Source organism: Paenibacillus sp. MER TA 81-3 (assembly GCF_023713585.1).
Taxonomy (GTDB): Bacteria; Bacillota; Bacilli; order Paenibacillales; family Paenibacillaceae; genus Paenibacillus_B; species Paenibacillus_B profundus.
On sequence record NZ_JAMAWB010000029.1, the window covers coordinates 1 to 57,671 of the forward strand.

At 50.1% G+C, this 57,671-nt stretch carries 55 protein-coding genes, 1 pseudogene and 2 riboswitches (1 of these 58 running past the window's edge); all 56 genes and pseudogenes read right to left on the reverse strand.

Annotated elements, in window-relative coordinates; translation table 11 throughout:
• Positions 1-337: 337 nt before the first annotated feature.
• Entirely contained in the window at positions 338-643 is a 306-nt protein-coding gene (locus M3650_RS27835) for a glycoside hydrolase family 95-like protein (RefSeq protein ID WP_251579459.1), read from the reverse strand.
• A gap of 54 nt (positions 644-697) precedes the next feature.
• Positions 698-1,659, reverse strand: a pseudogene (locus M3650_RS27840) (glycosyl hydrolase family 95 catalytic domain-containing protein); the annotation flags it as partial.
• Positions 1,660-1,804: 145 nt separating this feature from the next.
• The gene (gene lysS / locus M3650_RS27845) at positions 1,805-3,313 is read right to left on the reverse strand and encodes a lysine--tRNA ligase (RefSeq protein ID WP_251579463.1); all 1,509 of its coding nucleotides are present in this window, start codon (positions 3,311-3,313) and stop codon (positions 1,805-1,807) included.
• A gap of 265 nt (positions 3,314-3,578) precedes the next feature.
• The gene (gene greA, locus M3650_RS27850; RefSeq protein ID WP_019419054.1) at positions 3,579-4,055 is read right to left on the reverse strand and encodes a transcription elongation factor GreA; all 477 of its coding nucleotides are present in this window, start codon (positions 4,053-4,055) and stop codon (positions 3,579-3,581) included.
• 398 nt (positions 4,056-4,453) lie between these two features.
• Positions 4,454-5,443, reverse strand: a complete 990-nt coding sequence (gene dusB, locus M3650_RS27855; RefSeq protein WP_019419055.1) for a tRNA dihydrouridine synthase DusB — start codon at positions 5,441-5,443, stop codon at positions 4,454-4,456.
• An 87-nt stretch (positions 5,444-5,530) separates the two neighbouring features.
• Positions 5,531-5,746 carry a helix-turn-helix domain-containing protein gene (locus M3650_RS27860; protein ID WP_036702913.1) on the reverse strand — a complete coding sequence of 72 codons (216 nt, stop codon included), beginning with the start codon at positions 5,744-5,746 and terminating at the stop codon, positions 5,531-5,533.
• Positions 5,689-6,276, reverse strand: a complete 588-nt coding sequence (gene folK / locus M3650_RS27865) for a 2-amino-4-hydroxy-6-hydroxymethyldihydropteridine diphosphokinase (protein WP_251579465.1) — start codon at positions 6,274-6,276, stop codon at positions 5,689-5,691. The genes M3650_RS27860 and folK overlap by 58 nt, the downstream gene beginning before the upstream one ends.
• 2 nt (positions 6,277-6,278) lie before the next feature.
• Positions 6,279-6,698, reverse strand: coding sequence for a dihydroneopterin aldolase (gene folB, locus M3650_RS27870; RefSeq protein ID WP_019419057.1), 420 nt, complete (start codon positions 6,696-6,698; stop codon positions 6,279-6,281).
• 62 nt (positions 6,699-6,760) lie between these two features.
• Entirely contained in the window at positions 6,761-7,603 is an 843-nt protein-coding gene (gene folP / locus M3650_RS27875; protein WP_251579466.1) for a dihydropteroate synthase, read from the reverse strand.
• Between the two features lie 55 nt (positions 7,604-7,658).
• A complete protein-coding gene (locus tag M3650_RS27880) occupies positions 7,659-8,543 on the reverse strand; it encodes an aminotransferase class IV (protein WP_233698585.1) in 885 nt (294 codons plus the stop codon).
• A 1-nt stretch (position 8,544) separates the two neighbouring features.
• Positions 8,545-9,120 carry an aminodeoxychorismate/anthranilate synthase component II gene (gene pabA, locus M3650_RS27885; protein ID WP_251579467.1) on the reverse strand — a complete coding sequence of 192 codons (576 nt, stop codon included), beginning with the start codon at positions 9,118-9,120 and terminating at the stop codon, positions 8,545-8,547.
• Between the two features lie 30 nt (positions 9,121-9,150).
• Positions 9,151-10,764, reverse strand: a complete 1,614-nt coding sequence (locus M3650_RS27890) for an anthranilate synthase component I family protein (RefSeq protein ID WP_251579468.1) — start codon at positions 10,762-10,764, stop codon at positions 9,151-9,153.
• A 320-nt stretch (positions 10,765-11,084) separates the two neighbouring features.
• Complete coding sequence (gene cysK, locus M3650_RS27895) at positions 11,085-12,023, reverse strand: cysteine synthase A (protein WP_019419062.1); 939 nt, start codon at positions 12,021-12,023, stop codon at positions 11,085-11,087.
• 410 nt (positions 12,024-12,433) lie between these two features.
• Positions 12,434-13,384 (reverse strand): peptidylprolyl isomerase, encoded by a 951-nt coding sequence (locus M3650_RS27900; protein WP_251579469.1) that lies wholly within the window; start codon positions 13,382-13,384, stop codon positions 12,434-12,436.
• Positions 13,385-13,426: 42 nt separating this feature from the next.
• Positions 13,427-14,344: an Hsp33 family molecular chaperone HslO gene (hslO, locus tag M3650_RS27905; RefSeq protein WP_251579470.1), complete on the reverse strand. Its 918-nt coding sequence runs from the start codon at positions 14,342-14,344 to the stop codon at positions 13,427-13,429.
• Positions 14,345-14,409: 65 nt separating this feature from the next.
• Positions 14,410-15,183: a type III pantothenate kinase gene (locus tag M3650_RS27910; RefSeq protein ID WP_019420312.1), complete on the reverse strand. Its 774-nt coding sequence runs from the start codon at positions 15,181-15,183 to the stop codon at positions 14,410-14,412.
• A 6-nt stretch (positions 15,184-15,189) separates the two neighbouring features.
• Positions 15,190-16,053, reverse strand: coding sequence for a carboxylating nicotinate-nucleotide diphosphorylase (gene nadC, locus M3650_RS27915; RefSeq protein ID WP_019420311.1), 864 nt, complete (start codon positions 16,051-16,053; stop codon positions 15,190-15,192).
• The gene (gene nadB, locus M3650_RS27920) at positions 16,046-17,662 is read right to left on the reverse strand and encodes an L-aspartate oxidase (protein ID WP_251579471.1); all 1,617 of its coding nucleotides are present in this window, start codon (positions 17,660-17,662) and stop codon (positions 16,046-16,048) included. Before nadB ends, nadC begins: the two co-directional genes overlap by 8 nt.
• 138 nt (positions 17,663-17,800) lie before the next feature.
• The gene (gene nadA / locus M3650_RS27925; protein WP_311295151.1) at positions 17,801-18,745 is read right to left on the reverse strand and encodes a quinolinate synthase NadA; all 945 of its coding nucleotides are present in this window, start codon (positions 18,743-18,745) and stop codon (positions 17,801-17,803) included.
• Between the two features lie 168 nt (positions 18,746-18,913).
• Complete coding sequence (ftsH, locus tag M3650_RS27930) at positions 18,914-21,049, reverse strand: ATP-dependent zinc metalloprotease FtsH (protein WP_019420308.1); 2,136 nt, start codon at positions 21,047-21,049, stop codon at positions 18,914-18,916.
• Between the two features lie 90 nt (positions 21,050-21,139).
• Complete coding sequence (gene hpt / locus M3650_RS27935; RefSeq protein ID WP_019420307.1) at positions 21,140-21,688, reverse strand: hypoxanthine phosphoribosyltransferase; 549 nt, start codon at positions 21,686-21,688, stop codon at positions 21,140-21,142.
• A 136-nt stretch (positions 21,689-21,824) separates the two neighbouring features.
• Positions 21,825-23,411, reverse strand: coding sequence for a tRNA lysidine(34) synthetase TilS (gene tilS / locus M3650_RS27940; protein WP_251579472.1), 1,587 nt, complete (start codon positions 23,409-23,411; stop codon positions 21,825-21,827).
• A gap of 210 nt (positions 23,412-23,621) precedes the next feature.
• Positions 23,622-24,665, reverse strand: a complete 1,044-nt coding sequence (locus tag M3650_RS27945) for a protein kinase domain-containing protein (protein WP_251579474.1) — start codon at positions 24,663-24,665, stop codon at positions 23,622-23,624.
• The gene (locus tag M3650_RS27950; protein ID WP_233698610.1) at positions 24,637-25,401 is read right to left on the reverse strand and encodes a vWA domain-containing protein; all 765 of its coding nucleotides are present in this window, start codon (positions 25,399-25,401) and stop codon (positions 24,637-24,639) included. The genes M3650_RS27945 and M3650_RS27950 overlap by 29 nt, the downstream gene beginning before the upstream one ends.
• A gap of 218 nt (positions 25,402-25,619) precedes the next feature.
• Positions 25,620-28,124 carry a stage II sporulation protein E gene (spoIIE, locus tag M3650_RS27955; protein WP_251579476.1) on the reverse strand — a complete coding sequence of 835 codons (2,505 nt, stop codon included), beginning with the start codon at positions 28,122-28,124 and terminating at the stop codon, positions 25,620-25,622.
• A gap of 528 nt (positions 28,125-28,652) precedes the next feature.
• Positions 28,653-29,147 carry a S1 domain-containing RNA-binding protein gene (locus tag M3650_RS27960; RefSeq protein WP_019420301.1) on the reverse strand — a complete coding sequence of 165 codons (495 nt, stop codon included), beginning with the start codon at positions 29,145-29,147 and terminating at the stop codon, positions 28,653-28,655.
• A gap of 124 nt (positions 29,148-29,271) precedes the next feature.
• Entirely contained in the window at positions 29,272-29,598 is a 327-nt protein-coding gene (locus M3650_RS27965) for an FtsB family cell division protein (RefSeq protein ID WP_019420300.1), read from the reverse strand.
• Between the two features lie 144 nt (positions 29,599-29,742).
• Positions 29,743-30,384 carry a spore cortex biosynthesis protein YabQ gene (yabQ, locus tag M3650_RS27970; RefSeq protein ID WP_251579478.1) on the reverse strand — a complete coding sequence of 214 codons (642 nt, stop codon included), beginning with the start codon at positions 30,382-30,384 and terminating at the stop codon, positions 29,743-29,745.
• Positions 30,381-30,668, reverse strand: coding sequence for a sporulation protein YabP (yabP, locus tag M3650_RS27975; RefSeq protein ID WP_019420298.1), 288 nt, complete (start codon positions 30,666-30,668; stop codon positions 30,381-30,383). Before yabP ends, yabQ begins: the two co-directional genes overlap by 4 nt.
• A 74-nt stretch (positions 30,669-30,742) precedes the next feature.
• Positions 30,743-31,234, reverse strand: coding sequence for a preQ(1) synthase (gene queF, locus M3650_RS27980; RefSeq protein ID WP_251579480.1), 492 nt, complete (start codon positions 31,232-31,234; stop codon positions 30,743-30,745).
• A gap of 87 nt (positions 31,235-31,321) precedes the next feature.
• Positions 31,322-32,047, reverse strand: a complete 726-nt coding sequence (queE, locus tag M3650_RS27985; RefSeq protein WP_251579482.1) for a 7-carboxy-7-deazaguanine synthase QueE — start codon at positions 32,045-32,047, stop codon at positions 31,322-31,324.
• Positions 32,044-32,532, reverse strand: a complete 489-nt coding sequence (queD, locus tag M3650_RS27990) for a 6-carboxytetrahydropterin synthase QueD (protein WP_019420295.1) — start codon at positions 32,530-32,532, stop codon at positions 32,044-32,046. Before queD ends, queE begins: the two co-directional genes overlap by 4 nt.
• The gene (queC, locus tag M3650_RS27995; RefSeq protein ID WP_251579516.1) at positions 32,529-33,200 is read right to left on the reverse strand and encodes a 7-cyano-7-deazaguanine synthase QueC; all 672 of its coding nucleotides are present in this window, start codon (positions 33,198-33,200) and stop codon (positions 32,529-32,531) included. The genes queD and queC overlap by 4 nt, the downstream gene beginning before the upstream one ends.
• Positions 33,201-33,499: 299 nt before the next feature.
• A riboswitch (PreQ1 riboswitch) is annotated at positions 33,500-33,543 on the reverse strand.
• 162 nt (positions 33,544-33,705) lie between these two features.
• The gene (locus M3650_RS28000; RefSeq protein WP_019420293.1) at positions 33,706-33,984 is read right to left on the reverse strand and encodes an RNA-binding S4 domain-containing protein; all 279 of its coding nucleotides are present in this window, start codon (positions 33,982-33,984) and stop codon (positions 33,706-33,708) included.
• Entirely contained in the window at positions 33,984-34,256 is a 273-nt protein-coding gene (locus M3650_RS28005; RefSeq protein ID WP_019420292.1) for an HU family DNA-binding protein, read from the reverse strand. Before M3650_RS28005 ends, M3650_RS28000 begins: the two co-directional genes overlap by 1 nt.
• Positions 34,257-34,441: 185 nt before the next feature.
• The gene (gene yabN, locus M3650_RS28010) at positions 34,442-35,962 is read right to left on the reverse strand and encodes a bifunctional methyltransferase/pyrophosphohydrolase YabN (RefSeq protein ID WP_251579484.1); all 1,521 of its coding nucleotides are present in this window, start codon (positions 35,960-35,962) and stop codon (positions 34,442-34,444) included.
• A gap of 155 nt (positions 35,963-36,117) precedes the next feature.
• Positions 36,118-37,854 (reverse strand): putative polysaccharide biosynthesis protein, encoded by a 1,737-nt coding sequence (locus tag M3650_RS28015; protein ID WP_251579486.1) that lies wholly within the window; start codon positions 37,852-37,854, stop codon positions 36,118-36,120.
• Between the two features lie 727 nt (positions 37,855-38,581).
• Positions 38,582-39,124 carry a stage V sporulation protein T gene (spoVT, locus tag M3650_RS28020; protein WP_019420289.1) on the reverse strand — a complete coding sequence of 181 codons (543 nt, stop codon included), beginning with the start codon at positions 39,122-39,124 and terminating at the stop codon, positions 38,582-38,584.
• A 448-nt stretch (positions 39,125-39,572) separates the two neighbouring features.
• A complete protein-coding gene (locus M3650_RS28025) occupies positions 39,573-40,667 on the reverse strand; it encodes a peptidylprolyl isomerase (protein ID WP_019420288.1) in 1,095 nt (364 codons plus the stop codon).
• Positions 40,654-44,184 carry a transcription-repair coupling factor gene (gene mfd, locus M3650_RS28030; protein WP_251579488.1) on the reverse strand — a complete coding sequence of 1,177 codons (3,531 nt, stop codon included), beginning with the start codon at positions 44,182-44,184 and terminating at the stop codon, positions 40,654-40,656. The genes M3650_RS28025 and mfd overlap by 14 nt, the downstream gene beginning before the upstream one ends.
• A gap of 235 nt (positions 44,185-44,419) precedes the next feature.
• On the reverse strand, positions 44,420-44,650 hold the full coding sequence (locus M3650_RS28035; RefSeq protein ID WP_251579490.1) for an anti-sigma-F factor Fin: 231 nt from the start codon (positions 44,648-44,650) through the stop codon (positions 44,420-44,422).
• 64 nt (positions 44,651-44,714) lie between these two features.
• On the reverse strand, positions 44,715-45,275 hold the full coding sequence (gene pth, locus M3650_RS28040; RefSeq protein WP_251579492.1) for an aminoacyl-tRNA hydrolase: 561 nt from the start codon (positions 45,273-45,275) through the stop codon (positions 44,715-44,717).
• A 123-nt stretch (positions 45,276-45,398) separates the two neighbouring features.
• The gene (locus M3650_RS28045; RefSeq protein WP_019420284.1) at positions 45,399-46,352 is read right to left on the reverse strand and encodes a ribose-phosphate diphosphokinase; all 954 of its coding nucleotides are present in this window, start codon (positions 46,350-46,352) and stop codon (positions 45,399-45,401) included.
• Positions 46,353-46,501: 149 nt separating this feature from the next.
• Positions 46,502-47,887 carry a bifunctional UDP-N-acetylglucosamine diphosphorylase/glucosamine-1-phosphate N-acetyltransferase GlmU gene (gene glmU, locus M3650_RS28050; RefSeq protein WP_251579517.1) on the reverse strand — a complete coding sequence of 462 codons (1,386 nt, stop codon included), beginning with the start codon at positions 47,885-47,887 and terminating at the stop codon, positions 46,502-46,504.
• A 132-nt stretch (positions 47,888-48,019) separates the two neighbouring features.
• Complete coding sequence (gene spoVG / locus M3650_RS28055) at positions 48,020-48,304, reverse strand: septation regulator SpoVG (protein WP_005545528.1); 285 nt, start codon at positions 48,302-48,304, stop codon at positions 48,020-48,022.
• A gap of 137 nt (positions 48,305-48,441) precedes the next feature.
• Complete coding sequence (locus M3650_RS28060; RefSeq protein ID WP_019420282.1) at positions 48,442-48,825, reverse strand: RidA family protein; 384 nt, start codon at positions 48,823-48,825, stop codon at positions 48,442-48,444.
• A gap of 24 nt (positions 48,826-48,849) precedes the next feature.
• Positions 48,850-49,698 (reverse strand): pur operon repressor, encoded by an 849-nt coding sequence (purR, locus tag M3650_RS28065; RefSeq protein ID WP_019420281.1) that lies wholly within the window; start codon positions 49,696-49,698, stop codon positions 48,850-48,852.
• 318 nt (positions 49,699-50,016) lie between these two features.
• Positions 50,017-50,871 carry a 4-(cytidine 5'-diphospho)-2-C-methyl-D-erythritol kinase gene (gene ispE / locus M3650_RS28070; protein WP_251579494.1) on the reverse strand — a complete coding sequence of 285 codons (855 nt, stop codon included), beginning with the start codon at positions 50,869-50,871 and terminating at the stop codon, positions 50,017-50,019.
• Between the two features lie 205 nt (positions 50,872-51,076).
• Complete coding sequence (locus tag M3650_RS28075) at positions 51,077-51,256, reverse strand: small, acid-soluble spore protein, alpha/beta type (RefSeq protein WP_019420279.1); 180 nt, start codon at positions 51,254-51,256, stop codon at positions 51,077-51,079.
• Positions 51,257-51,432: 176 nt separating this feature from the next.
• Positions 51,433-51,708: a biofilm formation stimulator Veg gene (gene veg, locus M3650_RS28080; RefSeq protein ID WP_251579496.1), complete on the reverse strand. Its 276-nt coding sequence runs from the start codon at positions 51,706-51,708 to the stop codon at positions 51,433-51,435.
• A 147-nt stretch (positions 51,709-51,855) separates the two neighbouring features.
• Positions 51,856-52,749, reverse strand: coding sequence for a sporulation peptidase YabG (gene yabG / locus M3650_RS28085; protein ID WP_251579498.1), 894 nt, complete (start codon positions 52,747-52,749; stop codon positions 51,856-51,858).
• 96 nt (positions 52,750-52,845) lie between these two features.
• Positions 52,846-53,739, reverse strand: coding sequence for a 16S rRNA (adenine(1518)-N(6)/adenine(1519)-N(6))-dimethyltransferase RsmA (gene rsmA / locus M3650_RS28090; protein ID WP_251579499.1), 894 nt, complete (start codon positions 53,737-53,739; stop codon positions 52,846-52,848).
• 4 nt (positions 53,740-53,743) lie between these two features.
• Positions 53,744-54,316 (reverse strand): ribonuclease M5, encoded by a 573-nt coding sequence (gene rnmV / locus M3650_RS28095; protein ID WP_251579500.1) that lies wholly within the window; start codon positions 54,314-54,316, stop codon positions 53,744-53,746.
• Between the two features lie 386 nt (positions 54,317-54,702).
• Positions 54,703-55,824, reverse strand: coding sequence for a resuscitation-promoting factor (locus M3650_RS28100; RefSeq protein ID WP_251579501.1), 1,122 nt, complete (start codon positions 55,822-55,824; stop codon positions 54,703-54,705).
• A gap of 310 nt (positions 55,825-56,134) precedes the next feature.
• Positions 56,135-56,338, reverse strand: a riboswitch (cyclic di-AMP (ydaO/yuaA leader).
• Between the two features lie 192 nt (positions 56,339-56,530).
• Complete coding sequence (locus M3650_RS28105) at positions 56,531-57,298, reverse strand: TatD family hydrolase (RefSeq protein ID WP_233698601.1); 768 nt, start codon at positions 57,296-57,298, stop codon at positions 56,531-56,533.
• A gap of 96 nt (positions 57,299-57,394) precedes the next feature.
• A protein-coding gene (locus tag M3650_RS28110) for an HD domain-containing protein (RefSeq protein WP_251579502.1) crosses the window boundary here: on the reverse strand, positions 57,395-57,671 show its 3' end. It continues 998 nt past the right edge of the window; the window shows 277 of its 1,275 coding nt (coding positions 999-1,275); the start codon falls outside the window, past its right edge — the gene reads right to left on this strand; its stop codon occupies positions 57,395-57,397.

A 57,671-nucleotide genomic window follows, 5' to 3' on the forward strand; every position in this document is an offset into this window, starting at 1 on the left:
CTTGCTCATGTATTGCTGACGAGGTTGTTAACCTCTATTACACAAACGTTTCACTCGTTGTTCAGTTTTCAAAGAACAATCTTCATTCCAGCGCTTCGGCTCATTGCCTCTTTCGCTTCGTTCACCGTGTTTCTCATCGGCGACTTTTATAATATATCACGTCGTTCAATAGTGTGCAACAGGTAAAAAATTACTGCTTTAAATTAATTTGATTTGGCATTCAAATCCCTGCTCCTCTTCCCTCCATTACCCTAGCTGGGACGAACCGAATCATGAGACCACTCAAGGAACAAGCTCGGTTCGATCCCACTTCTTTCTTATATAGAAGGAAAATGCATTATACAGGAGAAATGAAATACCGCCTCCCGCCACTCACGTTCCATGCCCTGCCTTTCACCGAGGCCTCCAAACGCAATCCTTCCTGACTGCCTTCCTCGCGGATAATCAGATCATAGGAAGAGCGGATTCGACAAGCTCCGCTCTGCATAGCGGTAAGTATCGCTTCCTTCAGACGGCCCTCCCCCCATATCATAACCACTTCATATCCTCCCCGTGTACGCATTCCGCGTACTTCTCCATTCGGCCAAGCTTTAGGAAGCGCAGGCAGGAAGGCTATCGCATCCCCGTGCGATTGCAGAAGCATTTCGGCTATTTCTGCCGTACCTCCGAAGTTGGCGTCGATTTGAAACGGCGGATGGTCACCGAACTAGTTCGGATGCACCGACTTACGAAGCAAGGCCGATATATCTTCGTAGGCAAGCTCAGCACATTCCAGGCGAGCCCAGAACAAAATAATCCAAGCCCTGCTCCAGCCCGTATGTCCCCCACCATGCGCCAACCGCCGCTCAAGCGTGCGGCGTGCAGCCTAGGCCAACTCAGGTGTGGCAAAAGGTGTGATGTCATCCGCAGGGAACAAAGCAAACAAATGTGAAATATGGCGGTGCCCCAGATCTCCTGCACATCTTCGGCCCATTCCAGCAAATTGTCCATATTGACCGATTCGATGCGGCGGAAGCTTGGACAGAGCGGTTAGAAGCCGTCCTCGAAAGCCTGCCTCGCTTTCCCATTGTTCACTTGCATGCAGACAAGCTTCAAATAAAGCTCTGCTAATTTGAGTATCCATGCTCGGACCCATGGCGTCCCGCTGTTGCCATTCGGCAGACGATTACGATTCTCCGGTGACAGGGAAGGCGACGTTACCCATTCCCCTTGCTTGTTCTCCATCATATAGTCGAGCAGAAAGAGCGCCGCACCTTTCATAACGGGATAAGCGCGCTCATGCAGGAACACGGCATCCTGACCGTACAAGTAATGCTCCCATGCATGCAGCGCCAACCAAGCACCACCCATTGGCCAAACCGTCGCTGACACCACATCGCTCACCGGTGAAGTATCCGCCCATAGATTCGTCGCATGATGAGCCACGAACCCATCCGCCCCGTACAGTATGCGCGCAGTCCGTTTTCCATTGCTTCTCAGTCGATCCAGCAAATCAAATACCGGCTCGTGGCATTCCGCCAAGTTAGTCACTTCCGCAGGCCAATAATTCATTTGCAGATTAATATTTAGATGATAATCGCATTCCCATGGCGGCGTGATGTGGGCATTCCATATTCCCTGCAAATTGGATGGCAGCGTACCGGGACGAGAACTGCCCATCAATAAATAGCGTCCGTATTGAACCCATACGACTCCACCCGATTCCTACAATAGCCGACACAACAGCGAGAAAATAGTACCTTCCGTAGCACACGACAAAAAAAGACCAACTCTCCGCAGAGAATTGGTCTTCCCATAAATCATATTATGAATTGCTGCGATCACGCATATGCGGGAAGAGCAGCACGTCCCGAATAGATGGCGCATTGGTCAAAAGCATTACGAGTCGGTCGACGCCGATGCCTAGTCCGCCTGTAGGCGGCAAACCATACTCCAATGCACGAATAAAGTCGTCATCCATGTCATGCGCTTCATCGTTGCCGTGTTCACGCTCTTCTAGCTGCGCTTCAAAGCGTTGACGCTGATCGATTGGGTCGTTGAGCTCTGTGAACGCATTTGCATGCTCACGTGCTACGATGAACAGCTCGAAGCGATCCGTAAAGCGCGGATCCTGATCATTTTTCTTCGCAAGCGGTGAAATCTCAACCGGATGTCCCATAACAAACGTCGGTTGAATGAGCGTTTCTTCAACGAATTGCTCGAAGAACGCGTTCAAGATATGTCCGAATGTAAAGTGCGGCTCAACCGCAACCTTATGTTCCTTCGCCAGACGCTGCGCTTCTTCGTCCGTCATTTGTACGGAGAAGTCGACGCCAGTCGCTTCTTTTACCGCATCAACCATAGTGACACGGCGCCATGCTGGTGTCAGATCCACCTCATGGCCTTGATATTGAATTTTCGTTGTGCCAAGAACCTCCTGTGCAATATGCGCAATCATGTTCTCAGTCAAATTCATAATATCTTCGTAATCGGCATACGCTTCATACAATTCGATCATCGTAAATTCCGGGTTGTGGCGAGTCGATATCCCTTCATTGCGGTATACGCGGCCGATTTCGTACACTTTCTCCAGACCGCCTACGATAAGCCGCTTCAAATGCAGCTCGATAGCAATACGCATGTACAGCTGCATATCTAGCGCATTGTGGTGTGTAATGAAAGGACGAGCTGCCGCCCCGCCTGCAATCGTGTGCAATGTTGGCGTTTCGACTTCCAAGTAGCCAAGCGAATCCAAATAACGTCGCATCGCTTGAATAATTCGCGAACGCGCAATAAACGTCTGTTGTACTTCCGGATTCATAATCAAATCGACGTAACGCTGGCGGTAGCGCAGCTCAACGTCCTTCAGACCGTGATATTTCTCTGGAAGTGGATACAGCGACTTCGACAGTACTTCAAGCTCAAGCACTTTAACCGTTGTCTCACCCGTCTTCGTCTTGAAGATGACACCGCGCACTCCGATAATGTCACCAAGATCGAGCATGCTGAATGCTTCGAACTTCGGTTCAGGAACCGTATCTTGACGCACATAAATCTGAATGCGACCGGTCAAATCCTGAATATGGGCAAAGCTCGCTTTCCCCATGCCGCGCTTCGCCATAATGCGGCCCGCCAGGCTCACTTCCACGCCCGCTTCATCCAGCTCTTCCTTCGTCATGTCGTTATACTTGTCCAGTACTGCTTTGGCAGAATGTGTCCGGTTATACTTCTTACCGAACGGGTCAATGCCCAATTTGCGCAGCTCGTCCAATTTGTTACGGCGAATTTGCAACAATTCGCTTATTTCGGTTTCCTGATTGACGACGTCCGTCATAACGTTCCACTCCTTCTTATGCATGCGTTCAATGCTATATGCTGAACGATCTCCAATGGATTATAGCGAGCATAAATGTTCACCCAATATGATTTTCATTTCTATTTTCAATTTTTTTCATGAAAATTTCTCAATCGCAAAGCAAGGCAGCAACGGCCTGCCTTCTTCCTTATCGAGAAAAAAGCTTCCATTTGGAAGCTTTCATCCACTTGTGCCTGTCCTTCACCATTCATTCACTGCACATTCGGCGCATTTGTCGTTGCAATTAGCGCTTGATGTCAATGATCTTGTATTGAATCACGCCCGCAGGTACGCTAACGTCTACGACCGTGCCTTTTTGCTTGCCTAAAATAGCTTTGCCCACTGGGCTTTCATTCGAAATCCGATTTTGCAGCGGATCGGATTCCGCCGTGCCGACAATTGTGTATTCCATTGAATCGCCGAACTCCAAATCTTCAACGATAACTGTAGAACCGATGCTTACCGTATCCGTATCAATCTCATCGTTGTTAATGATACGCGCGTTGCGAAGCATTTTTTCTAATGTAATGACACGACCTTCTATGAATGCTTGTTCGTTCTTCGCATCTTCGTATTCGGAGTTCTCGCTGATGTCGCCGTAGCCGATCGCTACTTTAATTCGCTCTGCCACTTCACGACGTTTTACGGATTTGAGGTTTTCAAGCTCTTCCTCCAGCTTCTTCAGACCGTCCTGGGTCAGAATGACTTCTTTATCGCTCATCTTACCGATTCTCCTGTCATGATCAATATTTTCGCACTCCGGCCTCCGGGCCGCCTGACAGCGATCACTTCCGATGCAGCCGATGCGAATACCTTATTTCATCATATGGCGTCTTTTCCACATGATGACTTCTTTACTTGCTTGTTCATCGCTTGAAATTGTTGCGCTACACATGCCAAGGCCCGAGGCGAATTTTCTATTGTTGAATTATATGGGATGGATTAGTAAAAGTCAATGAGACGGCACACTCGTTTGAAAACGCTTCGATAAGTTCTGCTTCAACGATTGTTCCAATCAGTGCCGCCTTATTATTGATGAATTGGCTTTTACCAAAATCGAGCAGGACACGATATGTGTCCTGCTGGTTCTCGCAACAAGTCTGTGGAATACCTGTCCTTCTATATCGCGTCCCCTTGCTCCTCCACCTGTGCCACATAATCATCCAGGAGGCGGACCATTTCGTCACGGCGCGTTTCTTCCATAATAGCATCCTTGACGCGCGCGGCGCTAGGCAGACCTTTCAAATACCAAGCCAAATGCTTACGCATCTCCTTGACCGCCACCTTCTCGCCCTTCAAGGCAATTAGGCGGTCCATATGCACGATCGCAATGCGAACCTTCTCCGCTGGAGACGGGTCTGGCGGCAGTGTTCCATTCGTCAAATATTCCACCGTGCGATACAGCATCCATGGGTTGCCAAGCGCACCACGGCCAACCATGACGCCGTCGCAACCTGTCTCCTCAAGCATTCGCTTGGCGTCTTCCGGTGAGAACACGTCCCCGTTCCCAATGACGGGAATCGATACCGATTCCTTGACTTGACGAATGAAGCTCCAATCCGCCTGACCGGTGTACAGTTGCTCGCGCGTCCGTCCATGAACGCTGACCGCTTGCCCTCCTGCCCGCTCTACCGCCTTCGCATTTTCAACGACGTAAATATGTTCATCGTCCCAACCAATGCGCATCTTCACGGTAACAGGCTTCTCGACAGCCTCGACAACCGCCGACACCATTTCATAAATTTTGTTCGGATCCAGGAGCCAGCGGGCCCCGGCGTCGCATTTGGTCACCTTAGGCACCGGACATCCCATATTAATGTCGATGATGTCGGCATTGGAATCTTTATCGACAATCTTGGCGGCCTCCACCAGCGACTGACGATCGCCACCGAAGATTTGCAGGCTAAGCGGCTTCTCCCGATCATCAACATATAGCATTTCCCGTGTGCGCTCGTTGCCGTGAACGAGTGCTTTATCACTTACCATTTCGGCGCAGACAAGGCCGCAGCCGAACTCCTTCGCAATCAACCGGAAAGCCGGATTGCATACACCGGCCATCGGAGCGAGTACGACCTGATTTTTCATTTCGATGTTTGCAATTTTCAGCATCTCGGTCACACTCCTTTCTCTCACTAATCTATTTCAACTCGTGCATTGAATGCTGTTGCATGCGCGTAACGCTGCCAAAGTTCCATTTTACCGGATGGAGGGTAGTGTGGCTAGTTCATCCCTTGAAATATTTAATTCTCGGGAAATATTGATTATGGTCCGCTCGTCGATTTCGCGGTGTCCCCGTTCCATCTCCCCGAGCACGGAGACGGAGATGCGCACGCGATCGGCTAACTGCTGCTGCGTCAATCCCCTGAGCTTGCGGAAGGCGCGGATTCGCTTGGCCAGCTGCTTCGTTTCCATTTCCGAATCCCTTCCTTTCCATCCAGTGTTCCCAAGGCCTGGTGAACGAATGCGTGCAATTGCGTATCCGATTCAGGCACGATATCGGCAAGCGGCACCATGACGAACAGACGCTCGCCCATCCGAGGGTGCGGCAACGTCAGATCGGGCGTATTCACGCTGCAGCCTTCCATCCAGAGTAAGTCCAAGTCAATGACGCGCGGACCATTGCGAATGTTGCGCACCCGACCAAGCTGCTTCTCAATATCCAGCATCACTTGCAGCAACGCCTCCGCATCAAGCGCAGTAGCCAAGCAAGTGGTCATATTCAAAAATACTGGTTGATCCTCATACCCGACTGGATCCGTCTCGTAAATATCCGAGCAGGCAACAACCTTGATATCATGATGACGATCCAGTTCGGTCAGCGCCGCGTGCAGTGAGTATTCGCGATCACCGATATTCGCTCCCAGCGCAATATATGCGATAACGAGACCCGTCTCATCGCCCGATACATAATTGGACGCGCCTTGCTCTATTTCTCGCTCCATCGTTACGCCTCGCTCTCATCAGCGCACTGTTCATCCTGGTCCCGCACGCGCGTCATTTCTACGGTCAAGCCTTGAAAATGAATGTCAAACGGAGGATGCGGCTTCGTCACGCGCACCGTCGCTTCGTTGATTCTAGGGTAAGCATCGAGGAGCGCCGCCGCAATCCGTTCCGTCAGCGCCTCCACCAGTTGGAACGATTGTTCCTCGACTATCGATTTCACCATATAGAAAATATCTGCATAATTGACCGAATCGTTCAAGTTATCTGATACGCCTGCTTGCCGCAAGTCGATCTGCAAATCCAAATCGACATACCAAAGCTGCCCTAAGGCGCGCTCCTCCTGAAATACTCCGTGCCGACCGAAAAATTCCATGCGATGAAGCTGCATGCGGTCATATCCTTCTACTTTAGTCTTGATCATGTTTATAAGCCCCTCTTCTCTTAGGATGAACCGAACAGATAAATCGGCGGGTGCGGCTGGCTTCAGCGCGGATACAGCATCGCATCGCACATGCGGGCCGTACGCACGTTGGCTTCAATATCATGAACACGCACAATTTGACAGCCCTGCGCAATACCAAGCGCCGTAGTGGCTGCCGTCCCCTCGACCAATTCATCAACAGGAAGTTCAAGCGTATCACGGATGAACCGTTTGCGGGAAGCAGCAAGAAGCACGGGATAGCCGAGTTCCCCAAGTTCATCCAGATGATGCATGAGCGTCAGGTTGTCTTCAAGGTTCTTCGCAAATCCGATGCCGGGATCAAGCCAGATGTTCTCTTCCTTAACGCCTGCCGCCGTCGCAATAGCGATACTCTCGAGCAGGTCGCGCTTCACATCCTGCACGAAATCATCGTACTGCCTTGCCGGACGGTTGTGCATCAATATGATCGGACACTGATATTGTGCAGCTGCACGCGCCATTTGCTCATCTTTTTTGCAGCCCCAAATGTCGTTCAATATATGAGCGCCCGCTTCCAATGCTCTGCGCCCCACTTCGGCCTTATACGTGTCCACCGAGATCGGAATTTGGGGCATCTCCGCATGAAGGGCCTCAATGACCGGAATTACCCGGCTTAATTCCTCTTCCGCTCCTACAGGTTCAAAGCCAGGCCGTGTCGACTCTCCGCCTATATCGATGATATCCGCACCTTGCGCGACCATTTCCCGCACATGGGCAATAGCACGATCGACCCGATTGTACCGTCCGCCATCCGAGAAGGAGTCCGGCGTTACATTCAGAATGCCCATCACAAGCGTGCGGCTGCCCAATGATAGGGAACAATTGTCCCATTGATAGGTGCGCTGCCGAAACGTCGGTTGCAGCATGTTTCATTCATCTCCTCTAATCGCCAATGTCCATCCATGCGTCAGAAACATATTTTCACTGCACAGTTACTGCCGCTGCACGGTACATTTGCAGCAGCTTGTCCGTATATGAACCAATTCGTCCCTGACCTACTTGAACCCATTTCCCGTCCGTATCCAATAACGAAGTAATCGGAACCAGTTCCTGTACAGATGTCGTAATAAAAATTTCCTCTGCCTGCCGCAGATCATCCCACGTATACATTCCTTCTTCGGGGAGAAGTCCGCAAGCTGGCGCCAGTTCCATTACAAATCCGCGCGTAATACCGGGCAAGATGCCCGCTTCTATAGCCGGAGTGCACAGCCGGTCTCCCGCAACAAAGAACACATTGCTTACGATGCCCTCAGCCAGCTTGCCATCAGCGGTCAGCATAAGCCCTTCCGCCCCCTGCTCGGCTGAGCGGCAGGCGGCCAGCTCGCGCTTTGCCACAATATTGTTCATGTAATGGCCTGATTTATAGCGGATGTCTGCTTCAGGCGCGTTCCGCCGTGTCCGGAGCAATTGCAGCGGCTTGCCATTCTCATACAGCATATCCGGCATAGACGGAAGCGGCTTGGTCAGAACTAAAGTAAGTGGCGCAACGTAATCGCCTGCAGGCAAGCCAAAGCCGTTCTCACCTGCGCTCACCGTATACCGAACATAAGCCTCTTCCAACCCATTGGCCGCCATCACCTCGCCAATATGACGTTCGGCTTGATTCACGTCCAACGTATATCGAATCCCCAGCGTACCGCATGCTTCGGCCAAGCGCTTCAAGTGGCGCTCTAATAAAAACGGGCGGCCGCCATACGTCCGCATCGTCTCGAATAAGGTCATTCCGTACAAAAAGCCGTGGTCCATAACAGGAACCGCGGCTTGTTCGCTCAATACTAACCCCCCGTTCCACCCAACGACTTTCATCTTATGCGCCTGCTTTCACATTCAAGAAATTCCGCAGCATCTGATGTCCGTGGTCAGTTATGATGGACTCTGGGTGAAACTGGACACCTTCGATAGGATAGGCCTTGTGACGCAAACCCATAATTTCCCCTTCAGCCGTCTCTGCGGTGATTTCCAAGCAATCCGGCAGAGACTCACGCTCTACGATAAGTGAATGGTAGCGTGTCGCCGTAAACGGATTAGGTAATCCGGCGAACAGCGATTGTCCTTCATGCTGGATGGGAGAGGTCTTGCCATGCATCAACCGCTCAGCGCGGATCACTTTGCCGCCGAAGGCCTGTCCGATCGCTTGATGACCGAGACATACGCCCAAGATAGGCAATCTGCCTTTGAAATGTTCAATGACGTCGAGCGTAATCCCCGCCTCGTTCGGGGTGCACGGTCCCGGAGACAACAGCAAATGATCCGGTTTAAGCTGCTCCATTCCTTCGATATCAATTTCGTCATTGCGAAAGACTTGCACCTCTTCGCCCAGTTCCCCTAAATATTGCACCAAGTTATACGTGAAAGAATCATAGTTATCAACGACCAGTATCATCTTGCGTTCATCCTCCCCACAGCATGGATATTATATTTCTTTTCCTGCTTCATCTGATGCAGCAGACACCCTAGCCGTCCGGGTCCGCTCTCTTACATCGCGCTCGCTCATTTGCACGGCCTTCCATAACGCCTTCGCTTTATTTAAGCTTTCCGCATATTCCCGCTCTGGATCCGAATCGATAACGATGCCGGCTCCGGCCTGGATATGTCCAATGCCGTCCTTCAGCGTCAATGTACGAATAATAATATTTAATTCCATATCTCCATTATAGTCAATCCAACCGAACGAACCGGTATATGGCCCGCGCCGAACAGGCTCCAGTTCCTCGATGATTTCCATCGTGCGCACCTTCGGTGCACCCGTAATCGTTCCTCCTGGGAAGGTGGCCCGAATGACGTCAATTGCATCCTTGTCTGCCGCCAATGTTCCTTTTATCTCTGACACCAAATGCATGACATGCGAGTAATACTCGATCACCATAAGCTCTTCGACTCGCACTGAACCGTACCTCGATATACGCCCTAAGTCGTTTCTCACCAAATCAACGAGCATAATATGCTCAGCCCGCTCTTTTTCATTAGTGATGAGCTCATCAGACATAAAAGCATCCTCTTCCTCAGTGAGCCCCCTGCGCCGCGTTCCGGCGATGGGCCGCGCACTCACCCCACCTTGCTCTACCCGAACGAGCAGCTCAGGCGAACAGGAGACAAGCTGGAACTCTGGGAATCGCAGCAGACCCATATACGGCGATGGATTCAATGCGCGGAGCCATTCATACAAGCGCTCTGGCGATTCATTGATTTCGCGCATTTGACGCATGGATAAGTTCACTTGAAACACGTCGCCCTGGCTAATATAGTTCTTGATTCTGCGGACCGCTTCCTTGAATTGTTCCTTGGGGAACGCCGTATGAACCCCGTCGAACGCTTCAATGTCAATGGACAGTCCTTCCTCTAGCGCCTGCTGACGCCGTTCCGCTTCCTCCTGCATCTCTTTCTGCTGGCATGCCTGCCACCAATCGTCCCATTGGCTCTTCATTGCATGCGCGCGCTGCTCTGCCGCACCGTATCTAGCAGATAACGATCCATCGGTTACCGTCGTCATGACCGCACAATAAAGACAATGCTCCGTCTGATCGACGATCCACAATTCGTTCATTTGCATAAATATATAGTCTGGCAAAGCCAAGTCATCATCGGCAAGTATAGGCAGACGCTCTATCGAACGCGCAACATCGTAGCTCAAATAACCGACACAGCCGCCTGTAAATTTAGGGACCTCTTGTATACGTGGGGCACGATATGGCGCCATCCATTGTTGAATCATTTCAAGCGGATCTCCTTGGCGCGATTGTGTCGGCTGATGAGGTTCCCACACCGAGGCTTCCCGACCTTTGCCCGATATAACCGATGCGGCGCTCAAGCCCAAGAACGTGTACCTTCCGCTCTTTCCGCTCTCCAATACAAAAGCATGCTCGCCCGCCCCCTCCCACGCGGCTAACCAGGAAGGAATACGCACCTGAGCAGCCGGAAGCTCGAACTTAAGCACATAAGGAAGAACCGTATATCCTTCCTCCACAAAGCGATGCCACTGCTCAAGCGTGACCGCTGCCCATCCTCTCTCAACAGTTGCTTGCTCCACTAGTTCACCCCATCAAAAATGTCTTCAAGTGCGTGTTCAAAAAGGGCTCTTTTTGAACAACCTCTTCAAGGCATTGATTCTCACACCGTCGCTTAACATCTTATTTCTTAACAAATAGTATAGTCAAAGTCGGCACATAAGAAAAGGTCACATGTTGTAAATTAATGTAATTCAAAAATTCAGGGCCCGCAATCGGAGTCATTGTGATGACGAATTTAGAGGCAATCTTTCCTTAATCATAAAAAACCCCCTCTCGTCAAAGCTGCAAGCGAACGCCGTTCGCCCTGCCGCTCGTAACGCGAGGGGGAGGTCAAGCATGTTTAGTTCTCAAAGTTGAACAGCGGCGTACTTAAGTAACGTTCACCATTGCTCGGTACAACCGCAATGACGCGCTTGCCTTCGCCTAACTCACGCGCGACCTGCAATGCGGCATGAATGGCTGCACCTGAGGAAATTCCGCATAAAATGCCTTCTTCCTTAGCCACTTGGCGTGCGATCTCGAACGCATCGTCATTTTCAACTGCAATAATCTGGTCATATATTTCCCGATTCAGTATATCTGGAACGAAGTTCGCGCCAATGCCTTGAATCTTGTGCGCTCCAGGCTTGCCTCCCGACAAGATCGGAGAGGCTGCCGGCTCTACCGCTACGATACGAATGTCTGGGAAATTGCTCTTCAGCACTTCTCCCGTACCTGATATCGTACCGCCGGTACCAATACCCGCTACAAAAGCATCCAGCTTGCCGTCATACGCTTGAATCGCCTCGACAATTTCCGGCCCTGTCGTCTCGCGGTGAATCTTCACGTTCGCTTGGTTCTTGAATTGCTGCGGAATGAAATAAGAGGGATTCTCCTCCGCCAGCTCTTCCGCCTTGCGAACCGCTCCGTTCATTCCTTCTGAGCCTGGGGTCAGCACAAGATCGGCTCCGTATGCCCGCAGCAAATTGCGGCGCTCAATGCTCATCGTTTCCGGCATGACAAGGATCGCCTTGTATCCTTTGGCTGCCGCCACCATAGCCAGACCGATGCCGGTATTGCCGCTTGTCGGCTCTACGATCGTATCGCCCGGCTTTAAACGCCCTTCCTGCTCGGCTACTTCAATCATACTAATTGCAATCCGGTCTTTAACGCTCGCCCCCGGATTCTGATATTCCAACTTGACATAGATCTCCGCGCTGCCCTCAGGCACAATACGGTTCAAACGGACCAGCGGGGTGTCCCCAATCAATTCAGTTACACTGTTGACGATTCTTGGCATATGGAAGCCCTCCCATGGCTCAACATTAACGTTCATTTCCGACTAATTCACTTGGTTTTATTCCATCTTAACAATCCGCAAGTTGAATGTCAAGAGAGCAACAGAAATGAATCACATCTTGAGAAACTTCGTGATCAAAAGGGGACTTTTTGAACTACCTCTATCATTCGCGAATTCAAAATGGACACTTTTCAGCACCGAGAAGGTTGCAAGAACTCGAAGAAGGAGGAGCGCAGTGTAGGCGAGACTACATGAGCACCGGACTTCAAGAGTGAGTGCAAGATTCGATGTCGAATCACATCTTGAGAAACTTCGTGATCAAAAGGGGACTTTTTGAACTACCTCTATAAATAAAAAAAGGGATAGTCGCAAGAACAAGCATCTCCCTCGCTCTTGCGATTACCCCTTCATTATCCATGATGTTCGGCGAATGCCGAATCCTTGATTGCCGCATTGTACTTTTTTCGCAGCGCCTCTTCCCAGTCCGTTAAAGGCGATGTCTTCGACAGAGCCAAGTCTTTGCGCACCCGGCCTCGAAGCGCCTTGCGTTCTTCCGGTTCAACTTCTTTTTTTCCGTTCAGCATCACGATAGCATACCCGTCCTTCACCTGGATCGGTTCTGATATTTCACCGACTGACATTTGGGTGGCCGCTCTCAATTCAGCTGTGTTCACGAAAGGATCATCTTCATCAATCCACCCAAGCCGTCCTCCTTGGTTTGAAGTAAACTCATCACGGGAAAGCTGCTCGGCAAGGTCAGCAAAGGTTTCGCCTTGCTGCACCCGCTTCAAAATTTCGTTGGCTTCCCGCACGGTCGGGACGATAATGTGGACGATGTCATATGACGCAACTAGCTCGTATACATCGCGATGCTTCTCAAGATACCTCTCAACTTCTTCCTCCGTCACTTCTACACCGTTGGTCGCAATCTTCTCCATTAGGAGACGGTTATACAAATCTTGCCGCAGCTGCCTGGGACTCATTCCAAGCTGCTCCTGCATAGCCTGAAAGTAGACCTCTTCATCATCATACCCTCTCATCTGCTGCTTCAGTTCCCATTCCACTTCTTCCCGGGTAACATCGATTCCGAGCGTTTTCGCTTCTTTTTCTGCCGCTTTGGACGTCAATATTTGCTCTAGCACCATAGCTCCGTACTGACGTTGTAATTCGGCGTCCCATTCCGATCGAGTCACCAACTCATCGCCTATTGTGGCAACAACTGACGAGGATTTAGGGGGGAGTGTTGCATCATGCTCTTCTGCCGTCGTGTCGAGCCGAAAGATGAGGATGCCTGCAAGTATGATGATGCAGGTAAATAAAATAATGATGCAGCCCCATAAGCTTTTGACTTCTTTCGTCATATTGCTTGCTTCCCTTATCCCATATTTCCGTTCATACGTGCGCTAGTTCTTCGTTTGTTCTACCAGTTCCACTAATTCATCACGGTTAAAATCATACGCTTCATTGCAGAAATGGCACACGACTTCAGCCTTCCCGTCTTCTTCAATGATAGCATTCAATTCATCTGTGCCGAGGCTGATAAGCGTCTTCTCTACCCGCTCTTTGGAGCATTGGCAGCGAAAGACGATTGGCATGGAGTCCATCACTTGAACGTCATCAACAATCCACGTCACCAATTCTTCAAGCTCCAGACCTTGATCCAACAGAGCAGTAATCGGTGGAAGTATGCTGAGCGACTGTTCGATTTTGTTGATTTCTTCATCCGTCATGCCAGGCAACAGTTGAATGATGAAGCCTCCGGCATGAAGCACCGAAGAGTCGGCATCAACCAGTACTCCTAATCCGACTGCAGATGGCGTCTGCTCGGATGTGGCGAAATAATAAGTGAAATCTTCGCCAAGTTCGCCAGAGATGATAGACGAGCTGCTGCGATAAGGCTCCTTCAGTCCCAAATCTTTCATAACATGGATAAAGCCATCCCGGCCAACCGCTCCAGCGACATCGAGCTTGCCTTGCTCATTGCTTGCCAGATGGACTTGCGGATGCGTAACGTAACCCCGAACCTCGCCGCGCGCATTCGCATCGGCTACGATTTGTCCGATCGGTCCGTCGCCTTTGACCTGAACCGTAAGCTTCTCTTCTCCCTTCATCATCGCCCCCATCATGGCAGCGGCCGTAACTGTGCGGCCAAGGGCTGCAGTTGCAGTAGGATAGGTGCCGTGGCGGCGCTGCAATTCATCCACTAACTGTGTCGTACGAACGGCAAAAATACGGACTTTCCCTCCGAGCGCTATGCCGCGAATGAGTTTATCCTGCTGTTTATTTTGCTCGTGTGCTTGTTGTTCCTTGCTTTCTATCATTGAAGCCTCCTGTTGCGCTACATATTTTCAGACGTGTGACCACATCGATTAGTACCTCTAATTGGTTACACTTTATTTCGGTTATAGATGAGACGCAATCCTTCTAGCGTAAGCAACGGATTGGTCGTATCGATCGTGCGCGATTCGCTGGCAATCAATTCGGCGAGTCCGCCAGTCGCAATGACTTTAGGATGCGCCCCCAGCTCGTCCCGTATCCGGTCAATAATCCCGTCTACTTGGCCCGCGTAGCCGAATATAATACCGGCTTGCATCGAGTGAACCGTATTCCTGCCAATGACCGACTTCGGCTTCGTCAGCTCAATGCGAGGCAGCTTGGCCGCATGTTGGTACAACGCTTCCGTCGAAATACCGATACCGGGCACAATGGACCCACCCAAATAGTTCCCTTTACTATCTATCACGTCAAACGTCGTAGCCGTACCGAAATCGACCACAACAAGCGGATCTTGCCCTCCGTACAGCTCTATCGCCCCGACCGCGTTAACGATTCGGTCCGCCCCCACTTCACGCGGATTCTCATAGCGGATGTTAAGCCCCGTCTTAACGCCTGGACCGACAACGACCGGCGTTTTAAACAAATAGGTCTCGCATAACTGTTCCAGCGTATGCATAATTGGCGGTACGACGGAAGACATAATGACGCCTTCTATATCTTTGACCGATAACCCAGCCAAAGCAAACAAGTTATGAATCATGACCCCGTACTCATCGGTTGTCGCCTGCCGGCTTGTCGACAAGCGCCAATTATGAAGCAAGGTTTCTTGTTGATATACTCCTAGTACAATATTCGTATTTCCAACATCGATGACGAATATCACGGTACACTAACCCTCTTTCTTCGCATTCAAATCGAGACTGATGTCGAGCGCCGCAAAAGAGTACGTTAACGCTCCAACGGAAATGACATCGACACCGCTCAGCGCTTTGCTGCGAATCGTATCCAGTGTGACTCCTCCCGATGCTTCAATCAGAATATGCGGCCCGGCGTCGCGAATGAGCTGCACCGCTTCTTTCATACGCGCTTCATCCATATTGTCGAGCATAATAATGTCGGCTCCGGCCTGAATCGCTTCGCGAACTTGTGCAATCGATTCCGCTTCGACCTCAATCTTCATCGTGTACGGAATCTGTCCGCGTGCCCGCTCCACAGCAGCCTGAATACCGCCGGCTCCCTTAATGTGATTGTCTTTGATCATCACTGCATCATAAAGACCGAAGCGATGGTTAAAGCCGCCTCCGACTCTAACCGCATATTTTTCCAGCGCACGGTGCCCCGGCGTCGTCTTGCGCGTATCAACGAGCTTGGCAGATAGACCTTCGATCGCCTGTACGAAAGAGCTCGTCTTTGTCGCAATGCCGGACATCCGCTGCAGCAAGTTCAAGGCAAGCCGTTCTCCCATTAAAATGCTGTGCGTACTCCCTTCCACTTCGGCCAAAATCGTACCGCGCTTGACAACATCCCCGTCCGAGACTAAGGCCTTGAACTGCAATGCATCATCCACGACCTCAAATACGGCTTCGGCAACAGGCAGCCCAGCGATGACGCCGTCATCCTTCGCATGAATAATCCCTTTCGACGTATGCCCAGCAGGAATCGTGAATGCAGTCGTGACATCTCCGGTACCCAAGTCTTCCTCCAGCCATGCTTCGAGTTGGCGGCGCAAGGCCATTCGTTCCACGCTAAACATCGTTGATTCTCTCCTCTGTTATCCCTCGCTCGCGATGCACCAGCGTATGTTTGCGCCAGCATTCGTCGTCACGCTCTGGATAGTCTTCACGGGAATGTGCTCCGCGGCTTTCTTCGCGCCAAGAGGCTGATTCGGCTACAAGCATAGCGCAGGTAAGCATATTGGCAAATTCATATTCTTCCCGTTTCGTTAATTTCACATGAAAAATCGTATCTTGCCGCTTCAACTCGTCCAATCCTTTAGCTAATCCTTCCGCATGACGGCGGAGCCCAGCGTAACGAACCATCACCTTCTGCAGCTTCAGCCGTCGTTCGACAACAGGCTGACACGAATGCTCCCGCCGTTCCGCTTGGTAATCCGTACGAGTCTCAGAAGGAATGAGCGGGGATAGCTGGGATATGTGATCAACGATGCGTCGGCCGAAGACGATAGCCTCTGACAACGAATTGCTCGCGAGGCGGTTCGCTCCATGCACTCCGGTAGAAGAGGTCTCTCCACAGGCGAACAGGCGCCGAATGTTCGTTTCTCCATTCAGATCGGTCTTGATTCCGCCCATCATGTAATGCGCCGCCGGCGCTACAGGTATCCAGTCACACGTTAAATCCAAACCGTATTGCAAGCAGGTTTCATAAATGGTAGGAAACCGGTGCTTAATCATATCTTCCGATTCATGCGATATATCCAAATAAACGAACGTAGATTTGGTGGTTTCCATCTCACTCAGGATGGCACGAGCAACAACATCGCGCGGCGCAAGCTCCAATTGGTGATGGTATTTCTCCATAAAGCGTTCACCTTTAATATTACGAAGTACCGCTCCTTCACCTCGAACTGCTTCCGAGATAAGAAACCGTGGTGCCCCCGGGTAGCAGAGCACAGTCGGATGGAACTGAATGAATTCCATATCTTGAACATAAGCCCCTGCCCGGAACGCCATTGCAATGCCGTCCCCAGTCGCAACTTCCGGGTTGGTCGTATAACGGTACAATTGACCCGTCCCTCCGGAGCATACCACAGTTGCCTTCCCGCTCACAAATACACGCTCACCATCAGGGCGCTGTACGATGACGCCGCGGCATTCCCCTCGTTCAGCGACTAAATCAATCGCGAAATGGTCATCCCATACCGTCACATTACGCAGCCCTTTTACTTTATCTGCTAACGCACGCACAATTTCGTAGCCGGTAGCATCTCCATTCGCATGCAGAATGCGCCGATGACTATGTGCCCCTTCCTTGGTCAGCGCAAGCGCTCCGTTCTCCACATCGAATGTGGTCCCCATATTTATGAGCTCCTGCACGCCGGCAGGCCCTTCATGAACGAGCACGTTGACCGCTTCCTGTGAGCAGAGACCCGCACCTGCAACGAGCGTATCTTGGCGATGATAAGCTGGAGAGTCATCCTCTGCAATCACTGCCGCAATTCCTCCCTGCGCATAGCGCGTGTTGCTGTCAAAGAGCGATTTCTTCGTAATGATGAGCACGCGGTGCTGCTCGCTTGCTTTAATAGCTGTATATAATCCCGCGATTCCTGCACCGATGACGATAACATCGGTATGTGTCTGCTCAATGTTATCAAGTGAAAAATCGATCAAATACGGTGGTATCATGCCCGTTCATCTCCTCAATAGCCCTCGGTTCATTTCAGCAATGACGAAGTCACTTCTTATGCGTGTTCAAAAGTGATTCGTGATCAAAAGGGGAGCTTTTGAACAACCTCTTCTTGTTGATCAGAAGAGTAGCGCATGCTACTTCACTTGTAACATACGCTCCAATGATAACCGTGCTTTCTCTGCGACATGCGGCGGCACGTAAATTTGCGGCTGCATCGTTTCGAGGCATTTCACGAGTTTTTTCAAGTTATTCACTTTCATATTCGGACAAACCAAAAATTTGGTTGCAAAATAAAACTGTTTATCCGGGCTGTCTTTACGCAACTGATACCCCGTTCCATCTTCCGTGCCGATAATGAATTCCTTCGCATCGGAATTTTTGCAATATTCAAGGATGGCTGTCGTACTCCCTACAAAATCACCCATGGCCACTACTTCCGGACGACATTCCGGATGAACGACGAACGGTGCATGCGGATATTTCGACTTCATCTCCATGACATCTTTCACCGTCAGCATATCATGCGTGTTGCAGTACCCTTCCCAAATAATCAGCTCTTTGCCTGTCTTCTCTTGTACATAATGGCCCAGATTTTTATCGGGAACCCAGATAATTTCGTCCGCATCAAGCGATTCAATGACCTTAACCGCATTCGAGGACGTACAACAAATATCCGTCTCCGCCTTAATCTCTGCCGAAGAATTAATATAAGTTACAACCTTAGCTTTCGGATGCTGTGCTTTCAGCTTGCGCAATCCGTCCACATTCACCATATCGGCCATCGGACAACCGGCACGTTCATCGGGGATAATGACCGTTTTGTTTGGTGCCAATATTTTGGCGCTTTCCCCCATAAAATGAACCCCACAAAATACGATAACTTCCGCATCGGTTTCCGCTGCTTTTTGGGCCAACAGAAACGAGTCGCCCCGAAAATCAGCCACTTCCTGAATTTCATCCCGCTGATAGTAATGAGCAAGAATAATTGCATTGCGTTTCTTCTTCAGTTCCATTAACCGTTCACGAAGTTCCCGTTGCTGCTCTTCCTTGCGTGCCAGTGCCAGTGCTTCTAACTGCACCTTCTCTTCACCCCTTGGCCTTGTCGTTAACACTTAATTTACACAACGCCTCCCCCCGTGTCAATTCAATCTAAGCGGTTGTTCAAAACAAAAAAATAGAGTGCACATTCATGTGCACTCTAGAATCGCCGGAATCAGCGAATGAGGGTATAACTATAGGCTGCCATCTTACTTATCGTCTTTCTTCTCTTCTGTTGGATCCGAAGGAGAAGAGGATGACTCATCTGATGGAGTCTCTTGTTGAGCATCGGATGACGATGGTTCCTGCTTAAGCTCTTGCTCTTGCGGAGAAGAACTGTTCGGAGCATCGTCTGCCGGCTTAGCTGTGCCGGTATCTCCCCATTGTGTCGGGCCGAGCTTCTCCGGTTTGCCTACTACGTTCACCTTCACATCCCCTGTCGTTTCAATTACAGGAGTGTTGCTGGATGAGCCTGTTGAATCGGAGTTGATCTCAAATGGAGCTTTGCTCAATTTGCCTTCTTCAATGAGCTCCTTGATTTGCTCGAGTTCAAGTGTTTCTACTTCAAGCAACGTCGTCGCAATCAGATTCACTTCACGTGTATGCTTAGTCAAGAGCTGCTTCGCACGTTCATAACACTCGTTCATAATGTTCTGCATCTCTTGATCAATTTCATAAGCAATAGCATCGGAGTAATTCTGTTCGTGGCCCAAGTCACGGCCCAAGAACACTTCTCCTTGGCGATTACCGAACTGCATCGGTCCAAGCTTGTCGCTCATTCCGTATTCCATAATCATGCTGCGCACAATGCGCGTCGCTTGCTGGAAGTCACTGTACGCTCCTGTGCCAATTTCCCCGATAAACAGTTCTTCGGCAACGCGTCCGCCGAGCAAGCCGGTCACTTTGTCCAGCAGCTCCTGCTTCGTTACGAGCATGCGGTCTTCCTTCGGCATCATGATAACGTATCCGCCTGCGCGTCCGCGTGGAATAATTGTTACTTTGTGAACCATATCGGCATGCTCCAAGAAGTAACCGATAATGGTATGTCCTGATTCATGGAAAGCAACAATGCGCTTCTCGCGATCACTAATCATGCGGCTGCGTTTCTCCGTACCGACGATGACGCGGTCAATTGCTTCATCAACGTCCTGCATCGTAATATCCTTGTGGTTCTTCCGTGCGGCAAGCAGCGCCGCTTCGTTCAACAAGTTCTCCAAATCGGCGCCTGTAAATCCAGTCGTCCGTTTGGCGATCGTTTCGAGTCTCACGTCTTTGTTCAACGGCTTGTTGCGCGCGTGAACTTTCAATACCGCTTCGCGGCCCTTCAGATCTGGGCGGTCCACCGTAATCTGGCGGTCAAAGCGGCCCGGACGCAGAAGCGCCGGATCGAGAATATCGGGACGGTTCGTCGCCGCGATAATGATGATGCCTTCGTTCGCGCCGAAGCCGTCCATCTCAACGAGCAATTGGTTGAGTGTCTGCTCCCGCTCGTCGTGCCCGCCGCCGAGTCCGGCACCGCGCTGACGTCCAACGGCATCAATTTCATCGATAAAGATAATACAAGGCGCGTTCTTTTTCGCATTTTCGAACAAGTCCCGCACACGTGACGCACCGACCCCGACGAACATTTCGACGAAGTCCGAACCGGAAATGCTAAAGAATGGTACGCCTGCTTCACCCGCTACGGCACGAGCAAGCAACGTCTTACCGGTACCCGGAGGACCGTTCAAGAGTACACCTTTCGGGATGCGCGCGCCGAGTGCGGCGAATTTGCGCGGATCTTTCAGGAACTCTACAACTTCCACCAATTCCTGCTTCTCTTCATCCGCACCTGCCACGTCTTCGAAGGTGACGCGTTTCTTCTCTTCGTTATACAAGCGAGCACGGCTCTTACCGAAGTTCATTGCCTTGCCGGCCCCGCCCTGAGCTTGATTAAAGAAGAAGAAGAACAGGACGAACATGATGATGAACGGAATAATGGAGGTCAAAAACGTAAGCCACAGGCTTTGTTCCTCCATCTTTTTCCAGTTAATTTTAAGCGATTGCTGGTTTTCCCCAGCGTTCATAATCTCTTGTACAGCCGGGTTGCTGTCCGGAATATACGTAACGAACTGCTGAGATTTCGCCCCTTCTGGAATCTTCTTATATTTACCGATGACCAAATATGCCCGACCTTCATACTGAATCGTCATTTCTTCTATATTGTTGGTCGTAAGCTCTTTGCGAAACTGGTCATATCTCGGGGTGTCCGTGGCTTCATTGCCGTTTCCGATAAATTGGACAATACCAACCACGACTAAAAAAAGAATCAGATAAAAACCAGAGTTCTTAATAAACCGATTCATCCCCAACCTCCTCTCAAGGACACGAAGTTATTGTATCATAGCACGTATTGCCATCACAACTTGACCGTGCAAGCAATGACAGCTGAATTGTTACTTTGCTTCATCTGTATAAATTTCGGGTTTTAATACACCAATGTATGGGAGGTTGCGATATCTTTCGGCGAAATCGAGACCATAACCGACGATAAATTCATCGGGTAGCACAAAGCCTTTATAATTAGCTTCCATATCTACGGTACGGCGCGCCGGTTTATCAAAAAGCGTAACTACACGGATGGAATTCGCTTTACGCCCTTGCAGCACTTCGATAAGATAGCTAAGCGTTAACCCCGTATCGATGATATCCTCCACAATCAATACGTCGCGGCCATCAACAGGCACATCCAAATCCTTGATAATCCGGACGACACCTGACGATTTTGTTGATGCTCCATAGCTGGACACAGCCATAAAGTCCAATTCCAACGGAACGGAAATCCGCTTCACCAAATCAGCCATAAAGATAAAAGCGCCTTTCAGAACGCAAATGACAAGCGGGCACTTTCCTTCATAGTCACGGCTGAGTTGTTCCCCCAACTCCTGCACTCTCGCTTGTATTTGTTCCTCGCTAAATACTACCTTTTCAATGTCGTTATGCAATGATGGGCCCCTCCTAGAGTGAATACTAATTAGTGCGTGTTCAAAAAGGGACTTTTTGAACAACCTTTAATACTTATGTGAACAAAGATCGTTCCATACGGTTACGAATGACCGAACTGCTGTCATATCGTTGATACTACGTTGAAGCATGCGCCCCGCCTTCCAGTACGAAATGAATGATGTACTGAGTTGACGGCTGTACGAGCGCAACATCGGAACGCCGTACTCCGGGCACCCATACAATTTGTCCGTTATGATCCGTCACAATAGGAATGAAGCTTCGCAATGACGGCCCAATTTTAGCATCAACGAACATATCTTGCACTTTTTTGCTGCCGTTTAATCCTTGCACACGCATTCGATCGCCCGGCTGGCGAGATCGGACATGAAGCGGCCAACACAATGTGTCCGCATCGAACTGAGCTTCCCAAGCCCGTCCGCGCACGCGCGAGCCCGCACTAGAGTCACTACTGTCAATGAGATGCCGCATATTCGAAGTTGCATCTCTATCTGCTGCAGCCCTGATCATCCAGTGCAGCATGCTGTTATTAAGCGGTAACGATAAATGACCCGATGTACTCGTTCTATGTATCGTCAAGCTCTTCACACAGCGGATATCATCAGAAGCAGAGACATCCTTACGCAGCCACAGCAGACGGTCATATTCGCGCACGAACGCAACGTCGCGAGAAACATCCATTCTCCATGTGGAAGGGTGTTCTCTTGCCGCCGCATTCCGCAGCGTGTCAATGACATCAAAATCAATCTGTTCCGCTTCCCGCGTGAGATAATTTAATATTAGTTTAATCAACCTGCGTTGTAAAGCAACATGTGTATTGCAAAATGTCTTCCGGTCTAGAAGATAACCCGAGCCAGCATGAGAAACGAATGGACTTCCCTCATCATTGTTTACCGTCTTCACATGTCGTTGAAACAACCTCTGCGTTTCTTCCTCCAACCAGTCGGCCTCATCCCGCAATGTATCCGCCATTCTACATAGGGCAGAGACTAACTGCGGATTTTCGTTCTCTAATAGAGGCAAAATATCTAAACGCAATCGGTTGCGAGTGTAGTCACGTTTTGTATTGCTGCTATCCGTTACATAAGGAATGTTCCGCATGGCGCACCACTCCATTATATCCGTCTTCCGCATATGAAGCAGCGGCCGAATATACGTAAGTCCGCCCTCCTCGCGCTTCCAAGCCATACCAGCCAGACCGGTGCTTCCAGTTCCACGCAGCATGCGCATCAGTACGGTCTCCGCTTGATCATCGGCATGATGGGCAAGAGCAATATGAGAGGCATCATAACGCTGGGCAACATCCTGCAGAAAAGTGTACCGCAACTCGCGAGCAGCGGCTTGCGGATTCAGTCCACGCTGTTCAGCAAGTCCAGGAGCATCGACGCGCGTCATTGCGAAAGGGAGTCCCAGCTTCTGTGCCTCCCGCTCCACAAACAACGCCTCTTCATCAGATTCCCTGCTGCGAAAGCCGTGATGGACGTGAGCGACAATAAGGCGGCCCCTGCCATCTACCTCGCGCTGTTCAATCAATTCATGAAGCGCATAGAGAAGCAGCATCGAATCCGGTCCTCCGGACACAGCGACCACGATTGTATCCTCTTCGTGCCATAGAAGACGCTGATCCGCCGAATCCTTAAGTCTCACAATCCACTGCTGCCAAGCATAGTCCCTTCCTTGGCCCGGTCTTTCTCCTGGTGCCATTGTTCATCCCCGATTTCTGTTCAATATAACTTCTTACTGATTCAACTCACAAACATATGTATGAGGCAAAGACTAAAAAACTAGAACTTCGTTATGTTATGTAGTAAGAGGTTGTTCAAAAAGTTCCCTTTTAATCACGAACTATAAATAATAAGTACGATCCAAAATCCATTAAGATTCAAACCTTTTCTTTTTTTCAATATAACACAATCACCTCCGTAAATCGAAGCCCCATGCCGCCAACGCGATACTTATGACCAGCAGAAATACAGACACGCCAAAAAACCATTTCAACCATAGCGGAGTCGGCCGATAGGGCTTCTTACTCGTCCGGTATAGTCGATGGCTCAGTTCCTGCCATTGTCGATAGGCTTCCTCTGAAGAGGCGAATGCACCTTTTAGAGCACGCGTAAGCCACGATTCAAAGGGTCTCAATCGCGGATGGTTGCGCACTAATTCCTGCAAGTCCTTCACATCGCGTGTCTGCGGTAAGCTAGCCTTCAGACGTTCGCGCAATTCTTTCTCGCCAAGAATCTGAATCGTCAGCACGGCAAAAGAAAATAAATCGTACCCGCAATCGGCCGTTCGGGAGCCTGCGTGCCAGTACCCGCGATCATATAGCTCGGTGAACTGCTTCACGCTATTCCCCATTGCAGTTAACCCGCCGTAATCAACAAGCTCGACTGTGCCGTCATCGTTGACAAGCACATTTTCCGCTTTCAGGTCACCGAACACCCAGCCGTGCTGATGGACTTTATTTAGCCTAGCCAATAGCTTCCCCCCGACCAGACCGTACCAGTCGGCTCCGTTCTTATAAATGTACGCCTTCAAGCTTACACCGGGAACATATCTCATGACGTAAAACGGAATCCGCTGCCCACTCACATCCGCATCGTCAATGTCGACAAGAAAAGGCCTGGAGCCGTGGCGGCCGACTCGACCGTCCTGTGTGCGGCGCTGGCGCTCCAAAGAACGCAGCGCATTGATTTCAGATTGAAAATCGACCGCATCCACTCCCATCTTGAGTGCAAATGCCCCCGAGCTCCGCTCGCGGTTCTCCTCCATCGCCAGCATGGTCACCAAATAGACGACACCGTTCGCTCCGCGCCCTAGAAGCCGCTCTATACGATACATGCGTTCTTTCCACATGCCTTTCAGCACGGTCCCGGGCGCGACGCTGATTTGCCGAACCGCAGTCTTAACGGTATGCAGTTGTCCTCCCGCTTTAAACGATGTAGTCACTCCATATCCCATCCGTTCCCGTTCCTTCTTGTTGATACGTTTGCTCCTCGGCTGAGGAAGAGCTTGTATGACTATCATATTGGTAATAATCGATCACTTTCAAGAGGGCTGGACCCGTCGGCGTTGTCCCCCGCATATTCAGCCGTTGAAATAAGCGCTTTGCGCGGCCGATATCATCCGTCCATTCCAGATCTTGTACCGCTTCCTCCCCTCCATGAGGCCCCGGAAAATGAAAGACGCTCAATTCGCTCTTCCCGACCCGTGCCTGCAGACTGAGCATCAAATCGCGTATCGCCTCCTCCACCGCAGCCAGCTTCGGCTTCATGCTCGCGCTGGCATCAATTAATAGAGCAACTCTAAGCTGAGACTGCTCGCTCATATCATCCATCACACGCACCACTTCTGCGCGCTGATCCGGAGGGAGCGCTTCAACGCTATCCGCTCCATCAGCCCCAAGAATTTGCCGCAGCTCCTTATTCATAGCTTGATGAATCGTCTGCACGACGGTCTTGCGCGTCATCATCTGAATCGTCTGCGAGAGTTGATGCGACTGCACAATACGGCTGATGCCGCCTCCCGCCTGCGCAATATCTTCAATTTCACGTCCGCCCAGCACCCCTATCGTTCCATAATCTACAATACCGACAACGTTCACCGCAATGCCTAACTCTCTTGCCTGTGCGGCGGCAACCGCCGGCTGCACCCCCACGTTGGAACATCCGTCCGTAATGAGTAAGATCTGCTTCATCATTTCCCATCACCCTCCCATCGTCACTAACAATCTAGTTCCAGTGTTGCCTTTAATGAGAGAGTTTAACCCTAGCATTGACGCAATGCAGCGAATTGCTAGAGATAATGATGACGAAGCGCTAAATTATTTCATGTTCAAAAAAGTCACTTTCCAGTACGAAGAAGTACAAGTTATCGTAAGAAAACTGCACCGGAAGCATTTCAACCTCTTAAAGGTTAACTTACCGTAAGTGGACGGTCCATTCGATCATGTCCGTTCCAATGCAGAGTGGCCCACTGCGGCTGATGCCGCGTCACCCTCGTTACGACGACCGTCATATCGTCTTCTATCCGCCCGCTGGAATGGCGAATGACCGTTTCTAACAAAATATCGGCTATCTCCTGCGGATCATCCGTCTCCAGCTCACTGATCAGACGTTTCATCCATAGTTCCTTATTCACCGCAGGCCCTGGCGCATCAAAAATGCCATCCGTCATCATGATGAGAATATCATCCGGCTGCAATGAAGAATCAATAAGTTCAATATCAATATCCTGTATGATACCTATCGGCAAATTTCCAGAAGAAACTAAACGCACCTCGTTTCCGCTCTTAATAAAGCTTGGAATTGAACCACTTTTCATAAAGGTTGTATTGGCTGAATATAAATCAATGATTGCCAAATCAACGGTCGCAAACACTTCGTCAGGTGATCGAAGCATCAGCACAGAATTAACCGATTGAATGGCCAGCTTCTCATCAATGCCCGATTGCAGCAACTGAGACAGCAGATTCAATGTAGCACTGCTCTCCATACGGGCCCGCTCTCCGTTGCCCATCCCATCGCTTAAAGCGACTGCAAACTTTCCGCTTCCGAGCTCCAAAGCGCTGAAGCTGTCCCCAGATAATATATCACCTCCCTTCGCCGCACTGGCGAGACCAGTCTCTACTTCAAATGCTTTGGCCGACACAAAGGTCACCATCCCATGGCCTTCCGTGCCTGTCATCCGCTCTTCACGTACGGCGATATGTTCGCCCAATATATCGGACAAGAGCGGCGCAATTAATTTGCGGCATTCATCGTAACCATCCGTAAAGGAATGAATCATTTCAATCTCGATACGGCCGGGGTCTAAGGTCAATATGTCGACCCGATGCACAGACAAGCCCAAGTCCTCCATAGCTTGCCGTATTTGTTCCTCCTGCATAAAGAGCTCGCGTCCTTCCCGCTGTATTTCCCGTGCCAAATCGTCCATCACCTGCGATACCCCATCCAACTGATCGGCCACGAAATGCCGGCTTTCCTGAATTTGCTTGCGCCAATGCTCATCATGTTGATAGCGAATAGAATGGTCGCGCAGCAGAGCCATCACCTGTGGTGCCTTCATACAGTGGCTCTTCCACGTCTGGGGCATGTGCTTCTCCTTCCATTCGGTATATTCGGTCTGATTCTCCACCTTGTGCAGCATTTGCGTCATCACCGTCATCGTCTGCACATATTTGTGGCTCCAGCAAGCCTGGCGCCTAGGACAAGCGGTGCAAGTTATGGCAGACACCGATTCAACTAGACTATTTGCCTTCTCATCTTCTGTAAGCGGCTCTTCCGTATTGGCCGTCTGCTTGAAGCTGCGTGACAGCTGACGGAATACTTCCGAGAACTGCTGCACGCGATCCGCGGTCATATCCCGGACCCGCTTCGCATATTCATGCTGCGACTTCGCATGTTCGCTCGTACCAGGCACATACTTGGCTAAGGTCGAGCATATGGATTTAGGAGTAAGCAAAAATAGCGCCGCAGCGACGATCGTCTCCCACGTTGAGGCCATCACCTGAATCGGAGGCCCGAGGTAGACGGACAGAATCGCTGTCCCGAGCAGCATGCCGAAGGCGACAGCCCAGCGTTTCCCTTCACGCAGAAGACCGGCCAGAAGCCCGGCAAACGCCAATACGCTCATTTGCGTCAAGGAGCTCGGCTCGGCGAGGCCCAGAATGAGGCCTAACACAACACCTACGGAAGCTCCAAGCGGAGCGCCGCCGACGAGCGCGAACAGCAGAACGAAATATCGCGATAAAATATGATCAAGCTGAAGCGATTGAACCGTCCAGCCTACGGCTCCCGTCATTACAGATGCGAGCAGTATCATTAGGCAAATCATTTCCTCGATACGCAATGTGTAATTGCGTTTGCTCATCGTCAGCACAGGCAGAGCCTGAATGAATACAAGGGTGAGCACCAGACCGAGGATGGCGTCGGTAAAGTCCATCAGGAAGGCATACCACGTAAATGTCGTCGATACGAAAGTGACGAATAGCTTTACGATGAGCGTGGCGCTGAACACCATAAACGGAGCCGCATTCATGTCGGTTCGTTCATAGGCTTTCAATCCGCGGTGCAGAAGGACAATGAGCAAGAGCTGCATTCCCATCATGAGTGTAATCGGCACGGGGGCGAACAAGCTCCCGGCAAGCAGCGCCGTGCCTACCCATGTTGCCAGCTCACGACGAGTAAAGTAAATAACCGTGAAAAAGGCTGCAGCAAACGGAAACAACTCATTTAAAATCATTGCCCGCCCAAGCAAAAATCCGATCAAGACGAACATAATTGTCCACTTGCGTGTGCCAAGGACGCGTCTGAACCGCTCCAAGCGCCATTTGTTTGCGCTTTGTGCCCACACGCCTTCACCGTCCGTAACACCCTGCCAGCTTTTCTTCGGAAACGGAATTACCTTCGTCTTACTCATTGCCAAGCACCACCTATTCTCTGAATTGTGTGCTCTCATTATAGAAAAGGGAATCGAAATAGTTTGTCATAATAAGGAATTCCATCCAAAAAACTTTCCGACATCAGTTGAGCCTCGTGCAAAAAAGCGGACAGGCTCAGCCTGACAAGGGGTTGCGGTCATTTCTCTCTCTTTGCTGAAGCAGTGGCATTGTCACATTTTTGTAACGCTTTCACAGGAAGCGAAGAAGAATCGGGGGCAAAGCATACAGAATGACGTAGTAACCTGTCGTAAGCGCTGACCCCAACGACAAAAAAAGTACAGCCGACAAACGGCGTGCGACGAAACCCCGATTCCGTCACAACGTGGTGGACAGGCATATGACGCTCCCACGGGTGCCGACGAAGGTTGGTCTAGGGGACTCACGGCGTTCAGCTAACGCAAATAACCTTCCAGACCGCGCAAAAGGTGGGAAGGCTTATTGTCGTGCCATTAAAAAAAGCCGCAAAACCGATATTATCGGCTTGCGGCTTCCATTTGTTATATTCATTACATCCGGCGAGCGCCACGACCTCCGCGCTTGGATTCCGTGTTCTTCTTCAAAGAAGAAATGCGTTCTTCACTATCCTTAAGGAAGCGCGACATTTTATCCTCAAAAGAAGCGAAATTAGGCGACTTGCGTCCCCCCCGGTCCCGGTTCCCTTGTCCATACCTGCCTCCATCTCTTCCTGGACGATCAGGACGAGGTCCTGGACGATCCGGACGGTCCGGTCGAGGTCCTCTTGGAGGTCTCTGTTCCGATGCAGGTTTATCAATAGTTTGCTTAATAGACAAGCCAATCTTGCCGTCCTTGTCGACGTTAATAACTTTGACCGTGACGATATCGTCAATCTTCAAATGGTCATTCACGTCCTTGACGTAGTTATCGGCAATTTCAGAGATGTGAACCAGTCCCGTGACACCTCCCGACAGATCAACGAACGCTCCAAAATGCGTAATACCTGTCACCTTGCCTTCTAACTTGGTGCCCACTTCAATTGTCATAGAATAAAATGTTCCTCCCTTAAAATGTTAAACGAAAACATTGATCAACAAAAACAATGCTTATGTGGTGATTATACTGTAACGGCGCGATATTGGTCAACCGACGGTTGTCCCGATTTTACGCCTATTCATCGTGTTTTCGAATGATGACTTCATCAGGCAGTACCATGCCTCGACTTCGCGCAATCTGCAGGATGTATTCGGTCGTATTGAGCCGTTCCACCTCCTGCTTCAACTCGTTGCGGACTAGCTCTGCCGCATGCTTTTCTTTCTCGCGCACCTTCAAATCCTCGCGCAAATCTTCCATTGTGGACATTTGAGTAATGTACGTATAAGTGCCCCATCCCAAAAACAGTACCATAAAGGCCGTCCACAGACGAAGCCTACGTTTCGCTCCAGCTATTTTCTTATCGCGATAGCGGTCTGGTGTTCGGGAAACAGACACAGACATACGCACACCTCCTTGAGTTCAATCGTCCACTTTAACGTATACCCTCTACTGCTCCCTATGAAACGGGCGGTACGGCTCTGCCGTCGTCTGATCAAGGACAATCCGATACTGCGAGGTGAATGAGATTACTAGTCGACACAGTTATTATTGCTTATTCTTCGGATGAAGGACGCGTCCAATGAACTGTATACCCCGATTCATCCAAGCAGTGATGCGATGAGCCGTCAGCTTCAGAGTCTGCCCGGTTCTCAGCATTCGCTCTGTCATACCGAAGCGGTTCCATACCGGCATGACAAGTGGTCGAAACGCCCATAGCACAAGAAGTGCCAGCGGTCTTAAACATTGTAGCACAATTTTGATAAGGAACATAGCGACCGATTTTAAAAATAAGATGAAGCCCTTGGTAAAAAGCCATATCGCTTTCAACGGCAAAATGATAAGAACGTAGAGACATCGCAGCACAAAACGTACGATCGCTTTGATCGCCTTGACCAACCACATCACGACTGCGACGGTCATCTTGCTAAGAACGACCGCGTAGAGCCATGCCCCACAGGCCAGTCCCAGAAACACGTAAAACCTCAATTCCCCCTGATTGCCCTTGACGAGCATTTGGAACACGAACAGCGTCGCAGCGAGCCAATACAATACATCCAAGAATGGTAAAGTCCATCGAGGAAATTTGAATTGCCCCGCTACGACGCGATAGCTGTCATACACCAAGCCCAGCGCCAGCCCGCTCATCATCATGAGCAGGACGGTCATCCATTGCGTATACAGGCTCACTTGAATAACTTCCCGAAAAAGCCTTTGGATTTATCTTGAGCGTTCGCGTCTAAATAGGTCAGGGAGTTGACCGTGCCTTCAATGGCGACGAGTCCTTGATCGAGGCTTAAGTTTTTAATATGCAAATTGTGGCCGCGTATCGTCAGGAACCCGCATTCGGTATCCAGCAAGAACTCTTCGCTGTCGAAGCTCTCCACTTTGTTTACTCCGCTAATTTCAAGCAGCTTGCGGTTCAACATTTTAATTTCCTGACGTTTAGCCGTTGATTTTGTTAATTCGTTCATAGCATGTACCCCTCCTTCTCAACACTAGCTTATGAAGGGGCCGCAAGAATAGAACTCCGATTGTTGAACAAGCGTTATCGGTTATCGATTTTTTCCGGATACATATCGTGATTCATGAGCCGGTAGGACGCCATCTCTTCGTATTTTGTTCCCGGGCGTCCGTAATTGCAATAGGGGTCGATAGAAATACCCCCACGCGGCGTAAATTTGCCCCATACCTCGATATATTTCGGATCGAGCAGGGCGATAAGGTCGTTCATGATGATGTTGACGCAGTCTTCATGGAAATCGCCGTGATTACGGAAGCTGAACATATAGAGCTTGAGCGACTTGCTCTCGACACATCTCTGACCGGGAATGTAGCTGATGTACATCGTCGCGAAGTCCGGCTGACCTGTCATTGGACATAGACTCGTAAACTCCGGACAATTGAATTTGACAAAATAATCACGGTTCGGGTGTTTATTATCAAAGGATTCCAATACGTGCGGTGCGTAGTCTGCCGGATATTCCGTCTTGGCGCCGAGCTGCTGCAATTGCAGCTCCGCTTCATTTCTGCCTGCCATAAGTGATCTCCCCCTCTAACTCTCTTAAATTAATATTTGTAAGTTATAAAAAACTTTTGCACCGAGAAGTACAAGTTTTGTTGCCTCTTATACGCCGCGCTTATTGCCCCACACAAGCGTATGAAGCTGTGGCAGCACTCGTACCCGATTCAGCCTCGGTTCGGCGGCTGTTCGGTCAATTAGCCATTCGTATTTACGCAGCAGGCTCCGGATGAGCTCGTCATCATCAGAGCTGTGCACATTGTCGTTGCCCGTCTGCAAGACGAATGGAATGTCAGCATACCGTTCATGAACGCGTATGGCGTACTGTAAGTCCTGCTCGTCGAAAACGACAACCTTCAAGCATAATCCTTTGCATTCAGAGCGGTTCCACAGCCGGTTCACGATGTCGTCCAGCCGATCGAAATCAGTATCCATCCCGGAGCTCGGAGGTTTCGGGGACAGCGTGACATCGTCAATGCGCATGAGCCAGTCCTGCCAGCGCGAGCCTTGCGTCTCCACTGCGGAGCGGATCCCATGCGCATGCAGCAGATCGACGAGTTCGCCCATGCCAGGTATTAAGGCAGGATTGCCGCCTGATATGGTGACATGCTCGAAGCAGCCTGCGGCTAGTCTGTTCAATTCGCCGAAAATATCCTCTGCCGCCATTGGACGAATGTCTTCTTTCCCCGATCCATCCCACGTAAAGGCGGAATCGCACCATGAACAGCGGTAATCGCAGCCTGCCGTGCGCACGAACATCGTCTTCTGACCGACAAGCAGGCCTTCCCCCTGCACGGTCGGGCCGAAGATTTCCAGAACCGGTATCGTCATGAGTCCATCCACTCCCGTCTGGCCTCAGCGTAGCTCGTTGGTGTCTCATAAAGGCGCACGAATTCCACTCGCCCGCCTTCACAGCGGCTCTCATACGATTCCGTGCGCAGCGCGGCATCCATTTGCTCGTACAGCCATACGACCATATTTTCCGCCGTCGTGTTCATCAGAGGCAGCGTCTCGTTCAAATAACGATGATCGACATAAGGCTCGATGCGGTCCTTCCAAATGTCCTTAATATCTCCGAAATCGAGTGCCAATCCGATATCGTTCACGAAGCCGCTTAATCCGAACACCACTTTGTACGTATGGCCATGGAGATTTTTGCACTTGCCTTCATAGGCATGCAGATGGTGAGCCGCATCAAAGGTGAACTCCTTGCTCACGAGCACCCTATGGCGATGATAGCGCAGCGATTCTCGTGAGATGTCCGCGCCTAACGTCTGCAGCTTGTCTACGATGCGGAACGGTCCAGGTGTGCTCATACGCTCATATCCTCATGCTGCTTGCGTTCCGCCAGATAGCTTTCCAGCCCTGCACGGCGCAGCTTGCATGACGGACACTCGCCGCACCCGTCGCCCGGCAGCCCGTTATAGCAGGTGACCGTTTCCTTGCGCACGAAGTCGAATGCACCGAGTTCATCCGCGAGACGCCAGGTCTGCGCTTTATTTAGCCACATCAGCGGCGTATGCATAACGAAGCCGTAATCCATCGCCAGATTGAGCGTAACGTTTAATGACTTGACGAATACGTCGCGGCAGTCCGGATAACCGCTAAAGTCGGTTTCACAGACACCGGTGACGATATGTCTTGCACCCATTTGCTTGGCGTAAATCGCCGCGAACGAGAAGAACAGCAGGTTGCGTCCTTCGACAAACGTGTTCGGCAGCTGCCCTTCTTCATGCGCAATGTCGATATCTCCCCGCGTCAGCGCGTTCGGCGCCAACTGATTGAGCAGCGACATGTCAAGAATGCGGTGTGGAATGTGCAGCTTCTCGGCGATCCGCTTCGCGTAATCCATCTCGCTCTTGTGCCGCTGTCCGTAATCGAACGTAATTGCCTCCACTTCGCCGAAGCGCTGCATGGCCCAGAACAGGCACGTGGTGCTGTCTTGACCGCCGCTAAAGACGACGATCGCCTTCTCCTTCGGCATGTCCGCCTTTCCGTCTTCGTGTGGGCGTGCTTCAGCGAAGCTCGACACATTGATATGGTTATTCATTTCTGTTTCCATGTTTTTCTCATCCTTTCTTGTTCCCTCGTCTGCCATGCACCGGGACGCGCCCGCATACCTGCATTCTTGAACAAAGCGAAAGGCATGTGCTCAAAGTACATGTTAAAAAAAACCTTTTTAAAAAGACTTATAAAGCACAAAAAAGACAGCACTAAGGAAACATACTAATGAGTGTTCAAAAAAAGGGGCTTTTTGAACTTCACTAGATCCGTAGGATACTGTCAGCCTTAGTTTTTTATAGAGGGAGATTGCGAACCTCTCCCGCAAGGTATGGTCCTCGCGGAATGTATGCAGTTGTTATTCATTATAGAGAATGGAAGCGGAAGTTTCAAAACCATATTTCACTAAATACAGGGTGGAACACAAAAAAAACGGCTTCCCCTTTAGAAAAAGGAAGAACCGTTTCTTCTTGTCATGCCTATGGCGTCTACCAGCCGAAATCGTTCGATTTCGGAATGGCTTCTTCCTTGAGCAGAGAGTACATACCCGCCGCTTCATCTTTCTTCGTCGTCTCTTGGAGACGCTCCACGCGGACGGTGACGAGCTTCTGTCCGAATTGAACCGTTATCTCGTCGCCAACCTTAACAGACGTGCTCGGCTTCGCTTCACGTCCATTCAAGACTACACGTCCCTGTTCAGACACATCTTTTGCGACGGTACGCCGCTTAATGAGTCGCGATACTTTCAGGAACTTGTCCAGACGCATTATTTTACTGCTTCTTTAAGCTTGTTGCCCGCTTTGAACGCTGGAACGACGGATTCAGGAATCTCGATCGTTTTGCCTGTTTGCGGGTTGCGGCCCGTACGGCCTGCGCGTTTGCGAGTTTCGAATGTACCGAAGCCGATCAGTTGAACTTTGTCACCTTTGGACAATGCATCTGTTACTTCACCGAAGAAACCGTTCAGGACGGATTCAACGTCTTTCTTAGTCAAGCCGCTTTTTGTAGAGATGTTAGTAATCAAGTCAGTTTTGTTCATGTGTATTGGCCTCCCAATCCTATTATTCATTCATAGAGTGTGTTGGCGTGCAAGCTAACGCTTGAGCCGCGGAATACTTATTGCATGTATGTATTCTTGCTTTTTAGGAAAATTCCTTCCCGGTTGCGGCACTTTTTCATATTTTGACGAAAAATAGAGAATATTAGGGCCGCTGCACGCCCGGGTTACGGTTCGAGCCGCTTCGCTTCCTGCCACCACCGCTCCATTTCTAGTAAATCAGTTTGGTCAAAAGATTTGCCGTTTATACGAAGCTGCTCTTCGATATATTGAAATCGGCGCACAAATTTGCGGTTCGTGAGGGTGAGTGACTCTTCCGGATCTGCGGACATGAAGCGGGCTGCATTGACGACCGAGAACAGTACATCGCCCAGTTCTTCGGCGGCATGAGCCATATGCTTGTCCTTATCCTCTTCACCCGTTGCCGAATCTACCGAAGCAATCGCCTCTCGCAATTCTTGCAATTCTTCGGCTACTTTGTCAAGTACATCTTCCACACGATCCCAGTCAAAGCCGACCTTGGCCGCTTTTTTCTGCAATTTGTAAGCTTTCATCAGTGCCGGCAAATCTCTCGGCACGCCATCTAGAACGGATGCTGCTTCACTCGCGATCCCTTTGCGGCGCTTCTCTTCCGCTTTCATCTGCTCCCAGTTGCCGAGAGCCGACTCAGCATCCGCTGCATGCTTGTCGCCAAACACATGGGGATGACGGAAAATCAGCTTCTCATTCAGCCCCTGAATGACATCGTACACGCCGAATGTGCCCGTTTCTTCCTCCATCTGGGAGTGAAGCATAATTTGCAGCAGCAAATCGCCGAGCTCCTCCTGCATATGCGCCGGATCATCATCATCGATCGTTTCGAGCACCTCATACGTTTCCTCAATGAGGTTCTTCCGAATCGATTGATGTGTCTGCTCCCGATCCCACGGACATCCTTCCGGACTGCGCAGGATGGACACAATCTCGTGCAAGCGGCTGAACGTTCGGTTCCGCACCGCATCGTCCGTTGTACGAGGAACCCAAATGAGCGACAGATTGCCGTAACCGTCCAGATGATCCAGCTCGTGAAGCGGCACGCGCACAATCTGTTCCATTCCTTCGACACCAAGCGCATGACCAACCGTGATTTCATAGTCATCTGGATAAATCTCCATCAGACTTAGCTTCACATCAGAAGCCGTAAACGTATCATACACTTGTCCGATGACCGTGTGCAACCGGGGATTCAAGCCAGCAGGCTGAAGCCCTGACGCATCCAGCAATTGAAAGCCTTCAATCGGATCGAATCCGAGCGCAATAAACGCCTGATCAAGGAAGCTCTCCCCGCCTACAATCTTCAACGCAATCCCTTGTTCCGAACAGCGCTCCTTAAGCAGCTGAACCGTCGCCTCCGCCACCATCGGGTGGCCGGGAACGGCATACACGATCGTGCTGTCTGAACTAACCAAGGCCGCCACCATCAATTCACGGCAAATTTCTGCATAGACGCTCGGAAAGTCTTCCTGTGTCTCGTAAATGCGGTCGAACGATCGGTACGAAATGTCGTGCTCCTTGAACAGGGACATAACCGGATGATGCTCTGTGCGCACATAGATGTGCGGAGATTGCTGCAGCAGATTCCACACAGCCAGCGTCAGCTGGCCGACATCGCCGGAGCCAAGGCCGACGACTGTGATGTTACCGGGCATAGTGATGCCTCCTTTATGGTAAAGGTCATGTTCCTATCCTGAATGAATTCATACCAGCAGCATGAATGATCCTGTGCGGGCAGCGCCTGCCGTACTAGGCCGGGCGGCTTCATTGCCTGGCCCGTCCGTGTCGGCGGATGTGCCGCGAGGCGAGGCTACGAGCGCCGCCCAAGACGCGACGCGAACGTTGCCAGACGCGGCCCGATGCGCGGCACGGCGGCGAGCTCATGCGGCGTCACCGCGCCAAGCGCGGCAGCGAGGGCGGCGAATGTCGCCGCTCCGAGCGGCACGCCGACGGCCGTAGCCAAGGCCGCGCCCGAGCGCCCGGTGGCGCCAAGCCATGCGGGCAGCGCTGCGGCCAGGCACACGGCTGCGGCCATCCCGGCGAGGGCGAGCGCCAGTTGCCCGCTGCGTGCGCCCCAGGCGGCGATGCCGACGCCGCTGACGCGTGCCAGCGCGACCGCGTTCAGCGCCGCTGCGAGGGCGAGCGCTGCGGCCGCGGAGGTGGCTGCCCCGGCGATGCCGTACGCCGGGACGAGCCACACATTCAAGGCCGCCTTCACGCAAGCAGCGGCCAGCAGATGCAGCGCCGGGGCCCGCACCGCGCCCATGCCCTGCATCAAGGCGGCGGTTACTGCCTGGAATACGCCGCTAACCGCCGTGGAAGCAACCAGCACGAACGCCGTCCATCCGGCGTTATCCATGTACAGCGCCAAGTTAATAGGCTCAGCCAAGGCCATAAGCCCGGCCGTGGCGGCCAAGCCAAGCAACCACGCCCAGCGCTGCGCAGTTCGAATAAGCGCACGCAGCTGCTGCTCATCCTGCCGCCGCACCGCCTCTGCCACCGCTGGCACAAGCCCGACAGCAAGCGAGCCCGCCACCATCGTGACAAGCTGCACAAGCGGAAACGCGCGGCTATATATGCCGAACTGCGCAAGCGCGGCAGATTCGCTCAACCCTTGCTCCAGCAGCAAGCGCGGCACCGTGAACACATCGACCACGTTCACGGCCGGCATTACAATCGCGCCGAGGCAGATCGGCAGAGCCGTCCAAGCGAGACGCCGCATCCATGTCCAGAGCGTGGGTGACCCCGCTCCCTCTCGAGGAGGAGTCCCGTCTAGAACAACGGCCCCTTCCGCGAACCTCACCGCCTGCAGTGCGACATCAACTGATAATGTCTCATCTGCCGCTTCAGCAATGGCTTCTTCCCGCTTCCTTGCCTTGCGGCTCCGCTGCTTGCGATGCTCTATCCACCAGTATATCCCCATTGTCAGCAAACCGCACACGCCGCCCGCAAATGATCCGAATGTGGCGCCTGCGGCCACCGTTTCATTCGGTGCGCCATGGCTTGTATAATATAGCAGCAGCGCGATCATCACCGTCACTCTGCCAGTCTGTTCGATCACTTGCGACACGGCTGTCGAGTTCATTTCCCCGCGCCCCTGATTATAACCTCTCAAGGCCGCAGCAAGCGGCATGACGAGCAGAGCATAAGCCGAGCTCTGGATCGCCGGTACCGTGTGACGGTTGCCGATCCATCCGGCTATCGCTTCCGCGCCCGACATCAGCGCTACGAACCCAATAAGACCAGTGACAGACATAAGTAAGCAAGAGGCGTACAACATTTTCTCCGAGCCCCGCTCATCACCAGCCGCCTCACATTCCGCCACCAAGCGGGCAACTGCTACCGGAATGCCAGCTGAGGCGATAACGACAAGCAGAACATAGAACGGGTAGACCGCATTATAGATGCCGAAGACACCGTCGCCCCCAATATTTTGCAGCGGAATTTTTTGCAATGTGCCGATTACTTTTGACACGACTGTAGCCAATCCTAACATCAGCGCACCGGATACGACTTGTCCCGACGTGCGGGATTTTCGATCATTCAACTGTCATCCCGCCATTCTGTAACGTTCGTACCGTATTATATCATAATCGGTCACCAGGCAAGGAAGACGGAGCGTACCGTTCATAACGCGGCTCATACTGCGCCGATGATGCAAAAAAACATAAGAAAAACCTTTATCCGAATCCTTTCAAGATATGCGATCGCGTTTAAAACAAGTTTTATGTTTTATCACTAAAAGGAAGTGTTCACAACCTTGCCAATAGTCATAAAAAATCGCCTTGAGGCGTACCCTCTGTCAAATAGCAAGACATTGACTCTTCATAATTATCGGAATGTTCCATTCATGCAGTGGCGCATTCAGACTGACGGTGATTTGCTTCATTCTCCCCTTCCATCAGGAAGTAGGCACGCCCAATGACCACTTTGGTTTACTGCCATCATGATCAGCCGTTTATGATATACGTGTCGGCATGTGCCTTATCCTTGACGTTATCCCTCCTGACTATTTGGGATAATGGAGCTAAGGGCCATTACACGGAAGACCGGCAACATGTTGTCGTTGAAGTCAAAGGATCTGCAATTCTGAATGAAGGGGAGAGTGAAGCAAGGGATGGAACAGGCATACCATCCCCGGGAAGGATTTAGTGAGGATTCCAAGGCGAAAAACATCTTTTATCCCGATATTTTATAAAAAACTCCCGCACCGTTAAGGTTCCACGTCAGACGTGTACCCTATTCGTACAGGAGTTCCTCTTGCAGATATATGATTACTGCTCCATCTGTTTGCCTAGGAAGCCAGCAGCCGTTTCCGCCATTTTCATTTCCATTTGCGCCATTTTCACGCTATCGTCCTTGTTCAACAGCACGACTGTGCCGATAGGGTCGCCGCCAGTTACAATAGGCGCCACTACGAACGATGAGAACGGTTCTTGATTGTCTTTGACGATTTCGTAGTTGCCTGCATTCGTCTCGACGACTGTCTTGCGATTCTCCATGCAATTCTCGAGCAGCATGCCGATTTGCTTGTCCAAATATTCTTTCTTGGAACCACCTGCTACCGCGATAACCGTATCGCGGTCGGAAATCAACGTAATATGACCTGTGTTCTCATACAAAGATTCCGCATATTCTTTAGCAAAATCGCCTAACTCGCCGATTGGGGAATATTTCTTCAGAATGACTTCGCCATCACGATCTACAAAAATTTCAAGTGGATCACCTTCGCGAATCCGCAATGTGCGGCGAATTTCCTTTGGAATAACAACACGTCCGAGGTCATCAATACGACGAACAATACCAGTAGCTTTCATAAATGGTTGCCCCGCTTTCCGTAAGTAATTTTAGGTCTACTGTATTATTTTTAATTAGGAGAGATGCGGTATGGATTCTAACACTGACCATAGTATTCAACTACTCCCAAGTTCTTATACATACACATGATACGTAGGAAAAGCCATCCAAGTTGCAAAAAAAATCACATTTTTCGACATTAAACGACAACTTTTTATTTCGTTTTCTCAGAATTTTCACATTTTCCCCAATTCCTTTAGCATAAATTGGTTTTCTTATCTGTTTTTGTCGAATTCGTATGGTTCTTTCGACTTGTCCTTTTACGACGTACAAAGGAAACTACTTATAGTATGCCTACATTTCTCCAATTCATGAGTGCATACCATGAAAAAAAGCGACCCTCTGCCCGAAACGGGGAGAGGCCGCTTTGCATTCTTGCACAAAACATAGTCAGCAGTACGAGGATAATTACTTCGTTCCTTCTGTTTTATCCTCTTTCTTGTCTGTCGCTCCATTGTCTTTCGGTGTTTCTTTGTTCGCGTCTTCTTTCTTCTCTTCCTTTTTATCCTCTGGCTTCGCTTCCTCCACCTTAGGCAAGTCAATCTTCGTAATCAGCTTGTCCAGCTCTTTTTCCATGAAGCTGTTCATGATTTCGGAAGCAGCACGTGTGCGCAATGCGGTCTTCTCGTCCTCGGTCAGCTTGTCATACGTCTTCACGGTGCGCGATTCAACACGCATGACATGGTAGCCGTAATCCGTTTCGACTGGATCGCTGATTTGGTTAATCGGCAGCGTCAGCGCCGCTTCCTTGAACTGCGGCACCCATTTGCTAACAGGCGTGTCTTTATACAAACCGCCATCTGGCACTGAGCCTGCATCATCGGAATATTCCTTCGCCAGCTTCGCGAAATCCTCGCCCTTCTTCAAGCGGGCAGAAATGTCTTTCGCCTGCTTAAGTGCGTCTTCTTTCTTGCGCTCTTTGCCATCCTTGTCTTTAAAGCCAATCAAAACATGGCGAACGGACGCAACCGTCATTTCCTCTTTGTCTTTTTCGAACTGTGCTTTTATTTGGTCTTCCGTCACTTTGTCGTTATAGTCTACAACAACGGTAAGGATGCGCGTCATATACTTCAGGACGTCGTCCTCCGTTAATTTCTTTTCGGTCAAAGCTTCCTTGAAGCCCTCCTGCTTCTTCATGGCCTCAAGCTGTTCCTTGGCTTTCTTCTCGCCCTCTGTCTTGGACTTGTCAGATGCCTTGCCTTGAAGATATTCATAAGCAACCTGCTGCTTCAAGAAGTATTCGCGGAATTGATCCATATTAATAAGCTGTGCATATTCCGGATACATCAACAGCATGTTCCCTAGCTCTATGTCGAACTCTTTTTGCGTAACTTCTCCGCCTTCATACGTAGCCACGACTTTGCTGTCGTCTTTCTTTGCTGCTCCTGTTCCTGCTTCTGCTCCGGAACTCTTGCCACAGCCCGCCAATACGGAAAGGGCGAGTACTGCAGACAATGCCAGCATCAACCACTTCTTAGAACGCGTCTTGTTATTTTGCAACATTTTGCAATTCTCCCTTCGATTTGATCGCATCTTTCGCCTCTTGCATGAATTGCTCAAGCTGCATCAACAGTTGCATTGCATCCATTCCACGCGCGTTCACTTTCACGATGCCATGCGTATTCCGGTCTACTGCAATACGTCTATCAATGCTGGTGGCGATGGCAGCCAATTTCTTACGGTCTAACCACGGTTCAGCCGAAGGGTGGACCTTTAAGGTGACCGCATCCCCGCGTTGCACAATGGATTCCAATCCATATTGCTTCGCATACAGCTTCAGCCGGGCAACGGCAAGGAGCTGCAATACAGCAAGGGGCGGTTCCCCGAAGCGATCGATGAGTTCATCTCGCAATTCTTCGACTTCGTCTAACGAGGCAAGACCGGCTACTTTTTTATAGATCTCAATCTTCTGAATACTATCATAAATATAATTCGGCGGCAAATAGGCGTCGATGTTCAGATCGATAAGCGTCGAGAGCTCCTGCTGCTCCTCGATAGCGATGCCGTCCAGCTCCGCTTTACGCTTGCTGATTTCATCAGACAGCATTTGTGAGTACAAGTCGAATCCGACCGAGGCGATGAATCCGTGCTGCTCTGCGCCGAGCAAATTCCCAGCTCCACGGATGGAGAGGTCCCGCATCGCGATTTTGAAGCCTGAACCGAGCTCCGTAAATTCTTTAATCGCTTGCAGCCGTTTCTCCGCCACCTCGTTTAATACTTTATCCCGCTGATACGTAAAGTACGCGTACGCGATCCGATTTGAACGCCCGACGCGGCCGCGCAGCTGATACAGCTGGGACAAGCCCATCTTGTCCGCATCATGCACGATGAGTGTGTTCACATTCGGAATGTCTACGCCTGTCTCGATAATGCTTGTGCTGACGAGCACATCGTACTCTCCGTCCAGGAAATCCAATATCGTCTTCTCCAGCTCTTGCTCTGACATTTGACCGTGACTGACCGTCACTCGAGCTTCCGGCACGAGCATCTTGATATGGTCTGCCATCTGATGAATACCTTGAACACGATTGAATAGGAAGTATACTTGGCCATTCCGGGCCAATTCCCGTTCAATCGCTTCCCGTACGAGCGCATCGCTGTATTCAAGCACATAGGTCTGAACCGGGAACCGATTCTCCGGCGGAGTCTCGATAACCGACAAATCGCGAACGCCCAACATGGACATATGAAGCGTGCGCGGAATCGGCGTTGCGGTCAGCGTTAGCACGTCCACGTTCATCTTGAGCCGCTTCAGCTTCTCCTTATGGGTAACGCCGAAGCGCTGTTCTTCATCCACGATCAGCATGCCCAAATCTTTGAAAATGACGTCCTGCGAGAGCAAACGGTGGGTACCAATGACGATATCGACGACGCCTGTCTTCAATCCTTTAATCGTCTCATTCTGTTCCTTGCGGGAACGAAACCGGCTCAACACTTGAATATTGAATGGATATTCGGCAAAGCGTTCCCGGAACGTTTCATAATGCTGCTGCGCCAAAATAGTGGTCGGTACCAAAATAGCAACCTGCTTGCCCTCAATCGCTGATTTAAAGGCAGCTCGTACTGCCACCTCCGTCTTGCCGTAACCGACGTCACCACACAGCAAGCGATCCATCGGACGAGGCAGCTCCATGTCTTTCTTAATCTCCTCGATGGTGCGGAGCTGATCCCGCGTTTCATCATATGGGAACATTTCTTCAAATTCACGCTGCTCCGGTGTATCCTTCTCAAAGGCATAGCCTGAAGAAGCTTGTCTTGCGGCATACAGCTTAATCAGATCGTCCGCAATATCTTTGACCGACGAGCGAACTTTGTTCTTGACCTTCGTCCACTCCGTACCGCCCAGCTTATATACCTTCGGCTCTTTCTCTTCCGAGCTGACGTAGCGCTGAATGAGATGGAGCTGATCGACCGGAACGGACAATTTGTCTCCACCGGCATACAAGATATGCAAATAATCCTTATGAATGCCGTTGATCTCTAACGTACCGATACCAATGTATTTACCGATTCCGTGGTTCTGATGAACGACGTAATCTCCTACTTTGAGCTCCGTATAGCTGCGAATTCGTTCCGCATTGTCCATCTTCGCGCCCTGCTCCGCCCGCCGCGTCTTGCGCTGCTTCTGCGAGAACATTTCGCCTTCGGTAATGACGACAAGATGAACGGATGGCAGTTCGAAGCCGCTTTGCAAGTTCCCCTTCATTATGGTCGGTTCGGGGATCTGATAATCCTGAAGCACGCGCCGGATGCGTTCCACCCGTTCGTCTCCGTTCGCTAACATGATGACGTTGGCACCGGTCTTTTTCCAGCGTTCCATCTCCGCCTTAAGCACATTCATCTGACCGTGAAAGTTCTGCATCGTGCGACACATGACGTTAACGATATTTTGCGGCTGCGTATGCGGCACCTGTCTTAAAAACAATGCCATGAACACGGTTTGGAACGGACGCTTGGCAAGCGTATCGTCTGCGCTCAGCCCAAGCTGAAGCGATGGCAGCGTCTTGCCGTTCTGCAGCAGGTGCGTACTCCACTCCATTTCGTCGCGATCCAATTGCTTCGCCGTCTCCATGACACGTGCAGGCTCATCCATAATAATAAGCGTATCCTTTGGCATATAATCATACAGCGTGTGCTGCTCCGGATGAAGTACAGACATGTACTTATACATTTCTTTAAAGTATACGGAACCGCGCAGGCGCTCGATTTCATAGCCGATTTCTTGCTGCAGCTTATCCTTTACCTGACGATCGGTCATCTTCGATAATTGGTCTTCCAGACGTGACGATGCCGCTTCAGCCGCTTGGACGAAGCGAGTCTTATCCGCAATTAAGTCTTGGCTTGGCGTTATCGTCAGCTGCTTCAGCTTCTCTATGGAACGCTGATCGTGCGGATCGAACGAACGAATCGAGTCGATTTCATCGTCGAACCATTCAATTCGGTACGGAAATGGCGAAGTGAGCGGATAAATATCAACGATGCCGCCGCGTACGCTCATTTCCCCTTTCGTTTCTACCCGCTCGGTCCGCTCGTAGCCAAGAGACACCATCTGCTCCAAGAAGCTCTCCAGCGGAAGCACATCTCCGAGTGCTAACGACACCGTCGCTTGGGCCATCACTTCGCGGGCAGGCAAAAACCGCCGCAATCCAGCATACGGCGTGACGACAATTCCTCGAAAGCCTTGAGCAGAGCGTATCAGCACTTCGATTCGTTGCGCATTCACCTCGGGACTCGAGATAGCCGCTTCCGCAGCTACTAACTCGTTCGCCGGATAGAGCAGCACTTGGTCTGAAGAGAGACACTCCTGCAAATCCTCAGCTACCTTCTGTGCGGAAAACATATTATGCGTTACCACGAGTACTGGCCGTTCCAACTGCTTATGGAGCGCAGCCATCATCACTTGACGTGCCGAACCCGACATGCCGGACACTAATTGTTCCTTCATTCCCGCGCGAATGCCAGCAGCTATGGATTCAATATCGCGTTCTTCGGATAAAGCTTGCATGAGTGCATTTAACAAAGGACAGGCACCTCTTTCTCACCCACAAAATTACGATATGACAAAATCTAGTTTCAGGTCCGAAAGTGAGAAGTCCTCTCGCCCTTCAACATATTAACGCGTGTACTTCCACGTATAAACAGACTGTACCGTCCATACCTATAAGGAACAACGGGTTTTGCTAGATTTATTGCTCATTCAAAATAAGCCTCGGCAAACAAGCCAAGGCTGACGTATGTTCCGTATAATCAAGCTTTCATTGCAAAGGCGATGGCAGCAGCGACAATTCGGGGTGCATTTGTATCGCTTCTGTGCAATAATCGCAAGTCATCCGCACCGTTACGTCTCCATTGGAATGAACCAATATATATTGTTGGCGCTCCTCCGGCGTTAGTTGATGAAAGCCGAGTCGGGTTTCATCTATGCCGCTTTCTTCAAGGCGCCCAATTAACGTATGACAATGTTTGCAGACATAGTTCACAGACATCTATATGCCTCCAGTTCAGGGAATATACCGTTTAGTATGTCCCTAATGAAGCCAAATTAGCCCATTAGCCGTTAAATTTCGCCATCGTTTGCTCAAACGTATGCGTTAACGCAAATTCGACCGCATCGCACGTCTTTTCCACCGTCTGTTGGAGCATGTCCTGATCTTTTTTAGCAAACCCTGACAACACGTAATCAACGATTTCGCGTCCTGGTTCCGGCCGAGAGATGCCCATCCGCATCCGATTAAAAGATTGTGTCCCGAGATGCTGAATAATGGATTTAATGCCATTATGCCCGCCGGCACTGCCTTGATATCGCAAGCGTATCTTACCAAGCTCGGTATCCAAATCATCATACAAGACGATGAAATCATCGATATTCGTTTTATAGTAATCCATATAAGCACGAACGGCTTCACCCGATAAGTTCATAAATGTCATCGGTTTGATAAGGGCAACCTTCTCTGTACCAACGTGGCCTTCGCCGATTAACGCCTTGCATTTGCTCTCCCTTATTTCGATGCCGAAGCGATTCGAGAGCGCATCTATGGCCATAAAGCCGATATTGTGGCGAGTCGAAGCATATTTCATTCCCGGATTCCCGAGACCTACAATCCATTTCAAGACTGCTCCTCCTTTCAAATGCCGATAAGGGTTACTTCTTCGGCCGTAGCCAAAGACGTAACCCTCGTTCATCTATACTGCTGCTTCTGCATGCATCTTCACAATACCATAAGAGCCTCGCTCTTATTCAATTTCAAACAATTTACTAATCGATAGCTCTTCGTGAACGCGAATAATCGCTTCACCCATTAACGGTGCAACCGACAGCACGTGCAGCTTGCTGGACGGGTTCTCATGCTTAATCGGAATCGTATCCGTGACGATCACTTCTTTGAACGGAGATTGCTCCAAACGATCCATTGCAGGACCGGATAGGACCGGGTGCGTGCAGCAAGCATAGACGTCTTTCACTCCAGCTTTAACCAATGCATTCGCCCCAAGGACAATCGTGCCTGCCGTATCGATGATGTCATCGATAATGATCGCCGTCTTACCCTTGATGTCTCCGATAATGTTCATGACTTCACTGACGTTCGGTTCCGGACGGCGCTTGTCAATAATCGCAAGCGGCGCGTTCAAGAAATCAGCCAATTTGCGTGCGCGCACGACGCCGCCATGGTCAGGCGATACGACAACAACATTTTCCAACTGCTTGGACCGGAAATATTGCGCCAGAATCGGTACTCCAAGCAGATGATCTACTGGAATATCGAAGAAACCCTGAATCTGTGTTGCATGCAGATCCATCGTAATGACACGATGCGCACCCGCCGTTTCGATCAGATTCGCGACTAATTTCGCAGTAATCGGATCGCGGGAACGCGCTTTGCGGTCTTGCCGCGCGTAACCGTAATAAGGAATAACTACGTTAATGCTCTTGGCTGATGCACGCTTTAACGCATCCACCATGACAAGCAGCTCCATCAAGTTATCGTTGACCGGTTCGCAGGTCGATTGCACGACATACACGTCGCATCCGCGAACGCTCTCGGACAATTTAACTTGGATCTCGCCATCACTGAAGCTTGTTGTTACAGCATCTCCCATTGGAATGCCGATGTACTCTGCAATCTGGTTTGCCAACTTGGGATTGGAGTTGCAAGTGAAAATTTTCAACTTGGAATCACAATAAGTCATGATATTAAAAACCCTCCGTGCCGGTTCTTGGTCATCGTTGTTTAGTAGTGTCCGTTAATGGTGTTGCTTAGCTTATCCGTTAAAGGTCTCAACTATAAAGGCTCTCTTCTACATGCTACCATAATTAAGCGATGGCGCAACTATATTGCTCACGATTCCCGTTCTTTCTTCGCTTTTGCGCGGGCGCGAATCTTATCCGCATAGCCTGGCTTATTCACTTGACGTTCACGGGCAATCGCCAATTCATTATCTGAAACATGGTGTGTAATCGTTGAACCAGCAACGACATAGGCTCCATTGCCGACGTTGATCGGTGCGATGAGATTGACATTGCTGCCGATAAACGCATCGTCGCCGATTTCCGTAACGGATTTATTATATCCGTCGTAATTGACCGTAATTGCTCCACATCCAATATTTACATTCTTGCCTACTTTCGCATCTCCAATATAGCTTAAATGCGAAACTTTCGTATGATCATCCAGAGAGGCATTTTTAATCTCCACGAAATCGCCTACCTTGACGTGCTCGCCAAGGCGTGCACCTGGGCGCAAATACGCAAACGGACCTACGCTGCTATCGCTGCCGACAACGGCCTCCTGCACCACCGATTGCTTGATTTGCACACGTTCGCCAACGAAGGAATCGGTAATTTCGGTATTCGGTCCAATCACACAATCCGCTCCGATGGTCGTACGTCCTTTCAGACTCGTTCCGGGCTCAAGCACCGTATCCGGTCCGATCTCGACGTCCGCTTCGATATACGTTTGTGCAGGGTCGATAATAGTAACACCATTTAACATATGGCGTTTGTTGATACGCTCCCGCATTAAGCGCTCTGCCTCCGACAGCGCCAATCGGTCATTTACGCCGATCGACTCGCCGATATCATCCGTACAAAAGGCTTGTACGGTTTCGCCTTGCGCTTTCATAATGCCGACTACGTCAGTCAAATAATACTCTTGCTGGGCGTTATGATTGGTAACCTGCTCCAGCGCAGCAAACAGCTTCGCATTATCAAAGCAGTAAGTGCCTGTATTAATCTCCTTCACTGACTGCTCTTGCGGCGTGCAATCTTTCTGCTCAACGATTTTCAAGACCGAACCATCATTGTCGCGAATAACCCGACCATAGCCGGTCGGCTCTTCAAGTTCAGCCGTCAAAATCGTCGCTGACGCCTGCGCACGCACGTGCAGCTCCATCAACTGTGCCAACGTCTCCGATGTCACTAGCGGCGTATCTCCGCAAATGACGAGAGTTATGCCCTGTTCACCATCAAGAAGCGCCTTTGCTTGCTTTACTGCATGTCCAGTACCGAGTTGTTCCGCTTGTAAAGCAAATTCCGCGCGATGACCCAGGTAGCTTTGAACCGCTTCGGCTCCATGTCCCACGACAACGACAGTGCGCTCGCTTTGCACGCGCTCTACCGCATCGAGAACATGTCCCACCATCGGTTTTCCACACACCGGATGAAGCACTTTATACAACTTCGACTTCATGCGTTTGCCTTGTCCAGCAGCAAGCACAATGGCCATTCTTTTCAAAGCGTCCGACCTCCTGCTCTCCCTGTACTCCATAGTAGAATATATCTCATTATGAACAAAAAGAAAAGAGAGCCCCCTATGATTGGCTCTCTTTCTTTGCAACCCCAATATTAACCAAAAAGATTATGCGCCCTCTTCAATAACTTCCTCTTCCGTAGCTGCGCGCTCATATTCAGCCAATACCGCAGCTTGAATCTTCTCGCGTGTCGCCGATGAAATCGGATGAGCAATGTCACGGAATTCGCCGTCTGGCGTCCGTTTGCTCGGCATCGCTACGAACATGCCGTTGTTACCATCGATAACACGGATGTCATGGACAACAAACTCGTTGTCGATCGTAATCGAAGCGATTGCTTTCATTCTCCCCTCTGTGTTGACGCGGCGGAGTCTGACATCAGTAATTTGCACGTGTGTTCACCACCTTTTTCCAACAAGACTTGGTGTATAATTCCACACGCGCAACTAAAATCCTTCTTAAATTTGCCAAGAAACAAACTTTTTTTGAATTTTTTTAACCTTCTTTAGCCATTTCGACAAGCTTCGATTTATATCGCTGCAATGAGTTCAATTTCGACAAGGACATCTTTCGGAAGCCGCGCTACTTCAACAGTAGAGCGTGCCGGCTTATGTGAACCAAAGTACAATTCATAGATGGCGTTCACTTGTGCAAACTGATTCATATCTTTTAAAAATACAGTGGCTTTTATCACATTCCCCAAAGAGGAACCCGCTTCTTTCAAAACGGCTTGCAAGTTGCGGAATACTTGGTGCGTCTGTTCTTCAACTCCGCCCTCTGCCAACTGACCTTCAGGAGTCAGTGCAATTTGACCAGATGTAAATACGACATCGCCCCATTTGACTGCTTGGGAATACGGGCCTATAGCAGCCGGTGCCTCGCTTGTCGCAATCATTTCTAATGCATTTGACATAGAAAGACCTCCTCTAAGAGTGGCTTATCTTTCAACCATGACTTCATGATTATCAAAATAGTTCCCTGGTTTCACTATCAACTGACGTGACCGCGGATCCGACGCAGACACGCGAATCAAAGAGACGTAATCAGTCAGTAAGCGTTCCTCTTTCGATACGTCCTCTGATTCTACAAGTACGCCGACACCTGCTACGGTAGCGTCGAATTCGTGCAGCAAATCCATCATACCGTGCACCGTGCCGCCTGCCCGCATAAAGTCATCCACAATGAGCACACGGGAACGTTCCTTCAGCGCCCGCCGCGCCAGCGTCATCGTATGGATGCTCTTCTGTGAGCCGGACACGTAGTTAATACTAACCGCTGAACCTTCCGTTACCACATGGTCGCGACGAACTAGCACAACCGGCAAATTAAGATGGGCTGCCGTAGCATATGCAATTGGAATCCCCTTCGTCTCCACCGTCATGACCACATCGATATCACGTCCAGCAAAGGCCGATGCAAACATGCGGCCAACATCATTCATCAATCCAGGTTGTCCTAATATATCTGTTATATAAAAGTATCCGCCTGGAAGCATCCGATCGGGCTGCTCCATTGATGTGCATAACGACTCAATAACAGGCAGCGCCTTATCAGGGCCGCATTTCGGCATATATTTCACCCCGCCAGCCGCTCCGGCCAGCGTGAGCAAGTCGCCTGTTCCTTCCGTCTCACACACTTCTTTAATAATAGCCAAATCTTCGCTAATGGAAGACTTGGCCGCCCCGTACCGTTCTGCGAAGGTTGTGAGAGAGATGAGCTTATGCGGATTAGACATGAGATATTGCGTCATTTCGACCAGACGAGCGCTGCGCTTCAATTTTTTCATCCTAACCCCTCGCTCAAAACCGAATAATATATTGTAAATACTACATGAATGTACGTTAATTATCAAGACAAGAACCGATTGTCAAGACAAAAATTTCATTTTGTGTAACGAAATTGTCTTAAGTTCCATCGATGTCGAAACCACTTACTGTCATGCTTCGTGATCAAAAGTTAACTTTTCAGCACCAAGAAGGTTGCATGAACCCGAAGAAAGAGGAGCGGAGTGTAGGCAAACTACATGAGCACCGGACTTCTAGGGTGAATGCAAGATTCGATGTCGAAATACTTACTGTCATGCTTCGTGATCAAAAGTTAACCTTTAGGAGAGCATGCGTACGGCATATACTTCCTTGCAAAAACCGCGCAAGCCATTGTAAATACGTGCTATCTTGGATTCCTTGGACACTAAGCCGAATACCGTCGGGCCGCTTCCGGACATGAGCACGCCTTCTGCACCGAGCTTCTCCATCGTTTCCTTCAACTGCTGCACCTCCGGGTGCATCGGCAGTGTAACGTCCTCCAGCACGTTGCCAAGCGATTCGCACAGGGTATGAAAGTCCTGGCCTTGAATCGCCTGCAGCATCCTCGCTAAGGAAGGGTGCTCTTGAATATGCTGTGCCCTTAGACGACCGTAGACATCGGCCGTAGATACGTTGATTGGCGGCTTGGCAAGCACCACCCAGCATTGCGGCGGATTCTCGATCGTTTCCAGCTTCTCGCCCCGCCCCCGCGCAATCGCAGTTCCTCCCGTTACACAGAACGGCACATCCGAACCAAGCTCTGCTCCTAACCGCTGCAGTTCCTCGTCCGAAATGCCGAGCCGCCACAGCCGGTTCAAGCCGCGCAGCGTCGCCGCAGCATCGCTGCTGCCCCCGGCCAAGCCCGCCGCGACAGGAATCTTTTTGTCCAGATGAATATATACGCCTTGCTTCACTTCATATCGTCCTTTAATTAATTTTGCCGCTTGGAACGCCAAGTTTTTCTCATCTAACGGTATGTAACCTGCCTGACTGGAGATGATAATCGCGTCGCGAGGCAGCTCCTCCATTTCGAGACGGTCCGCTAGGTCCACCATCGTCATTACCATTTCGACGTCGTGATATCCGTCCTCACGCTTGCGTAACACGTCCAGTAGCAAATTAATTTTGGCTGGCGCCTTCTCGTATACTTTCACTCGCGTTCACCCTTCTTTATCCTACGGATCGCTTACGTTATTATAACAGACTCTACTTGGCAAGTCATTCGCGTAGAACGGGATATCATCGGTACCATCTTTTCCCTTTTTTACTTGGTCCAACCATTTTCCCGCCAATGAATAAGGAAAGCGAACAGAGTGACGATGATGTCATTCCGTTCGCTTTTTTTGGCAGAACAATCAATTATTTCTTCGCTGCGGCTTGCTCGGCCAATTGAATGGCACGCTTTACCATATCTCCTGCATCTTTGGCTCGGATGGCTCCCCACCCATATTGGGTAACGGTGTCATAGAAGCCGAGGTCTTTTGCTAATTCGTACTTCAACTCCTCAGACATAAAGCTGCTGCGTCTTCTTCGACTCATCGTCATACCTCCTTCGGCGGAATCTGGACCGATTCCAAAAATGTGGCGCATTTAAAACGCTGCGCGAGACGTGTACCTATAATGTTGGTTACAGCAAAAGGGGTTATTCGCTGCAAGCCGATCATATTTGTGGGCAACAAAAAAGCAGCCCATTAAGGACTGCCCGTCATGAACGTTCAACCACGAACGTATTCAATCTTCATTTCGCCATTCTCGGCGCATACGGTCACTTCGACCGATTCTGTTAATATATCTGCATAGCTATAGGACACTCGTTTGAACGCGTTCTGTTCCTGGTCCAACTTGACAATAAATACAGAAGGGTAGGTTTCTTCCAACACACCCGTGCGTTCAATCGTCTTACGACGACCACCGTTTGCACGGAGTAAAATCTTCTGGCCGACATGAGTTTCAAGACAGCGACGAATTTCAAATAGCGCATTTCTCGCCATTGTAGCTACCACCTCTTTCCTTGTCCATTATAAACAAAGTTAGAGGAAATGTCAAATTAAATAAACAATTATAACAACAAGCTTTGTTAGGTGTCAATGTGTTTTTTTGCCCAATTTCTTAAGTTTCTACAATTCATCGTTTTTTATTCAAATTACGGACGGTGTCACGTTCAAATTGGATAAATCTTTCCATTTCGGCATCCCAACACGATAGCTCCCTCGTGTCTCGATTCCGCCTACTCCTTCCAGTCCCGTCATCGTATGTGATGTGATATCGCCTATCTGTACCGTTTCGCGAATCGATGTATACGAGGCTTGCACAGCGACATACACCGGATCCAATGCATGAATCATAATCCGGCCGGGTGAACTGGCGAAGTTCGCACCAGATTGCAGCAGCGCCTCGAAATGGGATTGGCAAGCTCCTGCTACGATGGTCAATAAATCAAGATGGCGTTCGAACTGTCTCGCGGTTTGTACGGCATTCACGAAATTTTTTGAATTTTTATAGCTTTGCAAGCTATATAAATCCCGATCCTTCATACTTTTCAATACTCCATCATGTCCTGTAATGACGACGATGTCCGGATGCACGCGGGGAAGCAAGCGGTACAGCATATCCGCCATATTCGCCTCATGCACGTAATGCCCCTCGGCCGGTACTCGAAGCTGATTATATATCGCCATGCTCTTCTGCAAATAGTTCGAATCACCATCCAAATGAAGCACCTTGCCAGGCATATCAAAATAAGCAGATGAATGGGGAACCTCGGCAAATTGAAACTCGGCGCGGCGGCGTTCGGTCTGTTGGCGTTGATGCTGCTCAATTGCCTTGACTGATTCCAGCATAGTAATATGAGCTTGCTGCGTACGACGCTTAATTGTTGCTTGCGAAACATTGACCAAATCTCGAACTGGAGAATCGGCGAGCAGACGAAATTCAGTCCCTTTTATAATCGCCGTATCCTGAAAAACCGCATCAATGCGGAATGTAATATCGCCGCCGTATGACTTACGTACGACCAGATCTCCTTGCTTCATAGGATCGATCACCTCTCCAACTATCCTATGGGCAAAAGTGCAGTTTGGTGATTGCCTACATTGGCGACCATCACGGTTAGCTCACACCGTGCTGAATTATTCAGCTGCGTTGACCGCACGTCCGATGCTATCGCTTAAGCGAGCAAATTCTTCAAGAGACAGCGTCTCCCCGCGTCTTGTCGGCTCAATGCCGGCAGTAGCAATCGCTTCAGCCAGCGCATCCGTTCCACACACGCTGCCGTAGCGCGCCTTCAAATTGTTCCACAGCGTCTTGCGCCGCTGGGCAAAGCTCGCCTGCACGACCTCAAATAGATGCTGCTCGTCCGCTACTTGAACAGGAGGCTCCTCCCTTACGCGCAGTCGAATAACGGTAGACTCTACATTAGGCTGCGGGATAAAGACCGTACCCGGAACAGTGCAAATCAGTTCTGGCTCGGCATAGTATTGCACAGCCACACTTAAGCTGCCGTAATCCTTGCCTCCCGGACTCGCTGCCATGCGCTCAGCCACTTCCTTCTGTATCATGACGACAATATGCTTCAGCGGAAGTTGTTCTTCCAACAGCTTCATCATAATCGGTGTGGTCACGTAGTAAGGAAGGTTGGCCACGACGCTTACCTTGTCCATCCCATGAAACTGTTCGCGGAATAACTCTTGCAAATCCACCTTCAGCACATCGCCATGAACGATCTGCACATTTGGATATGGTTCCATCACTTCGTCCAGAATGGGGATGAGACGCTGATCAATCTCTACGGCCGCTACACGGCCCGCTCGCTTCGCCAACTGTTCGGTAAGCGCTCCAATCCCTGGACCAATCTCTAAAGCCCCTGTAGAGGCATCCAGTTCGGCTGCATCGACAATGCGCCGCATGATATTCATATCGATCAAGAAATTTTGTCCCAAGCTCTTCTTAAAAGAGAAGCCGTGTTTGCGAACAATTTCCTTCGTTCGCGAAGGTGTTGCAATATCCGTAAACGAGTGATTCATTCGTTCATGTCTCCTTCTGCTGTTGTTGCGCGGTGAGATTGGATTCCTCCAGTTCATGCAATGCCTGTTCGAACTCTTCCCGCCCGATTTGAAACATAGCGCAGCGTTTTAACATCTGCTTCGCATTGCAATAGCCGATACCCAGTCTTTCACCCAATTGTCTGCGGCGTTCGGCGGAACCTGCAAAAGTTGTAAGCCCAGCTTCCACCAAATCTGTCCACGTAAGCTCCGTATGTAATGCAGGCATTTCTGTCCGTATCTGCTCCAGCGCTCTACGTACCGCTTCAGGGGAGGCGTTCTCCACCCCGAGATCCCCTTTTGCAATCGCCTCGTGCCTTGGCAAGAACGCGTGCTTGCAGCCGGGAACCTGCGCAGCGATCAGCTTGCGAATGCGCTCCCCTGCATGGTCGGGATCCGTAAATATAATAACACCGCGCCGCTCTTGCGCCAGAGCAATGCGGCGGATGGTCATATCATTGAGAGCCGATCCCCCCGTCTCGATCGTATCGGCTTCCACAGCGCGCTGAATTGCAACGGTGTCGTCTTTTCCTTCCACGACGATTACTTCTCGTATCAACGTTCTTGCTCCTTCCTCATGTCCCCCACTTTTGATCACGTAACTTATTTAAATAGATGTTCAAAAAGGCCGCTTTTCAACACCGAGGAGGTTGCAAGAACCCGAAGAAGGAGGAGCGCAGTGTAGGCGAGATTACATGAGCACCTGAAATGTTTCCGCAGGAAACATACTTCGGAAGCATAACCTCTTCGAGGGTGATGCAAGATTCGATGCCGAATCACATCTTGCGATACTCCGTGATCAAAAGGGGACTTTTTGAACAACCTCTAAAAAGCACAAAAGAAGAGGGATCTCCCTCTTCTTAGCATGACATAAATCGTTATTCATTACTATATCCTAAATACACGGCAGCAAACCGCGTGACTTCTGCCGCGTCATCGCATCAATTAATTTGCTTCCGGCTTCACCGGACCGATCACATACACCGTATGGCCCTTTTTCCTGCCAAACTTGCGTACAGCACCTTTGCTTTCGTAATAAACGTCAATAATTTTGCCTTTTACCGCTCCGCCTGTATCTTCAGCACGTCGAAATCCGACGCCCTCGATATACACCCACCATCCAAGCGGAATGAGCTTCGGATCTACCGCGATCGTACGTCCTTCCACCACCTTGGTGCCGGAGGCGGTCTTGGCTCCCGGTGACCCTTCTTGTTCCGTATAGGCGGTTAATTGAACGTTCTCCAGCATATCCTTGTAATCGAAGCCGACCTTGCCCCCTTTGCCAGAGCCGACACTCGGAGAGCTTGCCGACAGAACGACCACTTCAGGTTCCTTCTTCGTTCCATAGGCTAGAACCTGATTGACCTGCTTCGTCTGAACGGACTTATCCACTAACTGCGAATATACGAGTTTGCCGTCCTCATATACTTTTTCAATCTTTTGGACGACGATTCCCTCTTTCCCCTTTTGAACCGTCTTCGTCTTCCCCTTCAACAAGGTAGGATCAGCTTTCTTGACGACTTGGAATGGAACCTTCACTTTTCGCTCTTCTACGTTCTTACTGACACGCACGATACGAATGTCCATATTACTTGCAACGGCAGCATCTTGACCCGGATATACCTTGTCAGCCGTCTTGACAGGTATTTGAAGCGATACTAAAACGTCGCTCACCGACTTTTTGGTCGTATAATGCGTCTTCTTCTGTCCGTCTACCATCACGTTAACGGGTAACGCGCGTTCGATGACGATCTTATCGCCATCTGTTATTTCCGTATCCAACGGTTTGGATACGGCATCATGTGCCCCTACCGCTATCGCATGCTCATCCAAAACATTACGAAGCGTATCTTGGCGTGTTTCTATAGCGTGCTCTTGTCCATCTACGCGGATGGACAGTGTCTTCTTCGATGCACCATACATATATAATACCGTAATCAACGTGATAACAACCGCAACAGCAGCAATGACAGACACGACACGTACATTTTCATGCTTCCATCGCATTGCGAGCGACATGCTGGATGATCGGGGTTCATGGGTTTCGTCATTAACGATCTCTCCCACTTCTCGGTCCTCCTTACATAGTCCCGCCGTCGAGTGTTTTGCATGATTCCATCTGACGCGACTATATCAAGAATGTTTGCGAAGAATACGTTCATCTGTCGAGCTTATGTGCAAGCTATGGTCGAATTCTTCACACCAACTCCAGTAACGGCTGCTCCCACCTCCTATTTCATAACCCTATGACGTCTTTCTTTTCTTTATTCGAAAAAAGAAGTTTCAAGAGAAACAAAAGAAGCCTAGCGTAAGAGGCGACTCTTGTCGTGGCTTCCCAAATGAAACCCAAACGTCAACAGTGTAGGACGCACGCGGACCCCTCTCTCCGATACGCTGACGAGGTTAGCTGTCGGGTTCGGGCTTGTGAGAGTCGCCCTATCTCAACTCACCGGCTCATGGCTCGGCTGTTCAGAATTCACCCCTAGGATACATTCCGCATGAATGAACATGTATTCATTCCCGGATTGCTCGCGCTTTGGTTCCCCCGCTCTCCAAAATGGAGATTAAGCGATACTGGTTGGTTGGAACAATATTCAAGTGTTTACGAACATCTGTGAGAAATCATATCGTGTTTGCAATCACCTTGTAAAGATGGTATCAATCACGTTTTAAGTCAAAAAGGGTTAAAAAAAAGTAACAAAATCGCTTTTTCGTGAACAAATCCACTTATCTTGTGGTCTAGAACTTTATTTCATCGGTTTTTCATTGATTTTCACCGTATGTCAAAACATGTCAGTCCGTTTTCAGTCGTTATTCTGCAAAATTCTTCAAATTCCATTCCTTTCAATTGCGCCGCCGCCTCTGCTACGAGACGCACATGAGCAGACTCGTTTCTTTTCCCGCGAAAAGGGTGAGGAGTCAAATATGGGGAATCCGTTTCGACGAGTAATCGGTCATCTGGTATCTTTACAAGCACTTCTTTGGGCTGCTTTGCATTTTTAAACGTAATCGGTCCGCCAAAGGAAAGGTAGAACCCCATGTCCAGACACATTTTTGCAGTCTCCCAGCTGCCGGAGAAGGAATGCATAATCCCACCGACTTCACTCGCCTTCTCTTCACGCAAAATACGAATCACATCTTCATGCGCCTCGCGATTATGAATGACGATGGGCATGTGCAACTCCCGGGCCAGCCCGATCTGCTGACGAAATACACGCTGCTGAACATCCTTCGGTGAAGTATCCCAATGATAGTCGAGACCAATCTCGCCGATGGCGACGACTTTGTCATGCTTGGTGAGCTCGGCAATCCAATCGATATCCTCTGGCTTCATTGTTATGGCATCCACCGGATGCCAGCCTACAGCCGCATATATGAAATCATATTTCTCAGCTAACGCCATTGTTGTAGGAATGGTCTCGCGGTTAAAGCCGACATTGACCATACGTGTAACGCCCTGCTCCACAGCATGAGCGATCATTGCCTCACGATCCTCGTCAAATGCTTCGTTGTCCAAATGGGTATGCGTATCAAATAACACGTCAAATGCGCTCCTTTTAAAATTGTATTGATTACTTTCTCCTTCTTAATTTAAAGAGCTTGTTTCCACTTTCCATCCATCGACCAGTTCTTGGACTCAATTTTTTCGCTGCAGGAACATCCGCTTCACTTCATCCGTGAGCCGATGTTCCACAGCTTGAAGCTTGTCCATCGGGAAATAAATGTAATGATTTCCACGGCGAATGCCGCTGATGGAACGCACAATGTCCGATTTTTTGGACAATTCCATCACTTGGTCATGACCATCCCACAGCAATATGTGCTGCTGCGTCGGTTCGTCTCCCGAGCGATACACATCATACGGATTATCCGAAGGTGAATCGAACATAATGTCGTAGTCCGGATTCAAGCCT

Coding starts and splice junctions, on each gene's coding strand:
- M3650_RS27835 (WP_251579459.1), bottom strand. CDS start 643: ATGCTTCTGCAATCGCACGGGGATGCGATAGCCTTCCTGCCTGCGCTT.
- lysS (WP_251579463.1), bottom strand. CDS start 3,313: ATGACGGACGTCGTCAATCAGGAAACCGAAATAAGCGAATTGTTGCAA.
- greA (WP_019419054.1), bottom strand. CDS start 4,055: ATGAGCGATAAAGAAGTCATTCTGACCCAGGACGGTCTGAAGAAGCTG.
- dusB (WP_019419055.1), bottom strand. CDS start 5,443: ATGCTGAAAATTGCAAACATCGAAATGAAAAATCAGGTCGTACTCGCT.
- M3650_RS27860 (WP_036702913.1), bottom strand. CDS start 5,746: ATGGAAACGAAGCAGCTGGCCAAGCGAATCCGCGCCTTCCGCAAGCTC.
- folK (WP_251579465.1), bottom strand. CDS start 6,276: ATGGAGCGAGAAATAGAGCAAGGCGCGTCCAATTATGTATCGGGCGAT.
- folB (WP_019419057.1), bottom strand. CDS start 6,698: ATGATCAAGACTAAAGTAGAAGGATATGACCGCATGCAGCTTCATCGC.
- folP (WP_251579466.1), bottom strand. CDS start 7,603: ATGCTGCAACCGACGTTTCGGCAGCGCACCTATCAATGGGACAATTGT.
- M3650_RS27880 (WP_233698585.1), bottom strand. CDS start 8,543: ATGAAAGTCGTTGGGTGGAACGGGGGGTTAGTATTGAGCGAACAAGCC.
- pabA (WP_251579467.1), bottom strand. CDS start 9,120: ATGATACTGGTCGTTGATAACTATGATTCTTTCACGTATAACTTGGTG.
- cysK (WP_019419062.1), bottom strand. CDS start 12,023: ATGCCAAGAATCGTCAACAGTGTAACTGAATTGATTGGGGACACCCCG.
- M3650_RS27900 (WP_251579469.1), bottom strand. CDS start 13,384: ATGACGAAAGAAGTCAAAAGCTTATGGGGCTGCATCATTATTTTATTT.
- hslO (WP_251579470.1), bottom strand. CDS start 14,344: ATGATAGAAAGCAAGGAACAACAAGCACACGAGCAAAATAAACAGCAG.
- nadC (WP_019420311.1), bottom strand. CDS start 16,053: ATGTTTAGCGTGGAACGAATGGCCTTGCGCCGCCAACTCGAAGCATGG.
- nadB (WP_251579471.1), bottom strand. CDS start 17,662: ATGATACCACCGTATTTGATCGATTTTTCACTTGATAACATTGAGCAG.
- ftsH (WP_019420308.1), bottom strand. CDS start 21,049: ATGAATCGGTTTATTAAGAACTCTGGTTTTTATCTGATTCTTTTTTTA.
- tilS (WP_251579472.1), bottom strand. CDS start 23,411: ATGGCACCAGGAGAAAGACCGGGCCAAGGAAGGGACTATGCTTGGCAG.
- M3650_RS27945 (WP_251579474.1), bottom strand. CDS start 24,665: ATGGGATATGGAGTGACTACATCGTTTAAAGCGGGAGGACAACTGCAT.
- M3650_RS27950 (WP_233698610.1), bottom strand. CDS start 25,401: ATGAAGCAGATCTTACTCATTACGGACGGATGTTCCAACGTGGGGGTG.
- spoIIE (WP_251579476.1), bottom strand. CDS start 28,124: ATGAGTAAGACGAAGGTAATTCCGTTTCCGAAGAAAAGCTGGCAGGGT.
- M3650_RS27960 (WP_019420301.1), bottom strand. CDS start 29,147: ATGACAATTGAAGTGGGCACCAAGTTAGAAGGCAAGGTGACAGGTATT.
- M3650_RS27965 (WP_019420300.1), bottom strand. CDS start 29,598: ATGTCTGTGTCTGTTTCCCGAACACCAGACCGCTATCGCGATAAGAAA.
- yabP (WP_019420298.1), bottom strand. CDS start 30,668: ATGAACGAATTAACAAAATCAACGGCTAAACGTCAGGAAATTAAAATG.
- queF (WP_251579480.1), bottom strand. CDS start 31,234: ATGGCAGGCAGAAATGAAGCGGAGCTGCAATTGCAGCAGCTCGGCGCC.
- queE (WP_251579482.1), bottom strand. CDS start 32,047: ATGACGATACCGGTTCTGGAAATCTTCGGCCCGACCGTGCAGGGGGAA.
- queD (WP_019420295.1), bottom strand. CDS start 32,532: ATGAGCACACCTGGACCGTTCCGCATCGTAGACAAGCTGCAGACGTTA.
- queC (WP_251579516.1), bottom strand. CDS start 33,200: ATGCCGAAGGAGAAGGCGATCGTCGTCTTTAGCGGCGGTCAAGACAGC.
- M3650_RS28000 (WP_019420293.1), bottom strand. CDS start 33,984: ATGCGTCTGGACAAGTTCCTGAAAGTATCGCGACTCATTAAGCGGCGT.
- M3650_RS28005 (WP_019420292.1), bottom strand. CDS start 34,256: ATGAACAAAACTGACTTGATTACTAACATCTCTACAAAAAGCGGCTTG.
- yabN (WP_251579484.1), bottom strand. CDS start 35,962: ATGCCCGGTAACATCACAGTCGTCGGCCTTGGCTCCGGCGATGTCGGC.
- spoVT (WP_019420289.1), bottom strand. CDS start 39,124: ATGAAAGCTACTGGTATTGTTCGTCGTATTGATGACCTCGGACGTGTT.
- M3650_RS28025 (WP_019420288.1), bottom strand. CDS start 40,667: ATGTTGCAAAATAACAAGACGCGTTCTAAGAAGTGGTTGATGCTGGCA.
- M3650_RS28035 (WP_251579490.1), bottom strand. CDS start 44,650: ATGTCTGTGAACTATGTCTGCAAACATTGTCATACGTTAATTGGGCGC.
- M3650_RS28045 (WP_019420284.1), bottom strand. CDS start 46,352: ATGACTTATTGTGATTCCAAGTTGAAAATTTTCACTTGCAACTCCAAT.
- glmU (WP_251579517.1), bottom strand. CDS start 47,887: ATGGCCATTGTGCTTGCTGCTGGACAAGGCAAACGCATGAAGTCGAAG.
- M3650_RS28060 (WP_019420282.1), bottom strand. CDS start 48,825: ATGTCAAATGCATTAGAAATGATTGCGACAAGCGAGGCACCGGCTGCT.
- purR (WP_019420281.1), bottom strand. CDS start 49,698: ATGAAAAAATTGAAGCGCAGCGCTCGTCTGGTCGAAATGACGCAATAT.
- M3650_RS28075 (WP_019420279.1), bottom strand. CDS start 51,256: ATGAGTCGAAGAAGACGCAGCAGCTTTATGTCTGAGGAGTTGAAGTAC.
- veg (WP_251579496.1), bottom strand. CDS start 51,708: ATGGCGAGAAATGCGCTATTTGAAATTCGTCGCTGTCTTGAAACTCAT.
- yabG (WP_251579498.1), bottom strand. CDS start 52,749: ATGAAGCAAGGAGATCTGGTCGTACGTAAGTCATACGGCGGCGATATT.
- rsmA (WP_251579499.1), bottom strand. CDS start 53,739: ATGAATCACTCGTTTACGGATATTGCAACACCTTCGCGAACGAAGGAA.